Origin of the sequence: Streptomyces sp. NRRL S-378, from assembly GCF_000720645.1 — a bacterium.
GTDB lineage: Bacteria > Actinomycetota > Actinomycetes > Streptomycetales > Streptomycetaceae > Streptomyces.
Map to the genome: position 1 here is coordinate 57,672 of NZ_JOBX01000018.1, position 56,085 is coordinate 113,756.

Sequence of the window (56,085 nt, forward strand, 5' to 3'; positions counted from 1 at the left end):
GGCGGCCCGGCTGCTCCTCGACGACGGGCGGCTGGAAGCCGGGGAGACGGCCCGGCTGATGGGGCTCGCGCTGTCCCCGGCCGCGCCGCCCGCCGACGCGGCGGGCTGGATCGAGGGCTTCGCGGGCGGGAGTTCGGGCGGCGGCACCCTGCTGGTCCACGACGACCGCCTGCTGGGCCTGATCGACACCTGGCTGGTGGGGGTGCCCGAGCGGGCCTTCACCGATGTCCTCCCCCTGCTGAGGCGGACGTTCGGGGGGTACGAACCGGGGGTCAGGCGGACCCTGGGCGAGCTGGTCCGGCGCGGCCCCGGGGGCCCGGCGGCGGCGCAGTCGGCGGGCGAAGCCCCCGAGGGCTTCGCCCCCGAGCTGGACCGGGAGCGGGCGGACGCGGTGACGGAGCTGGTCCGGATGCTGCTCGCGTCTCCCGACGGGGTCGCGGCCGCCTGAGGGGGGCGGCGCCGCATCGAAGAGCGACGAGTACGACGAGTGCAGGGGGACGGACGGATGAACGGTACGGAGACGAGCGTGGCGGTGGCCCAGGACCCCGCAGACCCCGCGGACAGCGCCGGGGGCGAGCGGCTGCGGCGGTGGCGGATGGTGCTCGGCGGGGGAGACGCCGACGGGACCGGGCACGCGCTGACCGGGCGGGACGCGGCGATGGACGCCGCACTCGGCGCGCTGTACGGCGGAGGCGGCGAGGCAGGGGCGCGCCGGGCCCCGGGGACGGCGCGGTCGGCCGGACTCGGCGGCTCCGCGCCGAACGTGGCCCGCTGGCTCGGGGACATCCGGACGTACTTCCCCAGCTCGGTGGTCCAGGTGATGCAGCGTGACGCGATCGAGCGGCTCGGCCTGTCCGCCCTGCTGCTGGAGCCGGAGATGCTGGAGGCCGTCGAACCCGACGTCCACCTGGTCGGCACCCTGCTCTCGCTGAACAAGGCGATGCCCGAGACGACGAAGGAGACCGCGCGGGCCGTGGTGCGCAAGGTGGTGGAGCAGCTGGAGAAGCGGCTCGCGACCCGGACCCGGGCCACGCTCACCGGCGCACTCGACCGCTCCGCCCGGACCAGCCGCCCCCGCCACCACGACATCGACTGGGACCGCACGATCCGGGCCAACCTCAAGAACTACCTGCCCGAGTACGGCACCGTCGTCCCCGAACGGCTGGTCGGGTACGGCCGGGCGGCGCAGTCGGTGAAGAAGGAGGTGATCCTCTGCATCGACCAGTCGGGTTCGATGGCGGCCTCCGTCGTCTACGCCTCGGTCTTCGGCGCGGTCCTCGCCTCCATGCGCTCGATCGCCACCCGTCTGGTCGTCTTCGACACGGCCGTCGTCGACCTGACCGACCAGCTCGACGACCCGGTCGACGTCCTCTTCGGCACCCAGCTGGGCGGCGGCACCGACATCAACCGCGCCCTCGCCTACTGCCAGTCGAAGATCACCCGGCCTGCCGACACCGTCGTCGTCCTCATCAGTGACCTCTACGAGGGTGGCATACGCAACGAGATGCTCGGGCGCGTCGCCGCGATGAAGGGGGCGGGCGTCGAGTTCGTGACCCTGCTGGCCCTGTCCGACGAGGGAGCTCCGGCCTACGACCGCGAGCACGCCGCGGCCCTCGCCGCGCTCGGCGCTCCGGCCTTCGCCTGTACGCCCGACCTGTTCCCGGAGGTCATGGCCGCGGCGCTGGAGAAGAGGCCCCTGCCGACCCCCTGAGGTTCCTCCGACACGCCCGTCCCGGCACCCGGTGTGAATCGGCGGATCACACGAATTTCCAGTTCAACCGTAAGGCGTTCTGTGACAGGTATCACCGCTCAGGTGTGATCTGCGATTTAGGGCCGCACGCCCCACGGGGATAACCTGCCGGACGGACATGCCGCGTCCACGGTCACCGTGTGCGCCTTCCTAGTGACAGCGCCGTCACGTTGCCCTCCGCGGCACGCCCACGCAGATAGCAGACAACCGCGAATCACTGCGAATCTTTTAAAAAGACAAGGGACGGACGCGCGTGGACCTGTTCGAGTACCAGGCGAGGGACCTCTTCGCCAAGCACGGTGTACCGGTGCTGGCCGGTGAAGTCATCGACACGCCTGAGGCGGCTCGCGAGGCCACCGAGCGGCTGGGCGGCAAGTCGGTCGTCAAGGCGCAGGTGAAGGTCGGCGGCCGCGGCAAGGCCGGCGGCGTGAAGCTGGCCGCCACCCCGGACGAGGCCGTCGCTCGCGCGACGGACATCCTGGGCATGGACATCAAGGGCCACACGGTCCACAAGGTGATGATCGCGGAGACCGCTCCCGAGATCGTCGAGGAGTACTACGTCTCGTACCTCCTCGACCGCACCAACCGCACCTTCCTGGCCATGGCCTCGGTCGCGGGCGGCATGGACATCGAGCAGGTCGCCGAGGAGACCCCGGAGAAGCTCGCCAAGGTCCCGGTGAACGCCAACGAGGGCGTGACCATCGAGAAGGCCCGCGAGATCGTCGAGCTGGCGCAGTTCCCGGCCGAGGTCGCCGAGAAGGTCGCCGCCGTCCTCGTGACCCTGTGGGACACCTTCATCGCCGAGGACGCCCTCCTCGTCGAGGTCAACCCGCTCGCCAAGGTCGCCTCCGGTGAGGTCATCGCCCTCGACGGCAAGGTCTCCCTGGACGAGAACGCCGAGTTCCGCCAGCCGGGTCACGAGGAGTTCGTGGACCACGCCGCCGCGAACCCGCTCGAGGCCGCCGCCAAGGCGAAGAACCTCAACTACGTCAAGCTCGACGGTGAGGTCGGCATCATCGGCAACGGCGCGGGTCTCGTCATGAGCACCCTGGACGTCGTCGCCTACGCCGGCGAGAACCACGGTGGCGTCAAGCCCGCCAACTTCCTGGACATCGGCGGTGGCGCCTCCGCCGCCGTCATGGCCAACGGTCTCGAGATCATCCTCGGGGACCCGGACGTCAAGTCCGTCTTCGTCAACGTCTTCGGTGGCATCACCGCGTGCGACGAGGTCGCCAACGGCATCGTCCAGGCGCTGGCCCTGCTGGAGGAGAAGGGCGAGGCGGTCACCAAGCCGCTCGTCGTCCGTCTCGACGGCAACAACGCCGAGCTGGGTCGCAAGATCCTCTCGGACGCCAACCACCCGCTGGTGCAGCGCGTGGACACCATGGACGGCGCGGCCGACAAGGCCGCCGAGCTCGCGGCTGCGAAGTAAGGGCAGAGGTCAAAGACTCACATGGCTATCTTCCTCAACAAGGACAGCAAGGTCATCGTCCAGGGCATGACCGGTGCCACGGGCATGAAGCACACCAAGCTGATGCTGGCTGACGGCACCAACATCGTCGGCGGTGTGAACCCGCGCAAGGCCGGCACCACCGTCGACTTCGACGGCACCGAGGTCCCGGTCTTCGGTTCCGTCGCCGAGGCGATGGAGAAGACGGGCGCCAACGTCTCCGTCCTCTTCGTCCCGCCGGCCTTCGCCAAGGCCGCCGTCGTCGAGGCCATCGACGCCGAGATCCCGCTGGCCGTCGTCATCACCGAGGGCATCGCGGTGCACGACTCCGCCGCCTTCTGGGCGTACGCGACCGCCAAGGGCAACAAGACCCGCATCATCGGCCCGAACTGCCCGGGTCTGATCACCCCCGGTCAGTCCAACGCCGGCATCATCCCGGGCGACATCACCAAGCCCGGTAAGATCGGTCTCGTGTCCAAGTCCGGCACGCTGACCTACCAGATGATGTACGAGCTGCGCGACATCGGCTTCACCTCCGCCGTCGGCATCGGTGGCGACCCGGTCATCGGCACCACGCACATCGACGCCCTGGATGCCTTCGAGGCCGACCCGGACACCGAGCTGATCGTCATGATCGGTGAGATCGGCGGCGACGCCGAGGAGCGTGCGGCGGACTTCATCGCGAAGAACGTCACCAAGCCGGTCGTCGGTTACGTCGCGGGCTTCACCGCCCCCGAGGGCAAGACCATGGGCCACGCCGGCGCCATCGTCTCCGGCTCCTCCGGCACCGCGCAGGCCAAGAAGGAGGCCCTCGAGGCCGCCGGCGTCAAGGTCGGCAAGACGCCGACCGAGACCGCCGAGCTCGCTCGCGCGATCCTGAACGCCGCTCAGTAAGCAGCGGCCGTACGGCTGAACGGGCGTGGCCCGCACCCCTCGGGGGTGCGGGCCACGCCCTTTTCGTACGACGCCTCAGCCGATCTGCGGGGCGATGCGCGCCGGGCCCGCCTCCGGGTCCGCGCGCAGCTTGTCGTGCAGTTGCCTGCTCCGTTCGGTGAGCTGCTGGGGGCCGCTGAGCGGGGGCACGCCGGACACGCTCGCGCCCGGCGCGAGCGGGGGGTGGTACTGGGTGGGCGCGGTCGCCGCCGTGTAGGCGGTGGCGGCCGTGATCACCGCGGTCAGCCCGAGGGTCGCCCGGTTCCACTGCCGGACGCGCCGCTCGCCGCCGCCGCGGACCGCGACCGCCGGGCGCGGGTCGAGCGGGAAGGGCGGCCGCAGTGCGCCCAGCCTTTCGCGCAGCGCCGCGGACTGCTTCTCGACCGGTACGTCGGCCAGTTCCGGGATCCGGGCGGCGAGATCGGCGTGCGCGTGCAGGATGCGGTTGCCCGCGGCGAGGGTGGTGGCCTCGGTCTCGGCGGCGGTGTCGGGCAGGTCGAGGCCCACGCCGTCGTAGAGCAGGACGACCCGGCGGTGGATCCTGGGCAGTGCGAGCAGGGCGTCGAGCAGGATCCGGTCGGCGGGATCGGCCGGGGGCCGGTCGGGCCGGCGGTGGGCGCGCCGGAAGCGGTGCCAGGGGGAGAGCGCGTACTCGTACGCGATCGCGCGCACCCAGCCCACCGGGTCCGGGTCGGTGGCCACTTCGGGCCACTGGTCCCATGCCCGGGTGAAGGCCCGGTCCACCGCCTCCAGGGCGAGCGCGCGGCGGCCGGTCAGCAGGTAGGCCTGGCGGGCGAGGGCGGGCGCGGCCCGGTCGTAGAGGGTGTCGAAGGCCTCGGCCGGTCCGATGGCGTCACGTGCGGCCGGCCGGGTGGCGGCCGCGGTCCCGACGCCGTCGCCGGTGTCGGGGGTGCCGTTGTCAGGGGTGCCGTTGTCGGGGGTGCCGGTGTCAGGGGTGCCGGCAGGTCCGTCCGGGGCCGTCGGCGCGTCCTGGGCGCGGGTGTCGGCGGCGGTCCCGGTCCCCGGCGCGACCGCGACCGCCACCAGGACCGGTTCGGCCTCGTCGGTCCGGCCGTCCCGGACCGGCGGGCCGGTCGCGTCGGCGGTCACCGTCAGCACGGGCAGCCCGGCCAGGAAGCGCGCGTACGCGTCGCGCTTGCGCCCGCGCGGGGAGGTGCGTCCGGACTCCCAGGAACGGACCGTCGCCGCGGCGACGCCCACCGCCTCCGCGACCTCATCGAGTGTCAGTTCCGCAGCTTCGCGCAGTCTTCGGCGCTCGTTCGGGACGGGCAGGCCCTCGACGCTTCGTGTCATGCCGCACTCCCCGCGACCCGGCAGCCCTGAGCGAAAAAGTACATAAGCGTATAGTGGGCGACACAACGGACATTCGCCTGTTACCCGTCCATAGCGCGTGTCGAAGGCACCATGGCGGGGTGACCCAAGTGACCGAACGCGGGACCCGGTTGCCGGGGGCCCCGCGAGCCGGCGTGCGACGCCGTTCGCCGGCCGCAGCCGCATGCGTGGTGGGCGGCGCCGTCGCCGCCGGGCTCGGGCTCGGCTTCCTCGCCGTGCTCGTCATCGTCCTGTGGATCAGTTCCCCCTATCCCGACAGCGGTCCCGGCGGGGCCCTGCACCTCGCCGCCGGGCTGTGGCTGCTCGCCCACGGGACCGAACTGCTGCGGTACGAGACCCTTTCCGGCGTCCCGGCACCCGTTGGAGTGACGCCCCTGCTGCTCGTCGCACTTCCCGCCCTGCTCCTGCGGCGGGCCGCCCGGCTGGGCGGCGCCTCCGACGAGGAGGACGAGGAGGTGCTGCCCGCGACGGCCGTGTTCTCGGCCGTGCTCTGCGGATACCTCGCCGTCGGGGCCCTCGCCACGGTGTACGCCGCCGGGGGCCCGATGCCCGCCGACCCGATCAGCGCCGCCTGGCACGTACCGCTGGTGGCCGTGCCGGCCGCGGCCGGTGGCGTGTGGGGGGCCAAGGGCAGGCCGCTCGGACCGCTGCCGAACTGGCTGCCGGGGGGCTTGCGGCGGGGGTTCGTGCGCCCTCGGTACGCGCTGGCGCTGCGGGCGGGAACGGGCGGAGCCCTGGTTCTCCTGGGCGGCGGGGCGCTGCTGGTGGGTGCCTCGCTCGCCTGGCACGGTGCGCAGGTCCAGGCGTCGTTCCTGTCGCTGACCGGGGTGTGGTCGGGCCGGTTCGCGGTCCTACTGCTCGCGATCGCGCTGATCCCGAACGCCATGGTCTGGGGGGCGGCCTACGCCCTCGGTCCGGGCTTCGCCCTCGGCGGCGAGGTGACGGCCACTCCGCTCGGCTTCGCGGGAGCGCCCGCGCTGCCCCGGTTCCCCTTGCTGGAGGCGCTCCCGGCCGCGGGGCCGGGGACCCCGCTGACCTGGGCCGCCGCCGGGGTGCCGGTGGTCGCGGGGCTGGCGGTGGGCTGGTTCGCGGTGCGCCGGGCCCGCGAGGTGTCGTACGGGGAGACCGCGCTCACGGCGGCCCTCGGCGCGCTGGTGTGCGGCCTGGTGACGGCCGGACTGGCGGCGGCCTCGGCGGGGCCGCTGGGCTCGCGGCGGCTGGCCGAGTTCGGGCCGGTGTGGTGGGCCACGGGCGCGGCGGCCTTCGCCTGGACGCTGGTACTGGCCGTGCCGGTGGCGGTGGGGGTGCACGCGTGGCGCTACCGTCCGGCCGAGGGGCCGGTCGCGGGGGACGCGGACACCCCGGTGGACGACGGGTGGCACGACAGCGGGGTGCGGGAGATCCGCTGGGAGGCGATGCGGAGGGCGTCGGGGACGCTGGTGCCGGAGATCGTCGCCGAGCCGGTGGCTCCGCCGGTTTCGCCGGTGGTTCCGGTGGCTGCGGCTCCGGCTGCGGCTCCGGCTGTGGCCGTGGCGGCTCCGGCACCTGCGGTGCGGGCGCGGCGGGCGGTGACCGTGGTGTCCGGGCTGGACCTGGGGCCGGTGGCTCCGCCGGTTCCGCCCGTGGCTCCACCGGCTCCGCCGGTGGTCGGGGTGCGGGTGCTTCCCCGGCGGAAGCCGCCTGTCTAGACCGCCCGGTGGGTCGCCGGGTGCGGCGCCGTTGCGGGGGCGCTGCGCCCGGGCCCCGCGCCGCGAACGCCGGCGGGGCGGGGAGGGCGCCGCAGGCGCCCGCGGGGTGGCGCTCGAAAGGCTTGCTCGTGGCTTACTGGCGGACCTTCAGGACCTCGCCGACGACGTTGTCCGGGAGGAGGGTGTTGCACTGGAGTTCCGCCGACTTGGTGAGGGCGTCGTCGCGGCACACGTAGAAGTCCTTGTAGGCGAGCTGCAGCGCGTACGAGCTCATGGCCAGCAGGATCGCCAGCGAGGCGGTGACCAGGCCGCTCACCGCCGCCGTGCGCTGGGGGCGGGCCGCCGGGCCGAGGGCGTCCAGGCCCGTCGGGGCGCCGGGCTCGCCGGTCGCGCCGGCCGCCGCCGCCGGCTTGCCGCGCAGCGCGCTGATCCCCCAGTAGAGGGCGAGCGCGCCCAGCAGCAGGCCGACCGACGGGATCCCGAAGATCCCGAAGAAGAAGCCCCACATGCCCGCCAGCAGCGCGTACCGGGCGCGGCGCTGGATCGGGTCCGTCGGGTCCCACCGCGCAGGACCCCGCTGCCCGCCCGAATCCCCCGGTCCGTTCCCGTCGCCGTTCCCGCCGTCGCCACCGCTGCGCGGCTGCCACGGCTGGTCGGGCCGGCCCTCGGGCGGGGCCGCGAAGGGGTTGTCGTCGGTGGGGGAGTCGGGCTGACGGCGGTCCGGCATCGGGTGTGTTACTTCCCCTGTGTCATGGACGTCACGAGGACGTCGAGGCGAGGTGAGGCCAGTTTGTGGCTTGTAGGCCAGACGCTACCGCCCGCCCGTCCCCCCGTCCCTCGGGGGCTGTCCGGTGTGCCGGTATCGTTGCAGGCGGTCGGCGGCTTCGTATGGTTCCCCGTATATCGGTACCCCGAAGTTTCGTATGACCACACAAAGACGAACACCGCAATTCCGCGAGAAAGGGCCTCCCATGGCCGCCTCCCGCCTGGTTGTGCTGGTCTCCGGGTCCGGCACCAACCTCCAGGCCCTGCTCGACGCCATCGACGCCCATCCCGGCGGATCCGAGGGCTTCGGCGCCGAAGTCGTCGCCGTGGGAGCCGACCGCGCGAACATCGCCGGCCTGGAGCGGGCGGAGAAGGCCGGGATCCCCACCTTCGTCTGCCCGGTGAAGGACTACGGGAGCCGTGTCGAATGGGACGCCGCCCTCACCGCGGCGACCGACGCGCACGCGCCCGACCTCGTCGTGTCGGCCGGTTTCATGAAGATCGTGGGCAAGGAGTTCATCGACCGCTTCGGCGGCCGGTTCATCAACACCCACCCCGCCCTCCTCCCCGCCTTCCCCGGCGCGCACGGCGTACGGGACGCGCTCGCCTACGGCGCGAAGGTCACCGGCTGCACGGTCCACTTCGTGGACAGCGGCGTGGACACCGGTCCGATCATCGCCCAGGGTGTGGTCGAGGTCCGGGACGAGGACGACGAAGCCGCTCTTCACGAGCGCATCAAGGAAGTCGAGCGACAGCTGCTCGTCGATGTCGTGGGGCGCCTGGCCCGGCACGGCTACCGCATTGAGGGACGAAAGGTAACAATCCAGTGACCGCCGCAGACACCGCAGCGAGCAACGACCCGACCACGACCCGGCGGCCGATCCGGCGTGCGCTCATCAGCGTCTACGACAAGACGGGACTGGAAGAGCTGGCCCGCGGCCTGCACGGGGCGGGTGTCGCGCTCGTCTCCACCGGCTCCACCGCCTCGAAGATCGCCGCTGCCGGGGTGCCCGTCACCAAGGTGGAGGAGCTGACCGGCTTCCCCGAGTGCCTGGACGGCCGGGTCAAGACCCTGCACCCGCGCGTGCACGCCGGCATCCTCGCCGACCTGCGCCTGGAGGACCACCGCAACCAGCTCGCCGAGCTGGGTGTGGAGCCCTTCGACCTCGTCGTCGTCAACCTGTACCCGTTCCAGGCCACCGTCCAGTCGGGTGCCACCGAAGACGAGTGCGTCGAACAGATCGACATCGGCGGTCCGTCGATGGTCCGTGCCGCCGCCAAGAACCACCCGTCGGTCGCCGTGGTCACCAGCCCCGAGCGGTACGCCGACGTCATCGCTGCGGCCCAGGGCGGCGGTTTCGACCTCACCGCGCGCAAGCGGCTGGCGGCCGAGGCCTTCCAGCACACCGCCGCCTACGACGTGGCCGTGGCCTCCTGGTTCACGAACGCGTACGCCCCGGAGGGCGAGGAGGGCGCACTGCCCGAGTTCCTCGCCGGCGCCTGGGAGCGCAAGGCCACCCTGCGCTACGGCGAGAACCCGCACCAGGCCGCCGCCCTCTACACGGACGGGCAGCCGGGCGGGCTCGCCAACGCCGAGCAGCTGCACGGCAAGGAGATGTCCTTCAACAACTACGTGGACACCGAGGCCGCGCGCCGCGCCGCCTACGACCACGAAGAGCCGTGCGTGGCGATCATCAAGCACGCCAACCCGTGCGGCATCGCCGTCGGCGCGGACGTCGCCGCCGCCCACCGCAAGGCGCACGCCTGCGACCCGCTGTCGGCCTTCGGCGGTGTCATCGCCGTCAACCGCCCGGTGACCGTCGAGCTCGCCGAGCAGGTCGCGGAGATCTTCACCGAGGTCATCGCCGCCCCCGGCTACGAGGACGGCGCGGTCGAGATCCTGGCCAGGAAGAAGAACATCCGCGTCCTGAAGGTCGACGGCACCCCGCACCAGCCGGGTGACCTCAAGCCCGTCAGCGGCGGTGCGCTGCTCCAGCAGAGCGACCTCTTCCAGGCCGAGGGCGACGACCCGGCCAACTGGACCCTCGCCACCGGCGAGGCCCTGTCCCCGGCGGAGCTCGCCGAGCTGGCCTTCGCGTGGCGGGCCTGCCGGGCCGTCAAGTCGAACGCGATCCTCCTCGCCAAGGACGGTGCCTCGGTCGGCGTCGGCATGGGCCAGGTCAACCGTGTCGACTCGGCGAAGCTCGCCGTGGAGCGGGCCGGCGCCGAGCGCGCGCAGGGTTCGTACGCCGCGTCCGACGCCTTCTTCCCCTTCCCGGACGGGCTGGAGATCCTGACGGCCGCGGGCATCAAGGCCGTGGTCCAGCCCGGCGGTTCGGTCCGTGACGAGCAGGTCGTCGAGGCCGCGCAGAAGGCGGGCGTGACGATGTACTTCACCGGGACCCGGCACTTCTTCCACTGAGTCCGGCCCGACACGGCGAAGGCCGCGACCCGCAGCTGCGGGTCGCGGCCTTCGCCGTGTACGGACGGCGGCGGGTCAGTACTGGGGGCGCCGGAAGTAGTCGCCGGCCTTGGCGAGGCCGATGATGATCGTCAGGCCGAGGGCGAGGGAGATCAGCGACGGCAGCACGGTGATGAAGGTGGCACCGCCGGCCGAGCTGTGCTCGCTCGCGCCCATCGCGATCAGGTACACCAGCACGCCGAAGGCGGCGAAGAGGGTCTGCAGCGATCCGTAGATGATGCCGGAGACGCGCACTCCGCCCCGGCCCTTGGCCAGCTTGGCGGCGGTCAGGATGGGCCACAGGGCGAAGCCGATGAACAGGATGCCCACGATGACGCCCGCGGTCCCGGCGACCGCGCCGGCGTCCTCCGCGGAGGAGGAGCCGGAGCCCGAGAGCGCGGTGGCGAAGACGGCGCCGCCGATGATGAAGAACAGGCCGCTCAGCACCTGCAGGGCGCCGACGACGAAGAGGACGACCCGGGCCGCCTTCGCACCGCCGGGCATCTCCATGTGGGGGCCGGGGTAGCCGCCCGGGCCGCCCGGGTAGCCGGCGGGGGCGCCGGGGTAGCCCTGCGGGGCCTGCTGCGGGTACGCGTAACCGCCCTGCGGCGGGACGCCCTGGGGGGCCTGCTGCGGGTAGCCGTAGCCGGGCTGGCCCTGCGGCTGCTGTCCGTACGGATTGTGCGGGTCGCCGAAACTCATCTGGGGTGTTCCTCCGTGGAAATGCGGGGACGCACGGCAATGAGCACGGAGGAATCCTGCACGGTGCGGTCCGCCCCCCGGCACTGCCCGCGGTACTTCAGTCGTTTCATCGTGGTCCGAGCAGGGATGCCTTGTCCAGCCGGTTGGCATACGGCCGGTCACTTGTTGTGCAAGTGCAATGAACCCTGCGGTCACGCGAGCGTCTTGACTGGAACCATGGCCACCTCATCCGGGAGGATGGGGGCATGACCGCCCAGATTCTCGATGGCAAGGCCACCGCGGCCGCGATCAAGTCCGAACTGACCGCCCGTGTGGCGGCCCTGAAGGCCCGGGGCATCACCCCCGGCCTCGGCACCCTGCTGGTCGGCGACGATCCGGGCAGCCGCTGGTACGTCAACGGCAAGCACAAGGACTGCGCCGAAGTCGGTATCGCCTCCATCCAGCGCGAACTGCCCGGGACGGCCTCCCAGGAGGACATCGAGGCGGTCGTGCGGGAGCTCAACGCCAACCCGCAGTGCACGGGCTACATCGTCCAACTCCCGCTGCCCAAGGGCATCGACACCAACCGGGTCCTGGAGCTGATGGACCCGCTGAAGGACGCCGACGGCCTGCACCCCACCTCCCTGGGCCGGCTCGTGCTGAACGAGCCGGGCCCGCTGCCCTGCACCCCGTACGGGATCGTGGAGCTGCTGCGCCACCACGACGTCGAGATCAACGGCGCGCACGTCGTGGTCCTCGGCCGCGGGATCACCGTCGGCCGGTCCATCGGCCTGCTGCTGACCCGCAAGTCCGAGAACGCCACCGTGACGCTGTGCCACACCGGTACGCGCGACCTGTCCGGGCTGCTGCGCCAGGCCGACATCATCGTCGCCGCGGCCGGCGTCCCGCACCTGGTCAAGCCGGAGGACGTGAAGCCCGGCGCGGCCGTGCTCGACGTGGGCGTCAGCCGCGACGAGGCCGGCAAGATCGTCGGCGATGTGCACCCCGGCGTCGCCGAGGTGGCCGCGTGGATCTCGCCGAACCCGGGCGGTGTCGGCCCGATGACCCGCGCCCAGCTGCTCGTCAACGTCGTCGAGGCGGCGGAGCGGACCGGCAGTGCGAACTGAGCCGGGTGCCGAGCGTGTGAACGGGAGCGGCGCGGCCAGGTCCCGCCGCTTCCCGTCCGTCACGCGGGACACGGCCCGCCCCGAGGGGAGCGGCCGCGCCGTGCCCGGGGCGGTGTCCACGCCCGCCCGTCAGTGGCCGATGCTCAGCGTGCTCGCCGCGACCGCGGTGGGCCTGCTGACCACGGCGCTGGGTCAGGCCCGGATCGGCTGTCTGGTGATCGGCGTGGCCCTGATCGCGGCGTCGGTGCTGCGGCGCGTGCTGCCCTCGGTGGGGATGCTCGCGGTGCGCTCCCGCTTCACCGACATGATCACCTACGGGCTGCTGGGCGTGGTGATCACGCTGCTCGCGCTGGTGATGGAACCCCAGCCGTGGCTGGAGGTCCCGTTCCTGGAGAGCGCGGTCCGCTTCACCGTTCGCTGAGTGCGCCGGGCGCGGTGAGGACGCCGGCGCGGCCGCGATCGCCGGCCGGCTCCCGGTGCCCGCCCGGACCACGGCGTCCAGCGTCCGCCCCGCGCCCGGCAGTTCCCGTACGGCGGTGCCGGGCGGCGGGGCGTCGCACAGCAGTCGCGGCAGGATCCACGCGGCCTGCCCGGTGGCGACGAGCCACAGCCCGGACCGCAGGTCCGCGCACTGGTGCGCGGTACGGCCGACGCGTCGCGACACGACCGACACGTACGGAAACACCTTCGCCGGGTTCGACGCCGTACCCGTCGCCCGCGCGGCGAGCGCCTGCGTCAAGTCGATCGAGGACCACCAGACGGGACAGATCATCCGCGTCGAATGGGGGTCCGGGAGCCGACCGCGCCTTCGAACTCCGGGGTCCGTGTGCCACGCACCACAGGTACCCGGGGGTTGGGCCGCGCCCGGGTCGGATAGCCTGACCGCGGATGTCTCTTCACGTCAAGATTTACAGGGGAGCGGCGTCCTCCAGCACATGGGGCGGGGACGCCCCACCGCCAGCTGTCTAACGGAGAAGGCCATGACCCGCACTCCTGTGAATGTCACCGTCACCGGCGCCGCCGGCCAGATCGGCTACGCGCTGCTCTTCCGCATCGCGTCCGGCCACCTGCTCGGCGCGGACGTGCCGGTCAAGCTCCGGCTCCTGGAGATCCCCCAGGGCATGAAGGCCGCCGAGGGCACCGCCATGGAGCTCGACGACTGCGCCTTCCCGCTGCTCGCCGGCATCGACATCTTCGACGACCCGAACAAGGGCTTCGAGGGCGCCAACGTCGCGCTCCTCGTGGGCGCCCGTCCGCGCACCGCGGGCATGGAGCGCGGCGACCTGCTCGCCGCCAACGGCGGCATCTTCAAGCCGCAGGGCCAGGCCATCAACGCGCACGCCGCGGACGACATCAAGGTCCTCGTCGTGGGCAACCCGGCCAACACCAACGCGCTCATCGCGCAGGCCTCGGCCCCGGACGTACCGGCCGAGCGCTTCACCGCGATGACCCGCCTGGACCACAACCGCGCGATCTCGCAGCTGGCCGCCAAGACCGGTGCCGCCGTCTCCGACATCAAGCGCCTGACGATCTGGGGCAACCACTCGGCGACCCAGTACCCGGACATCTTCCACGCGGAGATCGCCGGCAAGAACGCCGCCGAGGTCGTGAACGACCAGGCGTGGCTCGCCGACACCTTCATCCCGACCGTCGCCAAGCGCGGCGCCGCGATCATCGATGCCCGTGGCGCCTCCTCCGCAGCCTCGGCCGCCAACGCCGCCATCGACCACGTCCACACCTGGGTCAACGGCACCGCCGAGGGCGACTGGACCTCCATGGGCATCCCGTCGGACGGCTCCTACGGCGTCCCGGCCGGTCTGATCTCCTCCTTCCCCGTCACCTGCAAGGACGGCAAGTACGAGATCGTCCAGGGCCTGGACATCAACGAGTTCTCCCGCACCCGCATCGACGCCTCCGTCAAGGAGCTGTCGGAGGAGCGCGACGCGGTCCGCGAGCTCGGCCTGATCTGATCCGTCACTGCTCGCCGGGACCCGCGGACACCTCCGCGACCTCGGCGAGCAGGACGAACCGAAGCGCCCCTGCCCCGACGGGCCGGGGCGCTTTGGCGTGATTCCGCCTGTCGGACGGTGTAGGGGAAATCTAAAGTCGGGCGGTGACCGAGAGCCCGATTCCCCGTCAGCCCGCAGGTGACCCGCAGCACGACCCCCCGGGAGGCCGTCCGCCCGTCGACCCGGCGGTCAGTGAGGCCGGCCGTTTCCTGTGCGCCGGCACCTACCTCGACGCCGGGTACCGCGACCGCGTCATCGAGGAGCTGTACGTCCACGAGGAGCGGATCGTCGCGCCCTCCTACGGCTTCGACGCCTCACGCGTCCTCGCGCACGCCCTCCGCGCCCGCCGAGGCGAACTCGGCTGGGCCCTGGGCATCCTCGGCGCCTGGTTCGCGGGGTCCCTGCTCACCGGTGGCGCCCTCGCGGTGGTACTCGTCCCGTTCCTGCTGCTGAGCCTCGCGGGCTGGCTCAGGGCCCGGTCCGGGCTGCTGCCGCGCCTGCTGGCCCTCGCCGTGCGGATCTACGCCTGGTGGAACCTGGCCGTCATCGTGCTCCTCGTCCTCGGGGTCTGGCTGGCCCTGCTCGGCGCGTTCGGCGACGGGGACGACGGCCCGTTCGCGCTGGGCGCGCTGCTCTTCTCCGGGGGCATCGGCGGCCCGGCGGCCGGGTTCGTCCTCGGCTGGGTGCCCGCCGTCTTCGCCGCGGTCGTCACCGTGGTCGGACTCCAGCGCGGCCACGTCGCCCGGACCATCGCCGGGGACCTGAGCCGGGACCGGTACGCCCACCGCGCGTCCGACCCCGCGGAGGCGGACCAGGGCGTACGGTTCGCCCGCGTACGGCAGCGCATCCTCCACGAGCAGCACTCGCCGATGATCATGTACGACATCAACGACCCGTTCGTCGGCGCCGGCGACTCGTACCGCCCCTGGCAGGTGTCCTTCGAGCTGCGCCCCCGCGAGGACCTCGAACCCGGCCGCGCACCGCAGCCGCTCACCAACGCCCGCATCATCGCGGGGATCGTGCCGCTGCTGGAGCGTCTGCGGGTGCCCTCGCCGCACGGGTCCCCGCAGGCCGAGGCGGCCGTGATGGACCGCCTGCGCGAGCTGGTCGTCGACGAGTGCGTGTTCCTGCCGGGCGGCGGCCTGGACCACCGCGACGAAGGCCCGCACCTGCGGGCCGACTTCGAGGCGCACCGGGCGTCCGCCGTCGAGGAGGGCGGCGAACGCCGCCGCTACTTCCTGCGCGTCCGCGTCGGCGGCTGGGACGAGAACCTGGTCGTCACCGTGTTCGTACGGGTCCACACCCAGGGCGGGATGATGATGGTGGAGGTGGCCCCCCACGTGCTGCTGCCCGTCCACGTCACCTTCCACAACGCGGACGCGGACGCCCACCGCTACCTGAACAACAGCCGCTTCGGGAAGGCGGTCTGGGCCCTGCGGCACACGCCCGGCTCCTTCACGGCGTCCCTGGTCACCCTCGGCCGCGGCATCGCGAGCTGGTGGCGGATCGCATCCGGTGGCCACGGCGGCGCCCGACCGGAGGGGCCGCGCGCCTCGGTGCGCGAGCTCGCCGCGCAGGACAACGGCTCGCTGTTCCACCTCATGGACCTCGACCGGTATCTGAAAACCGTTCAGGACCGGATCGTCGCCGGCATTACCGTCGTCCTGGACGAGAACGGCTGGTACACCGAGGCCTTCGCACGCCGGGCGGACGTCCACATCAACGCGCACTTCGGGGACGTGAGCCACAGCGCGATCAGCATCGGCGGCAGCGGGAACCACAACAGCACACACAAGGGGAGTCATGGCAACGGGTGACGGGGGAGCACAGGAGCCCACCGTGCGGATCGGCAGCATCCACAGCAGCGCGGTCAGCGTCGGCGGCTCCCACAACACGAACACCGTCCACCAGGGCGGTACGGGAGCTGCCGCACCCGGCGCGGCAGAGCTGCTGGAGGCGGTGCTCTCGCTGCGCGAGGCGCTCGTACGGGAGGCTCCCCGGGGCGCCGACAGGACGGCGCTCGACGCCGAACTGGACGGGGTCGCCGAGCAACTGGAGGGCACGGAGACGATCAGGCCCGGCCTGGTCGGCCGGCTCCGGGCGGCGCTGGAACGGTGGGCACCGCTGGTGGAGACGGTGAGCGCGGCCGCTGCCCTGGGCAGCCTGCTCGGCGCGCTGGGGGGCTGAACCGTGGCTCCGGCACAGCCGCCGTCCGGCCCGCGCCGCTGGGACGCGCAGGCACAGCGCTGGGTGGTGGACCCGGCCCCGGCCGGGCCCGCGCCGGGCGCCGCCGCGGGCCTGCCGCCGCTCCCGCCGCAGCCGCCGACCGCGCCGCCGGCGTACGACCCGCTCGGGCCGGGCGCCCAGGCGCCGCCTCCACCCCCGTACGAGGCGCCGCCCGGACCGCCGCCCGGACCGCCGCCCGGGCCCTCCGGCCCGGTGCGCGGCCGGTGGCTGACTCCGGCGACGGCGGGCATCGCCGTCGCCTCCGTCGCGATCGGCGCGGCCGTCGTGTGGTTCGTGGCCCGGGACGCGGGCGACGGAGACCGCGCGGGTGAGAAGAACGGGACGGTGACCTCGGGCGCGCCGACGGAGTCCGGCGGCTCCCCGTCCCCGTCCGCTCCCACCGGCTCCCCGACCGGGGGCACCGGCCCGACCGGCACGCCCGCCCCCGGCCCGACCGGTACCGGAGCCGGTGCCCACGAGACCAGGCAGGACACGGCGGGCTTCACCATCGCCGTGCCGGCGGGCTGGGTGCGGGAGGAGCTCAAGGAAGGGGTCTTCTACCGCTCGCCGGACCGGACCGCGCTGATCCAGGTGTTCCGGGTGTCGGAGCCGGAGCTGAGCCCGCTCGCCGCGGTCAGGCAGGCCTCCACCCACCTCAGGGCCGGCACCCGCGGGTACGAGGAGATCAGCGTCGGCCCGGTACCCGGCGCCTCCGGTGCTGCGGAGCTGGTCTACCAGTACGACAGCGAGGAGTCGCGCGGGGTGCGGCGCGGGGTCGAACGCGTCCTCGTCGCGGCGGACGGCGGCAAGTGGGCGGTGCTCACCGCCGGCCCGGCCGCCGAGTGGCAGGTCACGCAGGACCACCACGCGGCGGCGCTGGCGGCGTTCCGGCCAGCCGGCTGACGGCGAACCGGTCCGGGGGCCGGGTCCTGCGGCCCCCGGACCGGCCCCGGCCGGTCAGGCCTTGTACATGCCCGGCTTGTAGTGGCCCGGCACCATGCGGGTGGTCACGCCGATGCGGTTCCACACGTTGATCGTCGCGATGACGGCGATCAGCTGGGCCAGTTCGCGCTCCTCGAAGTGCGCCGCGGCCTTCTCGTACACCTCGTCGGGCACGAAGCCGTCGGTCAGCACGGTGACGGCCTCGGTGAACTCGATCGCGGCGAGCTCCTTCCCGGTGTAGAAGTGCCGCGACTCCTCCCAGGCGCCGAGCTGCACGATCCGCTCGACGCTCTCGCCCGCGGCGATCGCATCCTTGGTGTGCATGTCCAGGCAGAAGGCGCAGTGGTTGATCTGGGAGGCCCGGATCTTGACGAGCTCGACGAGGGAGGGCTCCAGGCCCTTCCTGGAAGCGATCTCCAGGGCCAGGACGGCCTTGTAGACCTCGGGGGCGAGCTTCGCCATGTGCATGCGCGGGGTGTGTTCGGGAGCGTGGTCGTGGGTGTGCGAGGGGGTCTGCCGGTTCTCCGCTGTGGTCGTCATGCGCTCCACCCTAGGAGCCGGGCGGCCCGCCGATATGGTCCATATCCATGACGGATCCTTGGGCCACTTTCGGCGCCGACCTGCATCTGGACCTCTCTGCCGGACGGGGCCTGCGGGCCGGCCTCACCGAGGCGCTGCGCGAGGCCGCGCGCAGCGGGCGGCTGGCACCCGGCACCCGGCTGCCGTCCTCCCGCACCCTCGCCGCCGACCTGGGCATCGCCCGCAACACGGTCGCCGAGGCGTACGCCGAACTCGTCGCCGAGGGCTGGCTGACGGCGCGGCAGGGCTCCGGCACCCGGGTCGCCGAACGGGCGCGCCCGCGCCGGCCCGCGGCTGCGGCACCCGTACGGCGCCCCGCCCGGAGCGGGCCCGCGTACAGCCTGGTCCCCGGCACCCCGGACCTGGGCGGCTTCCCGCGCGCCGGCTGGCTGTCGGCGGCCCGGCGGGCGCTGACCGCCGCCCCGAACGAGGCCTTCGGCTACGCGACCGACGGGCGCGGCCGCGTCGAGCTGCGCCGGGCCCTGGCGGGCTACCTGGCGCGGGCGCGGGGCGTGTACGCGGACCCGGACCGGATCGTGCTGTGCGCGGGGTTCCTGCACGGGCTGAAGCTGCTCGCGGCGGTGCTGCGGGCACGGCGGGTGCGGGAGGTCGCGGTCGAGGGGTACGGCCTGGACTTCCACCGGGACGAGCTGGTGCGGGCGGGGCTGCGGACCCGGCCGCTCGGGGTGGACGGAGAGGGGGCCCGTACGGGGGAGCTGACGGCCGCGGCGGGCGCGGTGCTGCTGACCCCGGCGCACCAGTTCCCGACGGGCGCGGCCCTGACCCCGGCCCGCCGGGCCGCCGCGGTCGACTGGGCCCGGACCACCGGCGGGCTGATCCTGGAGGACGACTACGACGGGGAGTTCCGCTACGACCGGCAGCCGGTGGGAGCCCTCCAGGGCCTGGATCCGGACCGGGTGGTGTACCTCGGCACGGCCAGCAAGTCGCTCGCCCCGGGGCTGCGGATCGGCTGGATGGTGCTCCCGCCGGGGCTGGTGGAGGAGGTGACCGCGGCGAAGGGGTACACGGACTGGACCTCCAGCACGCTGGACCAGCTGACGCTGGCGGAGTTCATCGTGTCCGGGGCGTACGACCGGCACGTGCGGGGGATGCGGCTGCGCTACCGGCGGCGGCGGGACGAGCTGGTGGCGGCGGTGGCCGGCCGGGTCACGGGGGTCTCGGGGATCGCGGCGGGCCTGCACGCGGTGCTGGACCTCCCGGCGGGCACGGAGCGGTCGGTGCTGCAGTCGGCGGCCTGGCAGGACCTGGCCCTGCACGGCCTCTCCGCCTTCCGGCACCCGCAGGCCGGGCTCGCCCCGCGGGACGCGCTGGTCGTCGGCTACGGGACCCCGTCGGACAGCGCCTGGTCGCCGACCCTTGCGGCGCTCACCGCCTCGCTCCCATGACCCTGCGGGTGCGGCGCCGTGGCGGCGGCTCGGGGCGGAGCCCCCGCAACGGCGCCGCACCCGGCAACGCGCCGGAATCACGGCGCGGGCGGCGCCGCCGGTGGTGCCGGGGCCGGTGGCGACGTCGGTTCGCCGAAGCGGGACAGGGCCAGCGAGCCGGCCACCGCCACGGCGAAGCCCGTCACCGCCAGCCACGTCAGGCCCTCCCGGGTGCGGTCGCCGAGCCAGACCACGCCCACCACCGCCGGGCCGATCGTCTCGCCGAGCACCAGCCCGGCCGTCGCGACCGTCACCGAGCCGCGCGCCAGCGCCGAGGTGAGGAGCAGGAACCCCGCCGCCCCGCCCAGCAGGAGCGCGTACAGGGCGGGGTTCGCGACGTCCCACGGCGAGTCGATGAGCCGCACCGACACCTCCACCACGCCGAAGCCCGTACCCGAGCCCAGGCCGAGGACCAGTGCCCGCGGCCCGTCCGGCAGCCCGCCGGCGACCGCGCCGACCAGCAGCACCAGCACCGCCACCCCCAGCAGCCCCAGCTTCAGCGCCAGGGAGCCCGTCCCGCTGCCCTCCTCCCCGGCGGAGAGCCCCAGCATCAGCAGCCCCAGGCACACCACGCCCACCGCGCACCACTCCGCCGGGGACAACCGCACCGCCATCAGCCGCGACGCGACCACCGCCGTCACGGCCAGACTGGCGGCCAGCGCGGCCCCCACCACGTAGATCGGCACGTGACGGAGCGCGATGATCTGCAGGACGAATCCGGCCCCGTCCAGGCCGAGGCCGAGCAGATAGCGCCACTGCCGGGCGGCCCGCAGGAACAGTGCCGCGTCCACCCCGGACCCGCTCCCCGGCTCCACCGCCCGCGTCGCGACGGCCTGCAGCACGGACGCCGTACCGAAGCAGACCGCCGCACCCAGCGAGCAAAGCATCCCAATCAGCACGAAATGACTCTAGGTCACGGATCTCACGACGGCCGGATTCCATCGGCCGGGGGCCCCGTTCTAGTCTGTCGGGACCACGCCAGGCCCCAGGGGGACAGCAGACATGGACAGCAGTAGCACCAACCAGCGCCGCATGCGCTCGGGCGCCGTCGCCCTCGGAGGCATGGGCCTGCTCGCGGCCACCCTCGTGGCCTGCGGCAGCAGCGACGAACCGGACCGGCGCTGCGCGTCGCGCTCCACGCTGGACCACCTGAACAGCAAGGAGTGCAAGACCGGCGGAACCGGCGCGTACTACTACGGCGGCCGCGTCAGCAACGGCAAGGTCACCGGCGGCAGCTTCGACAAGTCGGCCGTCACCCGCGGCGGCATCGGCGGCCACTCCAGCTCCAGCGGCGGCTGATCGCACGATGCAGCGGCACACCATCGAGCCCCGGCCAGGCTGGCAGAAGACGGTCGAGGAGCAGGGGCTGATCTACCCCCTCACCCGCTACCCCGACGACTCGCTGCGCCCCTACTGGGACGAGAGCGCGTACTACTCCTTCTCCCTGCCCGAGGTCGAGGCACTGGAGAACGTCGTCGAGGAACTGCACGCCATGTGCCTGGCCGCCGCCGCGCACATCGTCGAGCAGGACCGGTTCGCCGACCTCGGCATCACCGACCCCAGGCTCGCCGCACTGATCGCCGAGTCCTGGCGCCGCCGTGCCGAACAGCCCTCCCTGTACGGCCGTTTCGACCTGCGCTACGACGGCACCGGCAGCCCGGCCAAGATGCTGGAGTACAACGCCGACACCCCCACCTCCCTGGTGGAGGCGGCCAGCCCGCAGTGGTTCTGGATGGAGGAGCGGTTCCCCGGAGCCGACCAGTGGAACTCCCTCCACGAGCGCCTCGTCGACGCCTGGCGCCGCCAGGCCGAGCTGCTGGCGCCCGGCCCGCTGCACTTCGCGCACTCCGAGACCGACGAGCTCGGCGAGGACCTGATGACGGTCGCCTACCTGCAGGAGACCGCCGACCAGGCCGGCCTGGAGACCCACGCCCTGTCCGTGGAGCAGATCGGCTGGGACAGCCTGTCCGGCCGGTTCGTGGACGAGAAGCTGCGCTTCATCCGCAGCTGCTTCAAGCTCTACCCGTGGGAGTGGCTGGCCACGGACGAGTTCGGCCCGCAGGTCCTCGGCACCTACGACCACGGCGGCGGCTCCGGCACCACCTGCTGGATCGAGCCGCTGTGGAAGATGCTGCTCTCCAACAAGGCCCTGCTCGCCATCCTGTGGGAGCTCTTCCCGGAACATCCGAACCTGCTGCCGGCCTACCTCGACGGCCCGCGCGAGCTCGCGGAGCCCGGATCGGCGGGCTACGTGGCCAAGCCGCTCCTCGGCCGCGAGGGCGCGGGCGTCACCCTGCACGAGCCCGGCCCGGACGGCGTGCCGTTCGTACCGGAGCCGGGGGAGCGGTACTGCTTCCAGGGCCTGGCCCCGCTGCCCGACTTCGACGGCAACCGGGTGGTGCTCGGCGCGTGGGTCGTCGAGGACGAGGCCGCGGGGCTCGGCATCCGCGAATCGGCGGGGCCGGTCACGGACGAGTACGCCCGCTTCCTGCCCCACGTCATCCTCTGAGGATCCGCTGGGGGCTCGCTACGCCGACAGCACCGACCGGAGCTGCTCCAGCCCCCAGTCCAGGTCCTCCTTGGTGATCACCAGCGGCGGGGCGATGCGGATGGTCGACCCGTGGGTGTCCTTCACGAGCACGCCCCGCTCCATCATCTTCTCGGAGATCTCCCGGCCCGTACCGCGGGAGGGGTCGATGTCGACGCCCGCCCACAGTCCGCGGCCGCGCACGGCGGTCACGGCGCCCCCGCCGACGAGCATCCCCAGCTCGCGGTGGAGGTGGTCGCCCAGTTCGGTGGCCCGCTGCTGGAACTCGCCCGTCCGCAGCATCGCGATCACCTCCAGCGCGACGGCGCAGGCGAGCGGGTTCCCGCCGAAGGTCGAGCCGTGCTGGCCGGGCCCGAACACCCCCAGCACGTCCCGGTCGGCGACCACCGCCGACACCGGCACGACACCGCCGCCGAGCGCCTTGCCGAGGATGTAGACGTCCGGGACGACCCCCTCGTGCTCGCAGGCGAAGGTCCGGCCGGTCCGGCCGAGCCCCGACTGGATCTCGTCGGCCATGAAGAGCACGTTCCGCTCGCGGGTCAGCTCCCGTACGCCGCTCAGGTACCCGGCGGGCGGCACCAGCACCCCGGCCTCGCCCTGGATCGGCTCCAGCAGCACGGCCACGGTGTTCTCCGTGACGGCGTGCGACAGCGCCGTGAGGTCCCCGTACGGGACGATCTCGAAGCCGGGCGTGTACGGGCCGAAGTGGTCGCGGGCGTCGTGGTCCGTCGAGAAGGAGACGACGGTCGTGGTCCGGCCGTGGAAGTTTCCGGCGGCCACCACGATCTTGGCGTGCCCGTCGGGGACGCCCTTGACCTCGTAGCCCCACTTGCGGGCCGTCTTCACCGCCGTCTCCACCGCCTCCGCACCGGTGTTCATGGGCAGCACCATCTCCTTGCCGCACAGTGCGGCGAGTTCGGTGCAGAAGTCGGCGAAGCGGTCGTGGTGGAAGGCGCGCGAGGTGAGGGTCACCCGCTCCAGCTGGGCCCGCGCGGCGTCGATCAGACGGCGGTTGCCGTGCCCGAAGTTGAGCGCGGAGTACCCGGCGAGCATGTCGAGGTATCTGCGGCCCTCCACGTCGGTCATCCACGCGCCGTCCGCGGACGCGACGACGACGGGCAGCGGGTGGTAGTTGTGCGCGCTGTGCGCGTCGGCGGAGCGGATGGCATCAGCTGTTGTCGACACGGGGTCTCCGATCGTCCGTCTGGCCGGTGAAGCGGTGACGAGGGTGGCGTCACCTTCTTATCGTCGCTCGTATCCCGGACGCAGAAACCTTCTGCGCGGCGCGGCCGCTAAGGTGTTCGGTACGCACGGCGACTGGCGTACGGGGAACCAACTCCGGGGGAGTCGTGCGCGCTCGACCGCATACAGGGCCGCTCGCCTGGGCCTCGCGGGGTACCGATCACATCGACCCCGGAGGAGCCCGCCGTGTCCGCGAGCCGCCATCCCGCCCTGTCCGCGACCGACCCCGAACTGGCGTCCCACATCGCCGCGGAGGAAGTCCTCCAGGCGGAGACCCTGCGCCTGATCCCCAGTGAGAACTACGTGTCCGCGGCCGTCCTCGAAGCCTCCGGCACCGTGCTGCAGAACAAGTACAGCGAGGGCTACCCCGGCCGCCGCTACTACGAGGGCCAGCAGAACATCGACCGGGTCGAGGCCCTGGCGATCGAGCGGGCCAAGGGCCTGTTCGGCGTGGACCACGCCAACGTGCAGCCGTACTCCGGCTCCCCGGCCAACCTGGCCGTGTACCTGGCCTTCGCGCAGCCCGGCGACACGGTCATGGGCATGGCCCTGCCGATGGGCGGCCACCTGACGCACGGCTGGGGCGTCTCGGCGACGGGCTCGTGGTTCCGCGGCGTGCAGTACGGCGTCCGCGCCGACACGGGGCTGATCGACTACGACGCGGTGCGCGAGCTGGCCCTCGCCGAGCGCCCCAAGCTGATCTTCTGCGGGGGCACCGCCCTGCCGAGGACCATCGACTTCGCCGCCTTCGCCGAGATCGCGCGAGAGGCGGGCTCGGTGCTGGTCGCGGACGTCGCCCACATCGCCGGCCTGATCGCGGGCGGCGCGCACCCCTCCCCGGCCGGGCACGTGGACGTCATCTCCACCACGACCCACAAGACGCTGCGCGGTCCGCGCGGCGCGATGCTGATGTGCCGCGAGGAGCACGCGAAGGCGATCGACAAGGCCGTCTTCCCGGGCCTGCAGGGCGGTCCGCACAACCAGACGACGGCCGGTATCGCGGTGGCGCTGCACGAGGCGGCGCAGCCGTCCTTCGTCCGGTACGCGCACGCGGTCGTCGCCAACGCCAAGGCGCTGGCGGCGGCGCTGCTGGAGCGGGGCTTCGACCTGGTCTCGGGCGGTACGGACAACCACCTGATCCTGATCGACCTCACGGGCAAGGAGGTGCCGGGCAAGGTCGCGGCCAAGGCCCTGGACCGGGCGGGGATCGTCGTGAACTACAACACGGTCCCGTTCGACCCGCGCAAGCCGTTCGACCCGTCGGGCATCCGGATCGGCACGCCGTCGCTGACGTCCCGCGGGCTGTCCACGGAACACATGCCGCTGGTCGCCGACTGGATCACGCGCGCGGTCGACGCCGCGGCGACCCAGGACGAGACCGCGCTGAAGGTGATCCGTGCCGAGGTCGCCGACCTGATGGCCGCCTTCCCGGCCCCGGGCCTGCCGCTGTCCTGACCTGCGCTGTCCTGACCTGCGGTATCCATGCCGGGGGCGCCGCCCTCCGGACCTCCGCGCCTCGATCGCCGGCCCGGCCGCGCATCCGGCCCCGCCGGCGATCGGGGCGCGGGGGTGGGCGGCGCCCACGGGCACCGCGCAGCGGGCGGCACAGGCCGACAGCGGGCACGAGCCCGCCCCGCACCTGAGAGAATGGGGCCATGGCTTCTGATCGTCCTCGCGCGCTCTCCGGCATCCAGCCCACCTCCGGTTCGTTCCACCTCGGGAACTACCTCGGAGCCATCCGCCAGTACGTCGCCCTCCAGGAGACGCACGACGCGTTCTACATGGTCGTCGACCTGCACGCGATCACCATGCCCCAGGATCCGAAGGACCTGCGCGCGAACACCCGCCTCTCCGCCGCGCAGCTGCTCGCCGCCGGCCTGGACCCGGAGCGCTGCACGCTCTTCGTCCAGAGCCACGTCCCCGAGCACGCGCAGCTCGGCTGGGTGATGAACTGCATCACCGGTTTCGGTGAGGCCAGCCGGATGACCCAGTTCAAGGACAAGTCCGCCAAGGGCGGCGTCAACAGCGCCAGCGTCGGCCTCTTCACGTACCCGATCCTCCAGGTCGCCGACATCCTGCTCTACCAGGCGAACGCCGTCCCGGTCGGCGAGGACCAGCGCCAGCACATCGAGCTGACCCGCGACCTCGCCGAGCGCTTCAACAGCCGGTTCGGCCAGACCTTCACGCTGCCCGCCGCGCACATCGTCAAGGAGGTCGCGAAGATCTACGACCTCCAGGACCCGGCGATCAAGATGTCGAAGTCGGCGTCGTCCCCCAAGGGTCTGATCAACCTCCTCGACGAGCCCAAGGTCACCGAGAAGAAGATCAAGAGCGCGGTCACCGACACCGAGGCCGAGATCCGCTTCGACACCGAGAAGAAGCCCGGCGTCAGCAACCTGCTCACGATCTACTCCACCCTCACGGGCGAGTCGATCCCCGCCCTGGAGGAGAAGTACGTCGGCAAGGGCTACGGCGCGCTGAAGACGGACCTGGCCGGCGTGATGGTCGATTTCGTCACACCGTTCAAGCAGCGCACCCAGGAGTACCTGGACGACCCGGAGACCCTGGACTCCCTGCTGGCCAAGGGCGCGGAGAAGGCCCGTGCGGTCGCCGCGGAGACGCTGGCGCAGGCGTACGACCGCCTGGGTCTGCTGCCCGCCAAGCACTGACGAACGCAACTACGGAAAGACCGCTCTGGCACGAAGTGGGGTCGTGGCCCCACACTGGGGCGGCAGGGTCCACAAGGCAAGCGGAGGAGAGACACGTGGGGACCGTAACGCTCGGCGTTTCGATCGCGGTCCCGGAGCCCTACGGCAGCCAGCTCCAGGAGCTGCGCGCGGGCTTCGGGGACGCCGCCGCGCACGGCATCCCCACGCACGTCACCCTCGTGCCGCCGACCGAGGTGGAGGCGGACCGCCTCCCGGCGATCCGGGCCCACCTCACCGAGGTCGCCGCCGCCTTCCCCGCCTTCCCGATGCGGCTGAGCGGGACGGGAACCTTCCGGCCCGTCTCGCCGGTCGTCTTCGTCCGGATCGCCGAGGGCGTCGCGGGCTGCACCCGGCTGCAGAGCGAGGTCCGCGACCCGTCCGGGCCGCTCAGCCGCGAGCTGGCCTTCCCGTACCACCCCCACGTCACCGTCGCCCACGGGATCTCCGAAGAGGCGATGGACCTGGCGTTCACGACGCTGGCCGACTACGTGGCCGAATGGGTCTGCGACGGGTTCGCGCTCTACGAGCAGGGCTCCGACGGGGTCTGGCGCAAGCTGCGCGAATACCCTTTCGGGAGCGGGCCCATAGGCGTTCCGGCGCAGCCGGGCTCCCCGGTCGACCAGACGGCCGAGGCGGCCGGGGCGACCGTACGGCCTTCCTGACGGAGCGGGCGCAGGGTCAGCCGGGCGGTGCGCCGGGCGCGGAACCTCAGCCTTCGCAGGACCAGGGTGTGGAACGGACGCCCCGTCGAGGGCGCTGGGCGAAAAGTCACAATCGACGACCGTAGTCCCTGAAAGCGACAATCCGGGCTATTTCCGGCGCCTCATTTACGGTGACCCCATGGACTGGCTGACGAAACTCCCGGTGGTCGGGCCGCTGGCGGGCCGTCTGATGCGGACCCACGCGTGGCGCTCGTACGAACGCCTCGACCGCGTGCACTGGACGCGGCTCGCCGCCGCGATCACCTTCATCAGCTTCCTCGCGCTCTTCCCCCTGATCGCCGTGGCCGCGGCCGTCGGCGCGGCACTGCTCAGCGAGCAGCAGCTGGACCAGCTGGAGAAGACCCTCTCCGAACAGGTCCCCGGCATCTCCGACCAGCTCAACATCGAGGGACTCGTCGCGAACGCGGCCACGATCGGCCTCGTCGCCGGCGCCCTGCTCCTCTTCACCGGCATCGGCTGGGTGGGCTCGATGCGGGACTGTCTGCGCGCGGTGTGGGACAAGGACGACGAGGACGACGGGAACCCGATCGTCCGCAAGGGCAAGGACGGGCTCGTCCTGCTCGGCCTCGGCGCGGTGGGCCTGCTCTCCGCGGCGGCCTCGATCCTCGGGTCGAGCGCGGTCGGCAAGGCGGCCGACTGGCTGGGCATCCCCGGCGAAGGGGCCGGCGGCGTGCTGTTGCGCGTCTTCGCCTTCCTGGTCGGCGTGGTCGCCGCCTTCCTGGTGCTGCTCTACCTCCTGACCCTGCTCCCGGGGGTCGAACCGCCGCGGGGCCGCCTGATCCAGGCCGCGCTGATCGGCGCGGCCGGATTCGAGCTGCTGAAGCTGCTGCTCAGCGGCTACATGCGGGAGGTGGCCTCGAAGAGCATGTACGGGGCCTTCGGCGTACCGATCGCCCTGCTGCTCTGGATCAACTTCATGGCGAAGCTGCTGCTGTACGTCTCCGCCTGGACGGCCACCCGCGACGACGGCGAGGCGGACGACGGCGACGGGGAGCCTCCCGCGGCCGAGCAGGGGCAGGCGCAGGGGCAGGAACCGGCCGCCGGGCGGTGAGGCCGGCGCATCCCCAGGTGGGAGTGGGCGGGATCCGTTCGGGTGAATTCACGGCTCGGCGCAGGTCGTGGATCCCCGCCCGCGGGGACCCACGACCGGGGGGCCACGCCCCCTAGACGAGTTCCTCGTCGCGGCCGCGGCTCCGCCTGCCGCGCGGCCAGCGGCGGTTGACCACGTACGCGCCGCCCGCCAGTACGGCGAGCGCACCGCCCGCGACGCCCAGGGCGGTGCCCACACCGCCGCCCGGGACGATGCCGTTCGCCGACGGGTTGTTCTCGTGCGACTGGGCCGGCGAGCCGTGCGGGGAGGTGTCCGCGCTCTTCGGCGGGACCAGCTCACCCACCGGCTTGACCTTCCCGGCCGCGGCGAAGCCCCAGTCGAAGAGCGCGGCGGTCTCCTCGTAGACCGAGTTCGCGCCGCCCGCGCCCGGGTTCATCACGGTGACCAGCAGCTTCCGGGAGCCCTGCTGCGCCGCCCCCGTGAAGGTGGAGCCGGCCATGGTCGTGTTGCCGTTCTTCACCCCGGCGATGCCCTTGTACGGGGAGATCCCGCCCGCGCCCGTCATCAGCCGGTTGGTGTTCTGGATCTCGAAGTAGTCCCGCGGCTTCCCGGGCTCCTGCAGGCCGGGGAACTTCGCACTCGCCGTGCCGCAGTACTCGCGGAAGTCCTGCTTCTGCAGTCCGGAGCGGGCGATCAGCGTGAGGTCGTACGCGCTCGACACCTGCTCCGGGGCGTCGTACCCGTCGGGCGACACCACATGGGTGTCCAGCGCCTGGAGCTCCTCCGCGTGCGCCTGCATGTCCTTGACGGTCTTCTCGACGCCGCCGTTCATGGCCGAAAGTACGTGCACGGCGTCGTTCCCCGACCGCAGGAACACCCCGAGCCACAGGTCGTGGACGGAGTACTCGTGATCCTCCTTGACCCCGACCAGACTGCTGCCCGGGCCCACGCCGTCCATGTCCGCGTCGGTGACCTTGTGCACCTGCTCCTTGGGCAGGCCCGGCAGCAGGGTGTCCGCGAAGAGCATCTTCATCGTGGAGGCCGGCGGCAGCCGCCAGTGCGCGTTGTACGCCGCCAGGACCTCGCCGGACTCGGCGTCCGCCACGATCCACGACCGGCCGGTGAGGTTCGTCGGCAGGGCGGGCGCGCCCGGCAGCAGGTTCACCTGCGTACCCGGCTGGCCGAGCAGGGATCCGCCGACCGTGGACATCGACGCGGGCGGCGCGGGAGCAGCCGGCGCCTTGGCCGGCCCGCCCTTCCCGTCGGCCGGCGGGGTCGGCACGGCGTGTGCGGGCACCACCAGCATGGTGGGCACCAGCAACGCGGCGGTAAGGACCGTCAGAGCGGTCGTCTTGGCAGACACGCAGGTGAAAGTACATCCCGATGAGCTGGATGGCGTCGCGGACCGGCCATTTCGTGGCAACCAACGCCGGGACAGCCCACCCCGGCGCGTCCGTCCCGGGGACGAAACCGATACTGAGGACATGAAACTCAGCCGTGCCGCCTCCTGGTTCCTGCTCGCCTTCGGAGTGTGGACCTGGTTCATCTGGGTGTCTTTCGTCCGGAACCTGTGGAAGAACGGCAGTGGCCTGGCCTTCGACACGGCGGGCGACCCCACTGCCTACTTCTGGGTCCACCTGACGCTCGCCGTGACGTCCTTTCTCCTGGGGACGGCGGTCGGTGTGATCGGGTTGCGCGGGGTCCTGGCCCTGCGACGTGCGTCACGCCCGGGTGCCGAGGACGGTGCGGCATGACGGTCCTGGTCTTCGCGCTGGTCGCACTGGCCGTCTGCGCCCTGCTCGTCGGGGTGCACCGCTGGCTGTGGGTCCGCCTGGTCCGTGACACCACCGCCCCCGGCGGCCTGCCCCGCCGCATCGGCACCGCGTTGACCATCGCCCTGCCCCTCCTGTCCGTGGCCGCCCTGACCGCGGGCCGCGCCGGGGCCCCCTTCTGGCTGCAGCAGACGGTGTCCTGGCCGGGGTACCTGTGGCTCGCGGTGCTCCTGTACCTGACCCTGACGATGCTGGTCGCGGAGCCGATCCGCGCGCTGTTGCTCCGCCGTCTGGCCCACCGCGACCCCTCCGGGGCGACAGCCGGACCTCCGGCGGAGCAATCCGCCACCGGGACGGGCATGCCCGCGGCCGCGGCGGCGCCGACGCCGTCCGCAGCCGCCGACACCGGGGCGGGTACGGCTACGGAGCCCGGCGCGGTGCTCGCCGCGGACGGCGCGCCCGCGGAACCGGCCGCCGCGGCGCCGGGCGGCGGCCTCACCCGCCGCACCTTCGTCGCGCGCGCGGTGGGCGGGGCGGCCGCCGCCGTCGCCGTCGGCACCGTCGGGCACGGCGCGTACGGAGTGCTGCGCGGGCCGAGCGTGCGGCGGGTCCAGGTCCCCCTGGCCAAACTGCCGCGCGCGGCGCACGGCTTCCGGATCGCCGTCGTCAGCGACGTCCACCTCGGCCCGGTGCTCGGCCGCGCCCACGCCCAGCGCATCGTCGACACCGTCAACCGCACCCAGCCCGACCTCATCGCCATCGTCGGCGACCTCGTCGACGGCAGCGTCCCCGACCTGGGACCGGCCGCGGAGCCGCTGCGCGGGCTGACCGCCCGCCACGGCTCCTTCTTCGTCACCGGCAACCACGAGTACTTCTCCGGCGCCGAGCAGTGGGTCGAGCACGTCCGCGAGCTCGGCCTGACCCCCCTGGAGAACGCCCGGCGCGCCCTGCCGCACTTCGACCTGGCCGGCGTCAACGACATCCAGGGCGAGCGGGAGGGGAGCGGCCCCGACTTCCGGGCCGCCCTCGGCGACCGCGACCGGTCGCGGGCCGCCGTACTCCTCGCCCACCAGCCGGTGGTCATCCACGACGCCGTCAAGCACGGCGTCGACCTGCAGCTCTCCGGCCACACCCACGGCGGCCAGCTCTGGCCGGGCGAGTACCTCGCCGAGCTCGCCAACCCCACCGTCGCCGGCCTGGAGCGCTACGGCGACACCCAGCTCTACGTGTCCCGCGGGGCGGGGGCCTGGGGCCCGCCGGTCCGGGTGGGCGCACCGTCCGACATCACGGTCGTCGAACTCGCCTCATACCAGGCCTGACCCGCACCGACCGTCAACTGCCGCTCTGCGAACCGATCTTCCGGTGGCTGATATTCCGTGATGGGATATCCGGTAATCGGACAGCGGGTCGCTGTCTCCGGGACAAGGGGCGGGGTTCACGGGATGCGGTCTGTCCGCTGGAAGATCATCGCGGCCGGGCTGGTCCTCGGCGTGGCCGGCGTCGGCGTCTGGCAGTTGCTGCCCGAGGGCGGCGGGAGCCGCGGTGCCATCCGCGTCGGGACCAGTGACGTGGTGTCCTCCCTCGACCCCGCCGGGGCGTACGACGCGGGCTCCTGGGCCCTGTTCAGCAACGTCTACCAATCGCTGCTGACCGTCAAGCCCGGTTCCGACGCCCCCGTGCCGGACGCCGCCGCCTCCTGCGGGTTCGTCGGCCAGAAGCTCACCACGTACCAGTGCGAGCTGCGCCCCGACGTGACGTTCGCCGGGGGGCGCGCGATCACCGCAGAGGACGTCAAGCACTCCTTCGACCGCATCAAGGCGATCAACTCCGACCAGGGGCCGGCCCCGCTCCTCAACACCCTGGAGTCGGTCAGGGCCGAAGGCCGCACGGTCACCTTCAACCTGTCCGCCGGTGACGCCACCTTCCCCTTCAAGATCGCGACGGGTGCCGGCTCGATCGTCGACAAGGACAGGTACCCGGCGAAGTCCCTGCGCGAGGACGGCAAGGCCGACGGCTCCGGCCCGTACACGCTGAGCGCGTACAAGGCCGGTACGAGCGCCGAGCTCAAGCCCAACGCCTCGTACAAGGGACAGGGCAAGCCCGCCCGCGCGGCGGTCACCGTCAGGTACTTCAAGGACTCCCAGCAGCTCGACCAGGCCTGGAAGGGCCGCCAGATCGAGGTCGCCCACCGGGAGATGCCCCCGGAGGTGCTCGCCGGCCTCAACCCGGGCATGAAGGACACCCGCTACCAGGCCTCCGGCGGCAGCGAGATCCGTTCCGTCGTCTTCAACGTCCGCCCCGGCTCCGCCGCCGCCCCGCTCGCCGTCCGCCAGGCCGTCGCCGCCGTCCTGGACCGCGCCAAGGTCGCCGGCGACGTCTACCGGGGCACCGTCACCCCGCTGTACTCCCTGGTCCCGGCGGGCGTCGCCGGCCACAGCACGCCGTTCTTCGACACCTATCCCGCGCCCAACGGGGCCACCGCCAAGAAGCTCTTCAAGGAGGCCGGGATCAACGGTCCCGTGCAGCTCAGGCTCGGTGTGAACGTGCGCGGCGCGAACATGCCCGAGGCCGAGGAGATCAAGCGGCAGCTTGAGGACACCGGGCTGTTCCGGGTGACGCTCAAGCCGGTCGAGGAGTGGAACGACTTCCAGAAGGCTTACGCGGCGGGCGAGTTCGACGCCTACACGATCGGGTGGATCGCGGACTTCCCGGACGCGGACAACTTCATCGCCCCGCTCGTCGGCGCCGGCTCCTCCATGAACAACGGCTTCTCCGACAAGCGCGTCGACGAGCTGATCACCCGTACCCAGTCCCACTCGGAGCGCTCCGACGCGGCCGCCGACTTCAGGGAGCTGCAGAAGGCGGTCGCCCAGCAGGCCCCGATGGTGCCGATCTGGCAGAAGAAGGACTACGTGATGTCCCGCGAGGCCGTCACCGGTGGTCAGTACCTGTCCGACGGCACCGGTGTCTGGCGTCTGTGGGAGCTCAACTGGCTCTAGGCCTCCGGGCCCCCGGGCCTCAGGCCTTCCCGGCCCCGTCCGGCTCCGGGTGCGGGTCGGACGCCTTGCGCCGGCCCGCCGCCGTCTGGGCCATGCCCGGCAGGAAGTCCGCGAACAGCTCGTGGACCTCGCGCACCAGCGGCCGCAGCACGCGGAAGCGGGCCAGCACGATGCCCCGCGTGGTGAGCTGCGCGCCGCGCTCGGCGAGCCGGCGCGACTTCTCGCTGTTCGGGGAGCGGTCGAAGACCCAGTAGAGGACCAGGCCCATCTGCGAGAGCCACATCAGCTCCGGCAGCACGTCGGCCAGTTCGGCCGGCACCTTGGTCTTCGCACCCGCCAGCACCTCGCGGTGGATGTCGATCGCGGCCTTGCGCGCCGGTTCCGACTCCGGTGAGAAGGGGCTGAGGGGGCTCTCGGGGTCCGCCGCGTTCTTGAAGAACTGCGAGGCGAACTCGTGGTACGGGGCGCCGATGTCCAGCCAGCTCGTCAGCACGCCCGCGAGCCGCTTCTGCAGATCGGTCTCGTTGTCCAGGATGGGCCGGACCGCCGCCTGGTGGGCGGCGCTGATCCGGTCGTAGAAGCCCTGGACCAGGTGTTCCTTCGACTCGAAGTAGTAGTAGGCGTTGCCGACCGAGACACCGGCTTCCTTCGCGATGCCCCGCATGGTCGTCTTGTCGAAGCCGCGCTCCTGGAAGAGGCGGAGCGCGGTTTCGAGGATGAGCGTGCGGGTCTGCTCGCTCTTGGGGGCCTTCTGTTCAGTCACGGTGCACGAGCCTATCGGGGGACGGAGCACGCGTCGTCACAGGCCGGTCCCTCGACGGCCTCGGGCGACCCTTCGGTGCGCACGGCCTGTCGCCACGCGGAGGCCGTGAACATCGCGGCCCGGGCGAACGGGCGGCCGGCCGGCGTCGCCAGCCAGTTCGCCTTCGGCCGGTGTTCGGCCAGGGCCCACAGGCAGACGATGAAGGCGTCGGTCCCGGTCCACACCTGTCCGGAGTTCCCGACGACGGTGATCTCGCGGAGCGTCGAGGCGTGGTCGAGCCGGGGGAACCGCCGCCGCGCCTCCCAGGACGCGGCGGGGACCAGGGTGATCGGCAGGAGCAGCCGCTGCGCCAGCAGCCAGTGCCGGATGTGCCCGCAGAGCGGGCAGTCGGCGTCGTAGAGGACGGTCAGGTGCCGCACGGCCCCGGTGTGTGCCATGGCTCAGGCCCCGACCGGCGCGGTCCACCCCTGCGGGGGGACGGGCGGGGTCTGCTGGCGCTCCATGATCCCGCGGCGGCGCATCCGGTTCAGTGCCCACACGTTGCCGAGGTGCATGACGCCCAGGACCAGCAGGACGACGCCGAGCTTGACCGAGAGCGCCTCGAAGAGGGCGCGGGCGGTGTCGACCTCCTCGGTCGAGCGGAGGTAGAGGGTCACGAAGCCGATGTTGACGAGGTAGAACCCGACCACGAGGAGCTGGTTGACGGCGTCGGCGAGCTTCTCGTTGCCGTGGAGGACGTCCCCGATGAAGACGCGGCCGTTGCGGCTGAGCGTGCGGGCCACCCAGACCGTGAGGCCGATGCTGATGAGCAGGTAGATGACGTACGTGACCACGGTGAGGTCCATTGCCCCAGCCCCTTTGAACGTGTTCAAATGCTCTGACGTCGATGACTCTAGAGCCTTTTTTGAACAAGTTCAAGCGAACGGCCGCGTGCGCCCGCCGCCCCGGAAAACGCATGCGGGCCCCGGCCGAACGGCCGGGGCCCGCATGCGTCGTACCGGGGGCTCACATGCTGAGCGCCCGCGCGTGGCCCAGCTGCGACATCACCCAGTGGAAGGTGTTCGCGTCCACCGCCGGGATCATCGTGGAGTGGTGACGGCCGCCGCTGGTCACCGTGACCTGGATGTAGCCGGTGGTGGTCTTCTCCTTCATCAGGAGGAAGAGCAGGCCGAGCAGGCAGAAGAGGAAGAAGACGATCGCCAGCACGATCGCGTGGGGCGGGATCTTCTCCTCGGTGCGCGAGAAGTCGGTCGCGTTCCACATCGCGCCCCTCAGCGGCATCGTGCCCGACGGGGTGATGATCTGGTCGCCGGCGACGGTGATGTCGCCGAGGGCGAAGCCGGCGCCGCCGGCCGGGGCCGCGGAGTACCCGGCGGGCGACGGCATGCCCGCGCCGCCGATGGTCGGCTGGTAGGCCGGCGCCGCCGGGTACGGCTGGGGGTATCCGTAACTGGCCTCGCCGGGGCCCCATTTGTAGTCGTCCTGACCGGGTGCGCCGGGCTGGCCGCCCTGACCGGCGGGGTCGCTCGCGTACGGGTTCGGCTGCTGCTCACTCATGCGGCCGATCCTTCCACAGGCACCCCCGCCCTGTACCCCGGGTCCCGCGGCCCGGGTTCCCCGCTCAGAGGGAGGCGGCCAGCAGACGTTCGATGTGCCTACGCAGCAACTCCCCGTCCCTGCGCGCCGGGAGGAGGGAGTGGACGACGGTCCGGCGACCGCCCTCGGTGGCGGACACCCCTCTGGCCGAGGCGCCCATGGAGCCGGTCTTGCCCCACACGACGGTGCCGTCCGCCTCGGCGCGCATCAGCCCGCCCCTGCTGAAACGGTCCCTGGCGCCCTCCGAGAGCGGGGGCATCGTGCACAGCTGCCGCTGCTGGGCGGGCCTGAGCAGGTGGCCGCGCATCACGTTCGTCATGAACCCCTCCAGGTCGGGGGCGTGGGGGAACATGCCGCCCTCCGCCCCAGGCCCACGGCTCGATCTCCCGGGCGTCCGCCAGTGCCGGCCCGGGGACGGCCCCGGGCCGGGATCCGCGGCCCGGGCCGTCCCCGGCGGCCGCACGGGCTGGGCCGAGGCCGGCAGGGCGCCGGCGGCGAGCGCCGCCACGACGGCGCCCGGAGGGGACCGGGGTGGTCCAACGGGCTGTGCGTGCGGAGGGGTTCGCGGAGTTCGTCATGCCCGCCAGTCTGTGCCGCGGAAGATCCACCGGCCATGGGGGGAGCCCCGCACCCGGCCCAGACGCATCCCCGAGGCCGTCCGGGGCCGTTGTCAGTGCCCGCCCCTACGGTTCGGGCATGGGAATGGTGACCTTCGTCGACGAGACGACCGCCGGAGGCCGTGGCGACGGCTGGGGACTCGAGATCGCCGAGGAGCGGCTCGCGTTGCGCGAGCTGATCCGGCGCAGGGTGTTCCAGGAGGTCGCGGAGTACCACGCGAAGCGGCCCGAGGTGTTCCAGGCGCTGGTGCAGCCGGAGGGCGCCGAGCGCACCCTCAACGGGTACGCGCTGCGGACGCCGCGCCGCATCGACCCGGAGAAGCAGACCGAGCTGGCGCTGCGGGCCTTCGAACGCAACGGCTTCCTGGTCCTGGTGGGGGACCGCCAGATCACCGGGCTGGACGAGGAGGTATCCCTCCCGCTCGGCGTCGAGGTCACCTTCCTCAAGCTCGTCGCGCTGGTGGGCGGCTGACGATGGACGACGTCAAGATCAAGGTCATGGCGGACCGGCTGGTCCGCAGGGTGGCCGACTCCTCCCTCCACCACCCGTCGGTCACGGCGCGGCTCGCCGAGATGCAGGAGCTGGCGCCCGAGGACCGCCGCCGCGTGGTCGAGGCGTTCGCCGACCGCCACCGGCACGGGGGCGACACCCATCCGGTCCGCGTCAGGCTGCTCACCCTGACCGCGCTGGTCGGACACGGCCTGGACGACCTGCCGCTGGCCGAAGAGCGGGCCGCACAGCTCGAAGTCCTGGGCCGCGCCCATTCCTTCTGGTACGTCGACCGCTGCGAGTCCCTGGTGAGGGCCGAGGCCGCCGCCGGCCGCGCGATCTCCCCCGCCGTCATCGCGACCGTCCGGCGCACCGCCGTGAGCACCTACAGCGACCAGGAACTCGTCCGGTTCGCCGCGGGCTTCGCCGAACCCGTGCTCAACGTCGGCGAGGCGTGGGCGGAGCGGGCCATGGAGGACGGGCGGCTGCGTGAACTGCTCGCCCACGCACTGACCGCCCGGGCCGCCAAGCCCTCCGCCGCCTGGCAGAAGCGCTGCCTGGCGCTCGTGGAGGACCTCGGCGCGGAGGCCGTGCGCGAGGCCCTGCTGCCGCTGCTCGCCCTCGTGGGACGGCCCCGCACCATCGAGCTGGAGCGGGCCGCGCACGAGCCGGAGGTCAACGCCGCCTTCGACCCCTACAACGCCAACGCCCTGCGCGGCCTGGTCTGGACGCTGTCCCTGCTCCCGGTGCACCCCGGCACGGCACGCGCCCTGGGTGCGCTGGTGGAGACCTCGCTGCGCAAGGCCGCCGGGATGGGCCCCCGCAACCCCAAGGTCGCCAACGCCGCGGTGGGAGCCCTGGCCCGGGCCGACGGGGAGGCGGCCCTCGCCGAGCTGGCCCGGCTGGGCACCCGGGTCACGTACAAGGGCACCCTCAAGCTCATCGATGCGGCGCTTCAGGCGCGGGCCGGCGCGCTCGGGCTGAGCCGTGAGGAGATCGAGGAGCTGGCCGTCCCCGCGTACGGGCTCACGGAGGTCGGGAAGGCCTCTTTCGGCTTCGGGGAGGCCGCCGCGGAGCTCCGGGTGTCCGGGAACCGGGCCGCCCTGCTGTGGCGCAACGCCGCCGGGAAGCAGGTCAAGACCGTACCCTCCACCGTGCGGCGGGACCATCCCGAGGAGCTCAGGGAGCTCAAGGGCCTGGTCAAGGACATGGAGAAGTCCCTGTCGGCGCAGGCGGAGCGGCTGGACCGGCAGTTCCTCGCCCGCCGCCGCTGGGCGTACGGGCAGTGGCGCGCGCGGTACCTCGACCACCCGCTGGTCGGCACCCTGGCCCGGCGGCTGATCTGGACCGTGGACGGGACGCCCGTCTGCTTCGCCGACGGGGCACTGCGCACCCTCGCGGGCGCCACCGTCACCGAGGGCGCCGCCGTCGAGCTGTGGCACCCCGTCGGCCGGGAGCCCGCCGAGGTGCTGGCCTGGCGGGAGTGGCTGGAGCGGCACACCGTGACCCAGCCCTTCAAGCAGGCCCACCGCGAGGTGTACCTGCTGACCGACGCCGAACGCAGGACGCGGACGTACTCCAACCGGTTCGCCGCGCACGTCCTGCGCCAGCACCAGTTCAACTCGCTGACCTCGGCGCGCGGATGGCACAACAGGCTCCGCCTGTGCGTCGACGACTCCGTCCCGCCCGCCACCCGTGAGCTGCCCCAGTGGGGGCTGCGGGCCGAGTACTGGATCGAGGGCGAGGGGCACGAGTACGGGATCGACACCACCGACTCGGGGACCTACCTGCGGCTGCGCACCGACCAGGTGCGGTTCTACCCGATCGACGCCCCGCAGAACTGGGCGAGCACGTACGGCGGCGGGTATGCGATGGGGCCCGCGGAGGGCCGGCGCCGCAGGGTCGCCCCGCTGCCGCTCACGCAGATACCCGAGCTGGTGCTGAGCGAGGTCCTGCGCGACGTGGACCTGTTCGTGGGCGTGGCCAGCATCGGCAACGACCCGTCCTGGTCCGACGGCGGGCCCGGGGGCCGCTTCCGGGACTACTGGACCTCGTACGGCTTCGGCGAACTGGGCCAGAGCGCGGAGACCCGGCGGGCGCTGCTGGAGCGGCTGGTGCCGCGCCTGGCCGTCGCGGACCGCTGCACGGTGGAGGGCCGCTTCCTCCACGTCCGCGGCGAGCTGCACACGTACAAGATCCACCTCGGCTCGGGGAACATCCTGATGTCGCCGAACGACCAGTACCTGTGCATCGTGCCCGGCGGCGCGGGCGCGGCCGGCGCCGACCCCGGCTACCTGCCCTTCGAGGGGGACCGGACGCTGGCCGTCATCCTCTCCAAGGCGATGCTCCTCGCGAAGGACACGGAGATCACCGACCCGACGATCACCAGCCAGCTGAACCGCCGGTGACGCACGAGGGCCCCGCCCCCGGGGTGAACCGGGGACGGGGCCCTCGTGCAGGCAGGGACCGGGAGGTCAGAAGCGGCGCGTGATCAGCGCACGCTTGACTTCCTGGATCGCCTTGGTGACCTCGATGCCGCGCGGGCACGCGTCGGTGCAGTTGAAGGTCGTGCGGCAGCGCCACACGCCGTCCTTGTCGTTCAGGATCTCCAGCCGCTGCTCGCCGGCCTCGTCACGCGAGTCGAAGATGAAGCGGTGCGCGTTGACGATCGCCGCCGGGCCGAAGTACTGGCCGTCGTTCCAGAACACCGGGCACGAGGACGTGCACGCGGCGCACAGGATGCACTTGGTGGTGTCGTCGAAGCGCTCGCGGTCCTCGGCGGACTGCAGGCGCTCGCGCGTCGGCTCGTTGCCCTTGGTGACCAGGAACGGCATGACGTCCCGGTACGCCTGGAAGAAGGGCTCCATGTCGACCACGAGGTCCTTCATCACCGTGAGGCCCTTGATGGCCTCGACGGTGATCGGCTTCTCGGGGTTGATGTCCTTGATCAGCGTCTTGCAGGCGAGCCTGTTCTTGCCGTTGATCCGCATCGCGTCCGAGCCGCAGATGCCGTGCGCGCACGAGCGGCGGAAGGTGAGCGTGCCGTCCAGGTCCCACTTGATCTTGTGGAGACCGTCGAGCACGCGCTCCTTCGGGTCGATCTCGATCTGGAAGTCCTGCCACTGCGACTCGTCCGAGATCTCGGGGTTGAAGCGGCGGATCCGGAAGGTGACCGTGATGTACGGGGAGGCCGCAGCCGCCTCTTCCATCTTGTCCAGGGTGGGGGTAGCCATCAGTACTTACGCTCCATCGGCTGGTAGCGGGTCGTGACGACCGGCTTGTAGTCGAGCCGGACCGAGTCCGAGCCGTCGGCTCCGACCTCGCGGTACGCCATGGTGTGGCGCATGAAGTTGACGTCGTCGCGGTTGGGGTAGTCCTCGCGGTAGTGACCACCGCGGGACTCCTTGCGCGCCAGGGCGGACACGGCCATGACCTCGGCCAGGTCGAGCAGGTTGCCCAGCTCGATGGCCTCCAGCAGGTCCGTGTTGAAGCGCTTGCCCTTGTCCTGGACGGACACGTTCTTGTAGCGCTCGCGCAGCTCCGCGATCTTCTCGACCGCGGTCTTGATGGTCTGCTCCGTGCGGAACACCATCACGTTCGCGTCCATCGTCTCCTGGAGCTCCAGGCGCAGCTCGGCGACCCGCTCCTTGCCCGTGGAGTTGCGCAGGCGCTCGACGAGGTCCGACACCTGCTGCGCCGGGTTCTCGGGGAGCTCGACGAAGTCGTTCTCCTGCGAGTACTTGGCCGCGGCGATGCCGGAGCGCTTGCCGAAGACGTTGATGTCCAGCAGCGAGTTGGTGCCCAGGCGGTTCGCGCCGTGCACCGACACGCAGGCGACCTCGCCGGCCGCGTACAGGCCCGGGACGACGGTGGTGTTGTCCGCCAGGACCTCACCCTCGACGTTGGTCGGGATGCCGCCCATGGCGTAGTGCGCGGTGGGCTGGATCGGGATCGGGTCCGTGTACGGCTCGATGCCCAGGTAGGTGCGCGCGAACTCGGTGATGTCCGGGAGCTTCGCGTCGAGCTGCTCCGGCGGCAGGTGGGTGAGGTCCAGGTACACGTGGTCACCGGCCGGACCGCAGCCGCGGCCCTCACGGATCTCGGTGTAGATGGAGCGCGAGACGACGTCACGGGACGCGAGGTCCTTCATGACCGGCGCGTACTTCTCCATGAAGCGCTCGCCGTCCTTGTTGCGGAGGATGCCGCCCTCACCGCGGGCGCCCTCCGTCAGCAGGATGCCCATGCGCCAGATGCCCGTCGGGTGGAACTGGAAGAACTCCATGTCCTCCAGCGGCAGGCCGCGGCGGTAGCAGGCCGCCTGGCCGTCACCCGTGAGGGTGTGCGCGTTGGAGGTCACCTTGAAGAACTTGCCGGTGCCGCCGGAGGCGTAGATGACGGCCTTGGCCTGGAACACGTGGATCTCGCCGGTGGCGAGCTCGTACGCGACCACACCGGCCGACTTCTTGACGCCGTCCTCCTCGACCAGGAGCTGGTCCAGGACGTAGAACTCGTTGAAGAACTCCACGCCCTCCTTGACGCAGTTCTGGTACAGCGTCTGGAGGATCATGTGACCGGTGCGGTCCGCGGCGTAGCAGGACCGGCGGACCGGCGCCTCACCGTGGTTGCGGGAGTGACCGCCGAATCGGCGCTGGTCGATGGTGCCGTCCGGGGTGCGGTTGAACGGCAGGCCCATCTTCTCCAGGTCGAGGACCGCGTCGATGGCCTCCTTCGCCAGGATCTCGGCGGCGTCCTGGTCGACCAGGTAGTCACCGCCCTTGACCGTGTCGAAGGTGTGCCACTCCCAGTTGTCCTCCTCCACGTTCGCCAGCGCGGCGGCCATGCCGCCCTGCGCCGCGCCCGTGTGGGAGCGGGTGGGGTAGAGCTTCGTCAGCACCGCGGTGCGGCTGCGCTTCGTCGACTCGATGGCGGCGCGCATGCCCGCGCCACCGGCGCCGACGATGACGGTGTCGTACTTGTGGATCTTCATTGGTTTCGCCTCAGCCCCGTTGCCTAGCGGATGTTCGGGTCGAAGGTGAAGATCACCAGCGTGCCCAGAAGGATGGTGAACACCGTGGCGGTGTAGAGCAGGCCCTTCAGCCACAGCCGCGTGTTGGCACGCTCCGCGTAGTCGTTGATGACGGTACGCAGGCCGTTGGCGCCGTGCAGCATGGCCAGCCACAGCATCAGCAGGTCCCAGACCTGCCAGAACGGGGACGCCCAGCGGCCGGCCACGAAGGCGAAGCCGATCTTGGAGACGCCGCCGTCGAGCACCAGCTGGATCAGCAGGTGGCCGATGACGAGGACGACGAGCACGATGCCCGAGAGGCGCATGAAGAGCCACGCGACCATCTCGAAGTTGCCGCGCGTCGAGCGGGGCGTCTTGCCCGTGCGCTTGCGCGGGGCCTCGATGTACGGCGCGGGGTTGTCGACGTCGTAGAGGGAAACGCCCTCCACGTCGCCGATGACCTTGGCGGAAGAAGTGTCAGAGGACATGCGCGTCACTTCCCGAACAGTTCGAGGTAGGCGTGGCCGAGCACGGGGTAGAGGGCCCCGACCATCAGCACGACCCAGATGCCCACGACCCACCAGAGCATCGTCTTCTGGTGGCGCGGGCCCTTGGACCAGAAGTCCACGGCGATGACACGGAGACCGTTGAGCGCGTGGAACAGGATGGCGGCGACGAGGCCGTACTCCAGCAGCGCGACGATCGGAGTCTTATAGGTGGCCACGACATCGTCGTACGCCTCGGGAGAGACGCGGACGAGAGCGGTGTCGAGGACGTGTACGAACAGGAAGAAGAAGATGAGGACGCCGGTGACTCGATGAGCCACCCAGGACCACATTCCTTCCCGGCCGCGGTACAACGTTCCAGCCGGCACGGAAAACCCTCCGGAAGCGGGGCGGGGGCCAGCCGGCTTCTTTGTCGGTCGGGCCCGGCCGGGTACGGTCCACCGGCCCCGGACATCGTAGCGACGACTTGTCGGTTCCCTCGCCCGGGGTCCGGCTGTGTGATCAAACAGGCACGTACGGGCTATCCCACAGGGGCGAATAGCCCGATTTCAGCCATAGATGCCCCCTCGGAGCGGGCCAGCCAGCGCGTCAGATCCAGCAGCCGGGACTGCGCGACACGCCGCAGCTCGTCCGCGGAGATCGAGCGTTCCTCGTCCACCTCGTGCCCCATCCGCCGCCGGATGGCCCCCAGGAGCTGGTCGGCCTGCTCCTCCTGCGGGTGGCCGTCCAGGCAGATCACGAAGCCGTGGCCGAACTTCCGTTCGTACTCCGCATGGGCCGCGTCGAGGGCCAGCAGCGCGGCGTACGGCGCCCCGTGGTCCAGCTCGGCCGAGTGCTCCGCCGCCAGCGCCTCGGTCAGGTCGGACTGCGACAGGTCGTACGAGGCCTCGTCCGCGGCGGCGAGCAGGGCGGCCGGGTCCGGGTAGGGGCGGTGCGCCGCCATCCGGTGCGCCCAGCGGCGGCTGCCGCAGCAGTGCAGGAGGACCGCCCGGGCGGCCTCGGGGGACAGCGTGTTGAACCGCGTCAGTCCGGGGCCGTGGGACGGGTCGGAGCAGCCGCGGGCCTGTGCCGGAAGATGGCTGGACAGCGGGGGGCTCCTCGGGGCGTGGCGCGGGTGTGCTGCAACGCTATCGACGCAGGGCAGGGTGTGTCGTACCCGTGCGGGGATTTCACCCGGAAGTGAGCCGAAAGGATGACGTGGGCGCGCCGGGCGGGCATGGTGGGATGCCCGAAAGGGGGAGGGCGACCGAGGCCGCCACCCCCCACAGGAGAGGCCCCGGCCGCCATCCGTCACGGGCTCGTGCGACAAGCCCGTACCCCTGTCAGCGCCGGGGGTGCGTTTTGTGTCACACCTCGCTCCGCGCAGGATTGGTTGCGCGTTGTATCACTCGTGGACGAGAGGTGCTTGAAAGCCGTAACGTGCTGATTTGCGCCACACGTACAGGACAGGTTGGGGACTTTGCTGGGGGACGACGCGGAGCTGACCGCCGCGGTGCTCGCGGCACAGGACGGCGACGAGAACGCGTTCCGTGCTGTGTACCGTGCTGTGCACCCACGCCTGCTCGGTTACGTACGCACGCTCGTCGGAGACGGCGATGCCGAGGACGTGACCTCGGAGGCCTGGTTGCAGATAGCCCGCGACCTCGACTCCTTCACCGGCGACGCCGACCGCTTCCGCGGCTGGGCCGCTCGCATCGCCCGGAACCGGGCCCTCGACCACATACGCATGCGCGGCCGCCGCCCCGCCATCGGCGGCGACGACACCGAGCTCACCGGCTGGGCCGCCGAGTGCGACACGGCCGGCGCGGCGATGGAGTCCCTCGACACCGGGCGCACCATGGCGCTCATAGCCCAGCTGCCCCAGGACCAGGCCGAGGCCGTCGTCCTGCGGGTCGTGGTCGGCCTGGACGCCAAGAGCGCGGCCGAGACCCTGGGCAAGCGGCCCGGCGCCGTACGCACCGCCGCGCACCGCGGTCTGAAGAAGCTGGCGGAACTGCTCGCCGCGCAGGGCGCGGACGGCGGCTTCGAGGCAGGTCAGGGCACCGGGTCCAAGGCGGGCGGCGCGGTCGGCCATAATGCCGGTGGCCATGCGTGGGACGGCGGGGGCGGGAGGGATCTCGACGCCGTACCCGCACAGCGTGGCAGGGGCGGCAGTTACGCAGAACAAACCGGTGTGACGCATTCACGTTGGCGGACGCAGAAGGACATGTGATGGCCGACGAGCGCGACAGGTGGCTGGACGAGGCCGCGGCGGAAGCATTCCTGCGCGGCGGACCGACGGAACCTGTGGGGCCCGCCGCCGACACGCGTGCCGCGACGGAGGCCGCCCGGCTGCGGGCCGCCCTGGACGCCCTGGCCGCGATGGCGGCTGCACCCCCGGGTACGGAACTGCCCGGTGAGGAGCCAGCGGTGGCGGCCTACCGAGCGGCGCGCGGCGCCGCGCGTCCCGCCACCGTGCCGTCCGCGGCCGACGCCTCCCCCGAACCCTTGGTCGCCCTCGGCCACGTCCTCTCCGCGCCCGCGCCCGCCCGTCGGCGCGCCCGGACCGTGAGCTTCGGTCTGGCCGCCGCCCTCGCGAGCGTCGCCGCGGGCGGTCTGGCCGCCGCGGCCGGCGTGGGGCTGCTGGACCGGGCCCGGCAGGACACCGCGGGACCCGGACCGGCGATGTCGGTCAGCGCCGGGGAGAGCCCGGTCCCGGACGTCGGCGGCAGCGCCCCGACCGTCATCCCCAAGCTGCTGCCCACCCCGCTGCCCGAAGGCTCGAACCCGGGGTTCGTCCCCGTCTCGCCGTCGCCCACCGCGGGCGGCCGGGCGACACCCGGCGCCGGAACGGTCCCCGACACCTTCCCGGGCAGCTCGGCGTCCGGCGGCTCGGGCCGGGGCACCAGGGACGACCAGAGCGGTCCCGGCGACCGGGAGGTCAGCCCGGACACCCTGGGCACCGGCGAGCTGGGCAGGGAGCGGCAGCGCGAGCAGGAGAGGCGGCTCAAGGTCGACCTCTGCGAGGAGTACCGCAAGGGCCGGCTCAACGACGACCGGCGCGAGCGGCTTTCACGGCTGGCCGACGGGCTCCTGCGGATCCCGGCCTTCTGCGCCTCGGTGCTGGAGGGGGACGCCGACGGCACCGAGCACCGCGACGCCCCCCTGGGCGGGACGCTCAGGGCACCGACCCTGTCGCCCGCGGTCCCGCAGGGCTCCACGCCCCTGCGCGCGGCCCGCTGAAACATGTGCTGACCTGCCTGTAACACTTTTCGAACCGGTGACGCAGTACTAATCGAGCCGACTGGTCATCGGCCGCGCATGAGCCGGGGTTCCCCCCGTACCCCTGGGCTCTGCGCAACCGGCGCGGGCGGGGCACGTTCCCCCGGCCCTGCCCGCGCCCTTTACTTCGACCCGTTCAACGGGACAGGCCGTCCCTTTCGCAGCCCGCCGGTCCGGCGGGCTGCGAAAGGGACGGCCTGATGCGTTCCACCGGCTCGCGGCGGCCTGCGTGGTCGGCTCCGTGGTCGGGGCCCGGCATCCGGGCCCCCGGCGTCACCCTCCGCGGGGTCACCAGTAGACGACGACCTTGTCGCCGACCTGCACGTCGTCGAAGAGCTTCGACAGCTTGCCCTTGTCGCGGACGTTCACGCAGCCGTGCGAGGCGCCGTTGTAGCCGCGGGCGGCGAAGTCCGCGGAGTAGTGCACGGCCTGGCCGCCGCTGAAGAACATCGCGTAGGGCATCGGCGTGTGGTAGATCGTCGACGTCCAGTCCTTGGCCTTCCAGCCCACGTTGAACACGCCCTCGCGGGTCGGGGTGTTCTCCGAGCCGAAGCGGACGTCCATCGTCGAGACGACCTTGCCGTCGATCATCCAGGCGAGGGTGCGGCTCTCCTTGCTGATGCACATGACGCGGCCCGTCATGCAGCGCGGGTCCGGCGCGGCGACCTCGTTGGTGGTCGGCGGGCGCAGCTCGTCGGCGGTGGGCTTCTTGCTGGAGCTCTGGATCTTCTTCCAGGTCTTGTCGTCGACCCCGCCGGTCGCGTCCAGGCCGTTCTTCGACTGGAAGGACTTCACCGCGGCCGTCGTCTTCGAGCCGTAGAAACCGGTCGGCGCGACCGTCATCAGCTTGAGCTGCTTCAGACGGGCCTGGAGCTCGCGGACCTGCTCGCTCTCGTCGCCGTTGGCCATGATCTGCTTCACCGAGGGCGAAGGCGAGGCCGACGGGGAGGCGGAGGCGGACGCCGAGGCCGACGGCGAGGGCTCGCCGGGCTTGTTGTCGGTGGACGGGGAGGCTTCGGGGGTGGCGCCCGCCGTGGGCGAGGACGGTGCCGCGGAGGAGGAGCCGGCGGACTCCGTCTTCTGCGGACCGCAGGCGGTCGCGGCGAGCGCGACGGCGGTGGCCACCCCGATCGTGCGGATTATGACTCTCTGGCGCTGCATTGCAGTCCCCCGGTTTCTACGTCGTGTATCTAGGTGATGCCTGGCGCGCGAGGAGAGTTGCACAGGGTTCCGGGATGTTGCGCCATTGTGACCAGCAACCGTCCACGGCCTTAAGAAGCGACGCGCGGGCACGGTTGTATCAGCCCCGGGCACGGTTGCTCTACGGAGGACTTCGTCACATGGCCAGCACGGAGAGCGGAATCCCGGTCGAACCGGTCTACGGACCGGGCGATCTGACGGAATGGGACCCAGAGGTCCAATTGGGTGCACCTGGGGACTTCCCCTACACCCGGGGGATTTATCCGACCATGTACACCGGTCGGCCCTGGACCATGCGGCAGTACGCCGGCTTCGGCACCGCCACCGAGTCCAACGCCCGCTACCGGCAGCTCATCGCGGGCGGCGGCACCGGGCTGTCCGTCGCCTTCGACCTGCCCACCCAGATGGGCCACGACTCCGACGCGCCCCTCGCCCACGGCGAGGTCGGCAAGGTCGGGGTGGCCGTCGACTCGCTCGACGACATGCGGACCCTGTTCGGCGGCATCCCCCTCGACCGCGTCTCCACCTCGATGACGATCAACGCGCCCGCCGCCCTCCTGCTGCTGCTCTACCAGCTGGTCGCGGAGGAACAGGGCATTCCGGGCGCGCAACTGACGGGGACGATCCAGAACGACGTCCTGAAGGAGTACATCGCCCGGGGGACGTACATCTTCCCGCCCGCGCCCTCGCTGCGGCTGACCGCCGACACCTTCCGCTACTGCCGGACCGAGATCCCCCGGTGGAACACCATCTCCATCTCCGGCTACCACATGGCCGAAGCCGGCGCCTCGCCCGCACAGGAGGTGGCCTTCACCCTCGCCGACGGCATCGCCTACGTCCGTACGGCCCTCGCGGCGGGGATGGCCGTCGACGAGTTCGCGCCGCGGCTCTCCTTCTTCTTCGTCGCCCGCACCACCCTGCTGGAGGAGGTCGCGAAGTTCCGCGCCGCCCGGCGGATCTGGGCCCGCGTCATGCGGGAGGAGTTCGGGGCGCGGGACCCCAGGTCGATGATGCTGCGCTTCCACACCCAGACCGCCGGCGTGCAGCTCACCGCGCAGCAGCCCGAGCTGAACCTCGTGCGCGTCGCCGTGCAGGCGCTGGCCGCGGTGCTGGGCGGCACCCAGTCGCTGCACACCAACTCCTTCGACGAGGCGATCGCGCTCCCGACGGAGAAGTCGGCCCGCCTCGCGCTGCGCACCCAGCAGGTCCTCGCGCACGAAACGGACGTACCGCACACCGTGGACCCCTTCGCCGGGTCGTACGCGGTGGAGCGGATGACGGACGAACTGGAGGCGGCGGCCCTGGGCCTGATGCGGCGCGTCGAGGAGCAGGGCGGAGCGGTGGCCGCCATCGAGGCCGGCTTCCAGAAGGCGGAGATCGAACGGAACGCCTACCGCATCGCGCGGGAGACCGACAGCGGCGAGCGGGTGGTGGTCGGGGTCAACCGCTTCGCGCTGGAGCGCGAGGAGCCGTACGAGCCGCTGCGCGTGGACCCGGCGATCGAGGAGCGGCAGTGCGCGGCGCTGGCACGGCTGCGGGCGGAGCGCGACGGGGCGGCGGTGACGGCGGCGCTCGCGGCCCTGCGGGAGGCGGCGGCGGGCACCGCGAACGTGCTGTACCCGATGAAGGAGGCGCTGCGCGCGCGGGCCACGGTGGGGGAGGTGTGCGGGGCGCTGCGGGAGGTGTGGGGGACGTACGAGCCCACCGGTTCCACATGGTGAAACACGGTGGAGCGTCAGGTGTGTCCTCATGGGACACTCCTGCACATGCTGGGTGTCATCGACCTGCCGACGTACCTCGCCGGCCTCGTTCTGATCATTCTCCTGCCGGGACCGAACTCGCTCTACGTGCTGTCCGTCGCCGCCCGCCGCGGTGTGCGAACGGGCTACAAGGCCGCCGCCGGGGTATTCACCGGCGACGCCGTGCTGATGGCGCTGACCGCCCTGGGTGCCGGGGCCCTGCTCCGGGCGAGCCCGCTGGTGTTCACCCTGGTGAAGTTCCTCGGCGCCGGGTACCTGGCCTGGCTCGCCGTGGGGATGATGCGGGGCGCCTGGGCGCTGTGGCGCACGCGCCGGGAACGGGACGAGGCGCGGGCCGATGCCCCCGCCGACCCCGCGGAGAACGAACGGCCCTACCGGCGGGCCCTGCTGATCAGCCTCCTCAACCCGAAGGCCATCCTCTTCCTGATGTCCTTCTTCGTGCAGTTCGTGTCAGAGTCCAACCCCATCGTGGGGTTCGTGACTCTGGGCCTACTCCTCCAGATGGCAAGCGTGTTGTACCTGTCTGCGCTCATCTTCGGCGGGACCCGCCTGGCTGCCGTGTTCCGTCGCCGGAGGACGCTCAGCGCGGGGGTCACCTCGGCCGCCGGGGTGCTCTTCATGGGGTTCGCCGCGAAGCTGTCTCTGGCAAGCGCGTAGGGGGCGGGCATGTCTCACCTTGACGACGCTGCGGCCCTGTTCGCCCGCCTGAGCCTCCAGGAGCAGCAAGAGGCACTGCGAGCCCTCGGCCTGCCCGAGAAGCCCCTGAAGGAGCCCCAGCACCCACCCAAGGTCACCCCGTTCTCTGCCCTTGTCAGTGCACCCAGTAGGCGGAGGCGGCAGCCCCTCACCGTGAAGGCCGTGAGCAGCCCTGAGACGCCCTGAGGCCCCAACCCTCTAGGCCCGGCCGTGGCGCCCCGCCGATCATCGATCCCCGGCGGCGCCGATTTCCTGTTCTGGAAACTCGAACCCCTTGTTCCTCCGAGTTGGGGACGCGAGCATCGGAGGCGACACCCGACGGCGAGGGGACAGGTTGTGAAGCTGACACGACTGGTAAGCACTTGCGATGACGGGGAGTGTCCCGCTCTGTTTCTGACGGATCGGGGAACGCTGGTTGTCCAGGGTGGCCGCGTGGCTGACCACGGGCGAGAGATTCCAGCTCACGAAACCATGGTGGAAATCCCTATGGAGCTGATCCGAAGGGCCATTCGTGACAACCTCATCTAAGACGCTGGGCGACTGGTTCAACGACTTCAGCCGGGAAGCATTCCGGCTGGAGACTTTGGACGATTACAGCAAGTCGGGTGGCGTCGACGCCTATCGCGCATTCCTGGCCGGCGAGCCCCAGCCGGAGGATTACAAAACCGCTGGATGGATGACTACGGTCGGGGATGCAGTCCGGGCAGGTAAGCGAATTTACCGCGTTCATATCCTCGCCCGTCCGCTGACGGACTATCTGCGATTCGAACTCTCCTGGGGATATCGCCGCAACATGGCGGCCGGGGAAGAGTTCTTCATCCTGGATACGACCGGCCAGGAAAACCCGATCCCGGACGCGCCGGACTTCTGGCTATTCGATGAGCGAGTCATCGGAGCCATGAACTATGACGGCCAGGGCAAATACCTGGGCGCCGACTTCCTCGGCGAAGAAGAGCTGCCCCGGTTCCTGACATATAGGGATACGGCCCTGGCTCGCGCCGTGCCATTCCCCGAATGGTGGGCGAAGTACGGAGAGTGAACAGAGCACAGCTAGGGACCGCGCTGCGGGCGCTTCGGCAGGCATCCGGGAAGGAAGCCAAGGCCGTCGCTCGCAGCGCGGTCATGTCTGCAAGCAAGCTCAGCAAGATTGAAACTGCCAAGGTTGCTCCGACCGTCGCAGACGTCGAGCGCATCCTTACAGCCCTCGGCGTTTCGGATGAGGTCAAGGCGGAATACCTGGAGGCTGTCAGAGCCGCAGCAACGGAAGCCACGGCATGGCGCCTTATCCGACGCATGGGATACAGCCGGAAACAGCAGCAGGTCCAAGCACTAGAAGCGCAAACGACTTTGCTGCGTCTGTTTCAGCCCTCGCTTGTGCCCGGCTTGCTTCAGACTCCCGAATATGTGCGGGCGGTTTTCGCCCGGAGGAACCTGGCAGAAGAGCAGCTAGAGCGCACCATCGGCGCGAGGCTGGCACGGCAAAGTGTCCTTTACTCGGAAGGGAAGACCTTCCGGTTCATCATCACGGAATCGGTACTCCGGTGGCGCATCCTCCCACGCTTGATGCTGGTCGGGCAGCTTGACCGTCTGATTTCCGTATCCCGATTCCCCAATGTGGATATCCGAATCGTCGCCTTGTCGGCCCTCCAGACGGATTTCCCGGGCCACTCGTTCTCCATCAAAGACGAGCGCACGGTGACGGTCGAGACAGTTCATGCGGAAACGGTGGTGACCGATCCTAGGGACATCGCCCTATACGTCTCCAAGTTCGAGGGATTCAGCGCAACCGCCGTTGCCGGTGACGACATGCGGGCGCTGATCGAAGCCATTCGAGACGAGCTTTTGCGCGAACAGGAAACCGGCTAGAACTCCACCTCTCGCCCGAACATCATTGGCTGTCGATTCCCGGAGACAGCGGCGAAGGGTGCGCAATGGCGAGCAAGACGGACGAGTGGGAGTACGTGACCTACGCGCCCCCCGGATCCAAGTGTTCGGCCTGCCTCGGGGCCGTTAAGCCTCTCGATCCTGTGCGCCGAGGAACCATCGAGCGTGCTTCCGGTCCGCCGGTCCTGGTGTACCGGCATTCGGGGGAATGCCCCACCCCGAAACCGGCCGTGGCGTGATGGACATGCAGACATGGAGAGACGGCCATGGGCGGGCCACAGACGCCGCCGAATCCCTACGCGCAGCCCTGGCCTCCCTAGGCGTCCCCGAGTCCACATGGAGCGGAATACGCCCCTCGGTTACGCATACCGGCAAGCCGTACGTACACCTGGGAATGCTGTCGGCTGACGTGGTGGAGCGAATAGCGGAGGCCATGAGGATCACAGAAACTTCCGCCCAATAGGGGCGGGAGACGGCCTCCCTGGGCCGTCAGCAGATCAGGAAGGGCATAGCTATGACCGACCTGTACGGGCTCCCCATCGAGGGAGCCGAATTCTCGAAGGCATGCGGCGGTAACACCCACCCGGACGGCGAGGCGTGCGTGACGCTCGCGAAGATCGGGCCGGACGCGTGGGCGATGGGTGACAGCAAGCGCCCGAACGCCGAGCCGCTGCGCTTCACCACGGCGGAGCTGGACGCGGCGGGAATCGACCCCGTGCGCTTCGGTCTCTCCGCCTGACTTCTGAGCACTACCTGACTGACGGCCCCGCCCATTCGCCGACGGGCGGGGCCGTCGCCATTCCAGGGAACGGAGCCAAGTGCACCACCACGCTTACGCATGGGTCGGGGAGAAGAAGACCTTCGACAAAGAGAGCATCCGCAGGCCCCCCGGCCAGGCCCCGACCGCGAACAGCGACAAGGACGTACACGACCGATACCGGGAAGCCGTGGCCGCGTTCCCGACCTGTGGCGTTCCGCCTATCCAGACGGCGCACTGGCTCATGAAACCGCCGTCCATGATCCGAGGGACATGGGAGGAACCCAAGGAGGCGGGCGAATGGATGGGGCTCCAACTCGCCGAATTCGCCCCACGGTTCGCCTCTGAGGAGGACCGGGAAGTGACCAGGCTGGTTCTCCTGGTAAAGGCCGCAGTCGAGCGGCTGACGTGGGGTGGGGACGTGTCCCTAGGCCACTACCTGACAGGCACTGTCTTCCACTCGGTCGCCCTTGTGACGTGCTCCCCAAACCGCGCTGCTCCTGACCTCCCGTGTCCGGCCCGGTAGACCCGTGACGCGGTTAGCGCAGGAATGCAGAAAATCCCCCGCACCTTTTGGGTACGGGGGATTTCACTGGCAGCCGGCCTAGCTAACAGCGGCCTTGACAATCTGCACCGATGCAGGCTCGGCGAGAGAAACACCAGCCATGCGCATAGTCAGCTTGAAGCCGACCTGATCGACGTCGAATCGAGCATCCTCGCTGACCTTCACCTGAGCAGTTCGGCGGACACCGACAACGATTCGAGAGGCGTCTGCGACTACAACGGTCTTGGGCGCAAGGAAGCTACTCACCAGGATGGGGAGACCCCATGCGGTGCTAGCCGGGGAGTCAGTCGGCTGACCGCCCTGGTAAATACCCGATCCGCTCGCCTTCTCCTTGCGGAGCGCAGCAGCCATATCGGTAGAGGCCCAGACCACGGAAGGGCGCCCGTTAGTGGCCTCGATTCGGGCCACCGCGTCCGCCAGGTCGTCATAGGTCACCGTGACCTTTCCGGCCCCCAGGGTCGTCGTGATTCCCTGAGAAACCACGCCCTTGATGGGGTTAGCACCCGAGCCGGTGAAAGCATCAGCATCAAACTTCAGCGAAGCGTCACGCAGAAGATTGTCAGCAATGATCCGCCGAAGATCCAGCGCCGAATCCTCCAAGACCTCGGTCGAACACCACTGAATCTCGCCGATCTTCTTCGCGGTGAACTTGACTTCACCCCACACCATCTGGCCCGCCGGAATGGGCTGGCCTTCGGCGGCATAGTCGGCGCCCGTGGAGGAAACAAGCTGCGGTACAGAAAGGGTGTCCGACGTGAAAGGAATGATGCTTTCGGCCGGGAGGCCGCGCAGGAACGTCGAGTTCGCCTTCAGCGCGTCAATGTACTTCGTGGATATCTGGTCGGGCACGGTGTAACCACCGTCGCCGGGAACACCCTCAGAGATGAGAGCCCGATACTCGTTGAGCGACGGCAGCAGGCCGCGCCACTCGTCGGCATCTTCACGGAAGCCCTTACCGCCGGTCGGCATAGCCGCGATCCCGGAGCGATTAGTAAGAGAGCGAACCTCGTTCTCCCAATCGGCTCGGTCTCGATCCTCGCGGGAATCGGCCGCGCGCATCTCCATGGCGCGGAGGGTAGAGGCGATAGCGTCTCGGACTTCCGGAGAATCCGCGCCACCCTCGCCATTAACCGCCGCCAGAATCTCAGTTCGCGCCATGCGCTCTTCAGCCGGAATCGAGTTAATGACCGCTGCAATCTCTCGCGAGGTGAGTCCGCGATCCTCGGACTCGGCAGTCTCAAACATCTTACGAAGCTGCTTCAAAATGTTCTCCATACTAGGGCCGGATGGTCACCGGGCACAAAGAAGGCCGCTTCGGCGGATGCCGAGCGACCTAGTTGGTGTGTGTGGGATAGCTAGAGGGACTGAGCGACAAACGCGTAAAGCTCATTGGCGTGAGTCAGCCACTCACGTCGCGCCTCGGGGCTCTTGCACGCGTCTGCCTTGGCGCGGCACTCGGACGCCCTATCGCAGGCCGCAGTGCCGAGCGTGTGATCCTCGGCGGAAAGAAGGACGGACATCGAATAGCCGTAGTCGTACGGTTTCACTCGTTCCTTCTTATAGGCGTCGCGTTCAGCGCGGAAGTTCATATTGCATCCTTCGTAGTTCGGCTCGCTGTTCATAGGCGAGCCTCTGTCGAGCACGCTTCGCCGCATCGCGGCACGTAGCGCCGCAGAACCTCGGCGGAGCCCCTGGCCCGAGATCACGGGTAAAGGCTTCAGTGCATCGCCAACAAGTCAGAGTCAGTTCAACAGTCATTGCTTCCTTTCGGAGGAAGGGTCACGTTTACGCTTAGGCATGAGAAAGGCGCAGCCCCCGGGTGGAGCATCCCGGGAACCGCGCCAGACTCTGGCCCGCAACTATCATTTGAAGGAGTGACCATCCCTCGGCCCCGAACGCCTCACGGCGTGCGGGAGACTTCCACAGATTCCCTATTGGGTAGCTGCATGGGTTATAGACCCGTTAATCGGCGGAAGGCGTCACAGCGGACAGCATCTGACGTCGCTCGTACTGAACTTCCGAAGAGACCTCGCCCAGGCCGTCGAGGCCGCCCGTGAATAGGCAATCAGCCCAAGCCTCCATCTCGGAGGCGTAGACCTGCCCCCAAGGCGACATAAACGCCCCCTTGGCCCCCGAGGCCGGCTGAGGCTGTGGAAGGGCCGCAGGAGCGTCCCCACGGGCCTTAGCGCGGACCGTGCGCTTTCTTTCCCGCTCCCGATCCTTCAGGCACTCAGGCGCCCCGCAGGTCGCCTTCACGTTGCCGTTCCTGGCCCTGGCCAGCATCCGACTCTTGCAATACAGGCATCGGTTCACTGTCGATCTCCCATCCACAAAGTGGGGACAACCGTCCCCCAAATGTCCTCAGGCATGTCCTCAGGCATTACGCGTCCATACGCGCTCTGACGTGCAAATACACCCTCATGCGCTGCCCACGCTGTCCGATGTCCTCAAGCACGCTAATTAAGGGAAAGGGGGGCTGCGGAAAATGGATTTTGCTCAGAGTTTTGACTCCCCCCTACCGGTTACCTCGGGCACTGTTGCAGCTACGGCACAGCACGCGGATGTTAGAAGGGTCGGACGTGCCGCCCCTCGAAAGCGGCAAGATGTGATCTCCGGTGAGATCGCTGCCAGTGCCACAGAAGGAACACCAGGGCTGCGCTGCTATCGCTGCGGCCCTGGATTTCTGCCAGCGGTAGTCATATCTTCCCTTGGCTCTGGCGTGAGGCTTAGGCGCATACCTGCGCCGTGAACCAGCACAAGGGCATTGCGTCCCGAGAGGACGCAGCTTCTGGCAAGATGAACAGAGCAGATAGGGCATAGCTTTTCCTTGGCGGTGAGCGGAGCGAGCTAGTGAGAATGCCTCGGCTGATTGGCCGAGGGTCTAGCTGGCTATAGGGCGCCCTGATGGGGCGCCTCTGTTAGATCCGATAGAAGGTGCACCCCTGTTTGAATGGGGGTGCACCCCTTTGAAGCCTTGGCCGGAGTCAGGGCCCGTTAGGGAGCCTGGCTCTTTGCCCGCTCTTCGAACGGCCAGGGCATAGCTACGAGCTTGCGAGTAGCTAACAGACCCCGTAGGGGTCTGTAGTTCTTAGTTACTAGTTACGTCTCAGAAAGCCCAGGACTGTAAGACAGCCAAGGTGCAGTGGTGAGACAGCAGCACCACTGTTGTGACACAGGGGCACTTCTCCTCTATCGCATGGAACCCCTCCCTGTGAGACAGGGAGGGCTACACGGGCAAGTAGGGGTTATGGGCCACGGCCGCCCTAACGGCGGCATCGTAAGAGCCGTACTCCGGTTTCCATTGCTGCCCCCGTTCGGCGGGGGCCGACAGGAACACCGCCTGAGCCTCCCAGCTCATGTCATCCCACTTAAGCGTGTGGGGCCCGCTCGGCGCGGGCGCCATCGGCGGCCCTGGAATGCCCGCAGGGCGCCTTTCGGAAGGCCTCGCCGGCTGGGATACCCAAGGGGCGTCAGAACGGCCCTGAGGGGCTTTCTCTGCCTTTTCTCCGGGGAGATTGATTCGGTAGGTCGTGGCGACTCCTCGGGACCCTTGACGGGCGACGGAGAGATAGCCAAGGTCCACAGCAGTGTGCAGCCATCGATTGGCCTTAGACCTGTCGATACCGGTTGCCTCTTGGATCCGGTCGAGGGAGGGACGTACGTCCTCGCCCCAGGTCCCCCAGCGGGTACCAACGGCAATGAGGAAGCGAGTGAAGTTGGGCCACGCGTCTTTGCGCGTGAGCCTGTGAGTCTTGAGAGCGTCGGCCCCGGGAGCCTCGGCCGTGGCCAGGGTGAATACCCATTGGCCGTGTCGTGCCTTAGCGGCATCGGAGCGATTAGCCATGCGGGTACCGACGTGTCCTTTCCTGGCTTGGGTTCTGATTGAGTTGTACCCCTGGCGGGGTGGCGGGTTCAAGGAGACCGTTTAAACGGTCCCTTTGACTTCGCCAGGGGGTGGTGATGCAAGGTTCCTTCGTTACTGGCGCCCGGCACAGGGTCTCGGCGCGGACAGGGGGCGTGTGCGAGTTGTAACCGTTATCCAGGATCAGGACGGCAACCGGAAAGTCGTTGCTGATGTCGTCTATCCCGCCGAAGGTTGACATAGAGAATGCCCCCCTCCGCGAGGAGGGGGGCATCTTGGTTTCAAGGAGTGTGCCGGATGGTCAACTCCAGTTGTTGTCCATCCTGATCAGTCGCTTTTCTACATCGTGCGGAATGACCAACTGACCCAACAGTTCCCCATCGTCCTGTTTGCCAAGTTCGAAAGTGATTCCGGCGCTCAGTAGATCCTTTTCCATGGCCTCTACGCCGCCGATCTTCCAATGTTGGCTGTAGGTCATGCCGGTGCTTTCGTAGACCCACCTATCCTTTGTGGACTCCGGGTCGATCTTCGTCAAGTCGTTCATGAGGGCGTCTAGCGTGGTCTCTGCCTTCTCGCGAACGAATCCGGCCTTATCGAACCTTCCGCCAGGCTCCAGCCCAGACATGTAGTAGGCGATGGAATCTTCCAGTCGTTTGCGCTCACGCCTGTTCT

General features: G+C 70.7%; 56 protein-coding genes (2 of these 56 running past the window's edge). 34 read left to right on the forward strand and 22 right to left on the reverse strand.

Annotated elements, in window-relative coordinates:
- From IH80_RS0115765 to sucD, 4 genes are all read left to right on the forward strand, one after another.
- Nucleotides 1–448 carry the 3' portion of a DUF5682 family protein gene (locus IH80_RS0115765; protein WP_037880099.1) on the forward strand. Its footprint begins 1,835 nt before the window's first position, so only the last 448 of its 2,283 coding nucleotides appear in the window; its start codon lies off the left edge, out of view; it ends in the stop codon at nt 446–448.
- A 57-nt stretch (nt 449–505) separates the two neighbouring features.
- On the forward strand, nt 506–1,711 hold the full coding sequence (locus IH80_RS0115770) for a VWA domain-containing protein (protein WP_051809373.1): 1,206 nt from the start codon (nt 506–508) through the stop codon (nt 1,709–1,711).
- 292 nt (nt 1,712–2,003) lie between these two features.
- Nucleotides 2,004–3,182, forward strand: a complete 1,179-nt coding sequence (sucC, locus tag IH80_RS0115775; RefSeq protein ID WP_030961016.1) for an ADP-forming succinate--CoA ligase subunit beta — start codon at nt 2,004–2,006, stop codon at nt 3,180–3,182.
- Between the two features lie 21 nt (nt 3,183–3,203).
- Nucleotides 3,204–4,094, forward strand: coding sequence for a succinate--CoA ligase subunit alpha (sucD, locus tag IH80_RS0115780; RefSeq protein WP_030961018.1), 891 nt, complete (start codon nt 3,204–3,206; stop codon nt 4,092–4,094).
- A 75-nt stretch (nt 4,095–4,169) separates the two neighbouring features.
- Here the strand turns inward: sucD and IH80_RS0115785 are convergent, their stop codons facing one another.
- The gene (locus IH80_RS0115785) at nt 4,170–5,447 is read right to left on the reverse strand and encodes a helix-turn-helix domain-containing protein (RefSeq protein WP_030961022.1); all 1,278 of its coding nucleotides are present in this window, start codon (nt 5,445–5,447) and stop codon (nt 4,170–4,172) included.
- A 173-nt stretch (nt 5,448–5,620) separates the two neighbouring features.
- On the opposite strand from IH80_RS0115785, the gene IH80_RS0115790 reads away from it, so the two are divergent.
- Nucleotides 5,621–7,174 carry a DUF6350 family protein gene (locus IH80_RS0115790; RefSeq protein WP_158943482.1) on the forward strand — a complete coding sequence of 518 codons (1,554 nt, stop codon included), beginning with the start codon at nt 5,621–5,623 and terminating at the stop codon, nt 7,172–7,174.
- Nucleotides 7,175–7,307: 133 nt separating this feature from the next.
- On the opposite strand, the gene IH80_RS0115795 is transcribed toward IH80_RS0115790, so the two are convergent.
- Nucleotides 7,308–7,901 carry a hypothetical protein gene (locus IH80_RS0115795; RefSeq protein ID WP_030961026.1) on the reverse strand — a complete coding sequence of 198 codons (594 nt, stop codon included), beginning with the start codon at nt 7,899–7,901 and terminating at the stop codon, nt 7,308–7,310.
- Nucleotides 7,902–8,145: 244 nt separating this feature from the next.
- On the opposite strand from IH80_RS0115795, the gene purN reads away from it, so the two are divergent.
- The gene (purN, locus tag IH80_RS0115800; protein ID WP_030961027.1) at nt 8,146–8,769 is read left to right on the forward strand and encodes a phosphoribosylglycinamide formyltransferase; all 624 of its coding nucleotides are present in this window, start codon (nt 8,146–8,148) and stop codon (nt 8,767–8,769) included.
- On the forward strand, nt 8,766–10,361 hold the full coding sequence (purH, locus tag IH80_RS0115805) for a bifunctional phosphoribosylaminoimidazolecarboxamide formyltransferase/IMP cyclohydrolase (protein ID WP_051809377.1): 1,596 nt from the start codon (nt 8,766–8,768) through the stop codon (nt 10,359–10,361). Before purN ends, purH begins: the two co-directional genes overlap by 4 nt.
- 75 nt (nt 10,362–10,436) lie before the next feature.
- On the opposite strand, the gene IH80_RS0115810 is transcribed toward purH, so the two are convergent.
- Nucleotides 10,437–11,102 carry a hypothetical protein gene (locus IH80_RS0115810; RefSeq protein ID WP_030961030.1) on the reverse strand — a complete coding sequence of 222 codons (666 nt, stop codon included), beginning with the start codon at nt 11,100–11,102 and terminating at the stop codon, nt 10,437–10,439.
- A gap of 245 nt (nt 11,103–11,347) precedes the next feature.
- Here IH80_RS0115810 and IH80_RS0115815 point away from each other — a divergent pair, with 245 nt between their 5' ends.
- From IH80_RS0115815 to IH80_RS0115840, 6 genes are all read left to right on the forward strand, one after another.
- The gene (locus IH80_RS0115815; RefSeq protein ID WP_030961032.1) at nt 11,348–12,208 is read left to right on the forward strand and encodes a bifunctional methylenetetrahydrofolate dehydrogenase/methenyltetrahydrofolate cyclohydrolase; all 861 of its coding nucleotides are present in this window, start codon (nt 11,348–11,350) and stop codon (nt 12,206–12,208) included.
- A 16-nt stretch (nt 12,209–12,224) separates the two neighbouring features.
- Nucleotides 12,225–12,629: a DUF3017 domain-containing protein gene (locus tag IH80_RS0115820; protein ID WP_030961034.1), complete on the forward strand. Its 405-nt coding sequence runs from the start codon at nt 12,225–12,227 to the stop codon at nt 12,627–12,629.
- 559 nt (nt 12,630–13,188) lie between these two features.
- Entirely contained in the window at nt 13,189–14,178 is a 990-nt protein-coding gene (locus tag IH80_RS0115825) for a malate dehydrogenase (RefSeq protein WP_030961035.1), read from the forward strand.
- A gap of 143 nt (nt 14,179–14,321) precedes the next feature.
- The gene (locus IH80_RS0115830; protein WP_030961036.1) at nt 14,322–16,034 is read left to right on the forward strand and encodes a hypothetical protein; all 1,713 of its coding nucleotides are present in this window, start codon (nt 14,322–14,324) and stop codon (nt 16,032–16,034) included.
- Between the two features lie 22 nt (nt 16,035–16,056).
- Nucleotides 16,057–16,404, forward strand: coding sequence for a hypothetical protein (locus IH80_RS0115835; RefSeq protein WP_030961037.1), 348 nt, complete (start codon nt 16,057–16,059; stop codon nt 16,402–16,404).
- 3 nt (nt 16,405–16,407) lie between these two features.
- Nucleotides 16,408–17,346 (forward strand): hypothetical protein, encoded by a 939-nt coding sequence (locus tag IH80_RS0115840; RefSeq protein ID WP_051809380.1) that lies wholly within the window; start codon nt 16,408–16,410, stop codon nt 17,344–17,346.
- Between the two features lie 54 nt (nt 17,347–17,400).
- Here IH80_RS0115840 and IH80_RS0115845 read toward each other — a convergent pair whose 3' ends face one another.
- Entirely contained in the window at nt 17,401–17,925 is a 525-nt protein-coding gene (locus IH80_RS0115845) for a carboxymuconolactone decarboxylase family protein (protein ID WP_030961041.1), read from the reverse strand.
- 47 nt (nt 17,926–17,972) lie between these two features.
- Here IH80_RS0115845 and IH80_RS0115850 point away from each other — a divergent pair, with 47 nt between their 5' ends.
- Nucleotides 17,973–19,370 carry a PLP-dependent aminotransferase family protein gene (locus tag IH80_RS0115850; protein WP_030961042.1) on the forward strand — a complete coding sequence of 466 codons (1,398 nt, stop codon included), beginning with the start codon at nt 17,973–17,975 and terminating at the stop codon, nt 19,368–19,370.
- Nucleotides 19,371–19,447: 77 nt separating this feature from the next.
- Here IH80_RS0115850 and IH80_RS0115855 read toward each other — a convergent pair whose 3' ends face one another.
- A complete protein-coding gene (locus IH80_RS0115855; protein WP_030961043.1) occupies nt 19,448–20,308 on the reverse strand; it encodes a hypothetical protein in 861 nt (286 codons plus the stop codon).
- A gap of 103 nt (nt 20,309–20,411) precedes the next feature.
- Here IH80_RS0115855 and IH80_RS0115860 point away from each other — a divergent pair, with 103 nt between their 5' ends.
- Entirely contained in the window at nt 20,412–20,708 is a 297-nt protein-coding gene (locus tag IH80_RS0115860; protein ID WP_030659419.1) for a hypothetical protein, read from the forward strand.
- Between the two features lie 7 nt (nt 20,709–20,715).
- Nucleotides 20,716–21,918, forward strand: a complete 1,203-nt coding sequence (locus IH80_RS0115865; RefSeq protein WP_030961044.1) for a glutathionylspermidine synthase family protein — start codon at nt 20,716–20,718, stop codon at nt 21,916–21,918.
- Between the two features lie 18 nt (nt 21,919–21,936).
- On the opposite strand, the gene rocD is transcribed toward IH80_RS0115865, so the two are convergent.
- The gene (gene rocD, locus IH80_RS0115870; RefSeq protein WP_030961046.1) at nt 21,937–23,142 is read right to left on the reverse strand and encodes an ornithine--oxo-acid transaminase; all 1,206 of its coding nucleotides are present in this window, start codon (nt 23,140–23,142) and stop codon (nt 21,937–21,939) included.
- A 243-nt stretch (nt 23,143–23,385) separates the two neighbouring features.
- Between rocD and glyA the strand changes: the two genes are divergently transcribed.
- From glyA to IH80_RS0115890, 4 genes are all read left to right on the forward strand, one after another.
- A complete protein-coding gene (glyA, locus tag IH80_RS0115875; RefSeq protein ID WP_030961048.1) occupies nt 23,386–24,654 on the forward strand; it encodes a serine hydroxymethyltransferase in 1,269 nt (422 codons plus the stop codon).
- Between the two features lie 200 nt (nt 24,655–24,854).
- Nucleotides 24,855–25,868, forward strand: a complete 1,014-nt coding sequence (gene trpS, locus IH80_RS0115880; RefSeq protein ID WP_030961050.1) for a tryptophan--tRNA ligase — start codon at nt 24,855–24,857, stop codon at nt 25,866–25,868.
- A 95-nt stretch (nt 25,869–25,963) separates the two neighbouring features.
- Entirely contained in the window at nt 25,964–26,569 is a 606-nt protein-coding gene (locus tag IH80_RS0115885) for a 2'-5' RNA ligase family protein (protein WP_030961051.1), read from the forward strand.
- Between the two features lie 178 nt (nt 26,570–26,747).
- Nucleotides 26,748–27,680, forward strand: coding sequence for a YihY/virulence factor BrkB family protein (locus IH80_RS0115890; protein ID WP_030961052.1), 933 nt, complete (start codon nt 26,748–26,750; stop codon nt 27,678–27,680).
- A 112-nt stretch (nt 27,681–27,792) separates the two neighbouring features.
- On the opposite strand, the gene IH80_RS0115895 is transcribed toward IH80_RS0115890, so the two are convergent.
- Complete coding sequence (locus tag IH80_RS0115895) at nt 27,793–29,043, reverse strand: D-alanyl-D-alanine carboxypeptidase family protein (protein ID WP_030961053.1); 1,251 nt, start codon at nt 29,041–29,043, stop codon at nt 27,793–27,795.
- A 121-nt stretch (nt 29,044–29,164) separates the two neighbouring features.
- Between IH80_RS0115895 and IH80_RS0115900 the strand changes: the two genes are divergently transcribed.
- From IH80_RS0115900 to IH80_RS0115910, 3 genes are all read left to right on the forward strand, one after another.
- Entirely contained in the window at nt 29,165–29,434 is a 270-nt protein-coding gene (locus IH80_RS0115900; RefSeq protein ID WP_030961055.1) for an SCO4848 family membrane protein, read from the forward strand.
- Nucleotides 29,431–30,771, forward strand: a complete 1,341-nt coding sequence (locus IH80_RS0115905; protein ID WP_386396580.1) for a metallophosphoesterase — start codon at nt 29,431–29,433, stop codon at nt 30,769–30,771. Before IH80_RS0115900 ends, IH80_RS0115905 begins: the two co-directional genes overlap by 4 nt.
- Before the next feature lie 123 nt (nt 30,772–30,894).
- On the forward strand, nt 30,895–32,451 hold the full coding sequence (locus tag IH80_RS0115910; protein WP_030961058.1) for an ABC transporter substrate-binding protein: 1,557 nt from the start codon (nt 30,895–30,897) through the stop codon (nt 32,449–32,451).
- A gap of 19 nt (nt 32,452–32,470) precedes the next feature.
- Here IH80_RS0115910 and IH80_RS0115915 read toward each other — a convergent pair whose 3' ends face one another.
- The 5 genes from IH80_RS0115915 to IH80_RS0115935 form a co-directional block, all read right to left on the reverse strand.
- Nucleotides 32,471–33,214 carry a TetR/AcrR family transcriptional regulator gene (locus tag IH80_RS0115915; RefSeq protein ID WP_030961059.1) on the reverse strand — a complete coding sequence of 248 codons (744 nt, stop codon included), beginning with the start codon at nt 33,212–33,214 and terminating at the stop codon, nt 32,471–32,473.
- An 11-nt stretch (nt 33,215–33,225) separates the two neighbouring features.
- Nucleotides 33,226–33,651 (reverse strand): thiol-disulfide oxidoreductase DCC family protein, encoded by a 426-nt coding sequence (locus IH80_RS0115920; protein ID WP_030961061.1) that lies wholly within the window; start codon nt 33,649–33,651, stop codon nt 33,226–33,228.
- Between the two features lie 3 nt (nt 33,652–33,654).
- Entirely contained in the window at nt 33,655–34,059 is a 405-nt protein-coding gene (locus IH80_RS0115925; RefSeq protein WP_030961063.1) for a hypothetical protein, read from the reverse strand.
- Between the two features lie 160 nt (nt 34,060–34,219).
- Entirely contained in the window at nt 34,220–34,771 is a 552-nt protein-coding gene (locus IH80_RS44745; protein ID WP_030961064.1) for a hypothetical protein, read from the reverse strand.
- 64 nt (nt 34,772–34,835) lie between these two features.
- Entirely contained in the window at nt 34,836–35,162 is a 327-nt protein-coding gene (locus IH80_RS0115935; protein ID WP_030961065.1) for a hypothetical protein, read from the reverse strand.
- A 344-nt stretch (nt 35,163–35,506) separates the two neighbouring features.
- On the opposite strand from IH80_RS0115935, the gene IH80_RS0115940 reads away from it, so the two are divergent.
- Nucleotides 35,507–35,899: a hypothetical protein gene (locus tag IH80_RS0115940; RefSeq protein WP_030961067.1), complete on the forward strand. Its 393-nt coding sequence runs from the start codon at nt 35,507–35,509 to the stop codon at nt 35,897–35,899.
- Nucleotides 35,900–35,901: 2 nt separating this feature from the next.
- The gene (locus IH80_RS0115945; protein WP_063757296.1) at nt 35,902–38,325 is read left to right on the forward strand and encodes a DUF4132 domain-containing protein; all 2,424 of its coding nucleotides are present in this window, start codon (nt 35,902–35,904) and stop codon (nt 38,323–38,325) included.
- A gap of 66 nt (nt 38,326–38,391) precedes the next feature.
- Here the strand turns inward: IH80_RS0115945 and IH80_RS0115950 are convergent, their stop codons facing one another.
- From IH80_RS0115950 to IH80_RS0115970, 5 genes are all read right to left on the reverse strand, one after another.
- On the reverse strand, nt 38,392–39,150 hold the full coding sequence (locus IH80_RS0115950) for a succinate dehydrogenase iron-sulfur subunit (protein ID WP_030663937.1): 759 nt from the start codon (nt 39,148–39,150) through the stop codon (nt 38,392–38,394).
- Complete coding sequence (sdhA, locus tag IH80_RS0115955) at nt 39,150–40,904, reverse strand: succinate dehydrogenase flavoprotein subunit (protein ID WP_030961071.1); 1,755 nt, start codon at nt 40,902–40,904, stop codon at nt 39,150–39,152. Before sdhA ends, IH80_RS0115950 begins: the two co-directional genes overlap by 1 nt.
- Nucleotides 40,905–40,927: 23 nt before the next feature.
- Nucleotides 40,928–41,410 (reverse strand): succinate dehydrogenase hydrophobic membrane anchor subunit, encoded by a 483-nt coding sequence (locus tag IH80_RS0115960; RefSeq protein WP_030663932.1) that lies wholly within the window; start codon nt 41,408–41,410, stop codon nt 40,928–40,930.
- A gap of 5 nt (nt 41,411–41,415) precedes the next feature.
- A complete protein-coding gene (gene sdhC, locus IH80_RS0115965) occupies nt 41,416–41,796 on the reverse strand; it encodes a succinate dehydrogenase, cytochrome b556 subunit (RefSeq protein WP_075970878.1) in 381 nt (126 codons plus the stop codon).
- Between the two features lie 152 nt (nt 41,797–41,948).
- Entirely contained in the window at nt 41,949–42,515 is a 567-nt protein-coding gene (locus IH80_RS0115970) for a 2-oxo-4-hydroxy-4-carboxy-5-ureidoimidazoline decarboxylase (protein WP_107056832.1), read from the reverse strand.
- Between the two features lie 372 nt (nt 42,516–42,887).
- Between IH80_RS0115970 and IH80_RS0115975 the strand changes: the two genes are divergently transcribed.
- Together IH80_RS0115975 and IH80_RS0115980 are read left to right on the forward strand one after the other, a co-directional pair.
- Nucleotides 42,888–43,640: an RNA polymerase sigma factor gene (locus IH80_RS0115975; protein ID WP_030961074.1), complete on the forward strand. Its 753-nt coding sequence runs from the start codon at nt 42,888–42,890 to the stop codon at nt 43,638–43,640.
- Nucleotides 43,640–44,650 (forward strand): hypothetical protein, encoded by a 1,011-nt coding sequence (locus tag IH80_RS0115980; RefSeq protein ID WP_030961076.1) that lies wholly within the window; start codon nt 43,640–43,642, stop codon nt 44,648–44,650. Before IH80_RS0115975 ends, IH80_RS0115980 begins: the two co-directional genes overlap by 1 nt.
- 327 nt (nt 44,651–44,977) lie before the next feature.
- Here IH80_RS0115980 and IH80_RS39390 read toward each other — a convergent pair whose 3' ends face one another.
- Nucleotides 44,978–45,850, reverse strand: a complete 873-nt coding sequence (locus tag IH80_RS39390) for a L,D-transpeptidase family protein (protein ID WP_078906552.1) — start codon at nt 45,848–45,850, stop codon at nt 44,978–44,980.
- Nucleotides 45,851–46,029: 179 nt separating this feature from the next.
- On the opposite strand from IH80_RS39390, the gene IH80_RS0115995 reads away from it, so the two are divergent.
- The 7 genes from IH80_RS0115995 (at nt 46,030) to IH80_RS0116025 (ending at nt 51,512) form a co-directional block, all read left to right on the forward strand.
- Nucleotides 46,030–47,610, forward strand: a complete 1,581-nt coding sequence (locus IH80_RS0115995; RefSeq protein ID WP_030961080.1) for an acyl-CoA mutase large subunit family protein — start codon at nt 46,030–46,032, stop codon at nt 47,608–47,610.
- A gap of 45 nt (nt 47,611–47,655) precedes the next feature.
- A complete protein-coding gene (gene leuE, locus IH80_RS0116000; RefSeq protein ID WP_030961081.1) occupies nt 47,656–48,306 on the forward strand; it encodes a leucine efflux protein LeuE in 651 nt (216 codons plus the stop codon).
- A 375-nt stretch (nt 48,307–48,681) separates the two neighbouring features.
- Nucleotides 48,682–48,873, forward strand: coding sequence for a hypothetical protein (locus IH80_RS46010; RefSeq protein ID WP_078906553.1), 192 nt, complete (start codon nt 48,682–48,684; stop codon nt 48,871–48,873).
- A complete protein-coding gene (locus tag IH80_RS0116010; protein WP_030961084.1) occupies nt 48,857–49,384 on the forward strand; it encodes a DUF6879 family protein in 528 nt (175 codons plus the stop codon). The genes IH80_RS46010 and IH80_RS0116010 overlap by 17 nt, the downstream gene beginning before the upstream one ends.
- The gene (locus IH80_RS0116015; RefSeq protein ID WP_037880107.1) at nt 49,381–50,211 is read left to right on the forward strand and encodes a helix-turn-helix domain-containing protein; all 831 of its coding nucleotides are present in this window, start codon (nt 49,381–49,383) and stop codon (nt 50,209–50,211) included. The genes IH80_RS0116010 and IH80_RS0116015 overlap by 4 nt, the downstream gene beginning before the upstream one ends.
- A 532-nt stretch (nt 50,212–50,743) precedes the next feature.
- Entirely contained in the window at nt 50,744–50,968 is a 225-nt protein-coding gene (locus tag IH80_RS0116020; protein ID WP_030961087.1) for a DUF397 domain-containing protein, read from the forward strand.
- Between the two features lie 79 nt (nt 50,969–51,047).
- Nucleotides 51,048–51,512, forward strand: coding sequence for a hypothetical protein (locus tag IH80_RS0116025; RefSeq protein WP_030961089.1), 465 nt, complete (start codon nt 51,048–51,050; stop codon nt 51,510–51,512).
- A 78-nt stretch (nt 51,513–51,590) separates the two neighbouring features.
- On the opposite strand, the gene IH80_RS0116030 is transcribed toward IH80_RS0116025, so the two are convergent.
- From IH80_RS0116030 to IH80_RS41485, 4 genes are all read right to left on the reverse strand, one after another.
- A complete protein-coding gene (locus tag IH80_RS0116030; protein ID WP_158943484.1) occupies nt 51,591–52,814 on the reverse strand; it encodes a phage major capsid protein in 1,224 nt (407 codons plus the stop codon).
- 92 nt (nt 52,815–52,906) lie between these two features.
- Nucleotides 52,907–53,173, reverse strand: a complete 267-nt coding sequence (locus tag IH80_RS0116035) for a hypothetical protein (protein ID WP_158943486.1) — start codon at nt 53,171–53,173, stop codon at nt 52,907–52,909.
- Nucleotides 53,174–54,066: 893 nt separating this feature from the next.
- Entirely contained in the window at nt 54,067–54,369 is a 303-nt protein-coding gene (locus IH80_RS47365; protein WP_078906556.1) for an HNH endonuclease, read from the reverse strand.
- Nucleotides 54,370–55,714: 1,345 nt separating this feature from the next.
- On the reverse strand, nt 55,715–56,085 hold the final stretch of the coding sequence (locus tag IH80_RS41485) for a recombinase family protein (RefSeq protein ID WP_030961094.1). Its footprint extends 1,207 nt past the window's final position; 371 of the gene's 1,578 nt are visible here — the last part of the coding sequence; the start codon falls outside the window, past its right edge; its stop codon occupies nt 55,715–55,717.

Excerpts from the sequence above, each read along its gene's own strand:
- IH80_RS47365 (WP_078906556.1), bottom strand. The coding sequence starts at position 54,369 with ATGCCCTATCTGCTCTGTTCATCTTGCCAGAAGCTGCGTCCTCTCGGG.
- IH80_RS0115865 (WP_030961044.1), top strand. The coding sequence starts at position 20,716 with ATGCAGCGGCACACCATCGAGCCCCGGCCAGGCTGGCAGAAGACGGTC.
- IH80_RS0115785 (WP_030961022.1), bottom strand. The coding sequence starts at position 5,447 with ATGACACGAAGCGTCGAGGGCCTGCCCGTCCCGAACGAGCGCCGAAGA.
- IH80_RS0115825 (WP_030961035.1), top strand. The coding sequence starts at position 13,189 with ATGACCCGCACTCCTGTGAATGTCACCGTCACCGGCGCCGCCGGCCAG.
- IH80_RS0115945 (WP_063757296.1), top strand. The coding sequence starts at position 35,902 with ATGGACGACGTCAAGATCAAGGTCATGGCGGACCGGCTGGTCCGCAGG.
- IH80_RS39390 (WP_078906552.1), bottom strand. The coding sequence starts at position 45,850 with ATGCAGCGCCAGAGAGTCATAATCCGCACGATCGGGGTGGCCACCGCC.
- IH80_RS0115795 (WP_030961026.1), bottom strand. The coding sequence starts at position 7,901 with ATGCCGGACCGCCGTCAGCCCGACTCCCCCACCGACGACAACCCCTTC.
- IH80_RS44745 (WP_030961064.1), bottom strand. The coding sequence starts at position 34,771 with ATGAGTGAGCAGCAGCCGAACCCGTACGCGAGCGACCCCGCCGGTCAG.
- IH80_RS0115935 (WP_030961065.1), bottom strand. The coding sequence starts at position 35,162 with ATGTTCCCCCACGCCCCCGACCTGGAGGGGTTCATGACGAACGTGATG.
- sdhA (WP_030961071.1), bottom strand. The coding sequence starts at position 40,904 with ATGAAGATCCACAAGTACGACACCGTCATCGTCGGCGCCGGTGGCGCG.
- IH80_RS0115950 (WP_030663937.1), bottom strand. The coding sequence starts at position 39,150 with ATGGCTACCCCCACCCTGGACAAGATGGAAGAGGCGGCTGCGGCCTCC.
- IH80_RS0115960 (WP_030663932.1), bottom strand. The coding sequence starts at position 41,410 with ATGTCCTCTGACACTTCTTCCGCCAAGGTCATCGGCGACGTGGAGGGC.
- leuE (WP_030961081.1), top strand. The coding sequence starts at position 47,656 with ATGCTGGGTGTCATCGACCTGCCGACGTACCTCGCCGGCCTCGTTCTG.
- sucD (WP_030961018.1), top strand. The coding sequence starts at position 3,204 with ATGGCTATCTTCCTCAACAAGGACAGCAAGGTCATCGTCCAGGGCATG.
- IH80_RS0115845 (WP_030961041.1), bottom strand. The coding sequence starts at position 17,925 with ATGACGACCACAGCGGAGAACCGGCAGACCCCCTCGCACACCCACGAC.
- IH80_RS0115920 (WP_030961061.1), bottom strand. The coding sequence starts at position 33,651 with ATGGCACACACCGGGGCCGTGCGGCACCTGACCGTCCTCTACGACGCC.
- IH80_RS0115940 (WP_030961067.1), top strand. The coding sequence starts at position 35,507 with ATGGGAATGGTGACCTTCGTCGACGAGACGACCGCCGGAGGCCGTGGC.
- IH80_RS0115980 (WP_030961076.1), top strand. The coding sequence starts at position 43,640 with ATGGCCGACGAGCGCGACAGGTGGCTGGACGAGGCCGCGGCGGAAGCA.
- IH80_RS0115860 (WP_030659419.1), top strand. The coding sequence starts at position 20,412 with ATGGACAGCAGTAGCACCAACCAGCGCCGCATGCGCTCGGGCGCCGTC.
- IH80_RS0115890 (WP_030961052.1), top strand. The coding sequence starts at position 26,748 with ATGGACTGGCTGACGAAACTCCCGGTGGTCGGGCCGCTGGCGGGCCGT.
- IH80_RS0115850 (WP_030961042.1), top strand. The coding sequence starts at position 17,973 with ATGACGGATCCTTGGGCCACTTTCGGCGCCGACCTGCATCTGGACCTC.
- IH80_RS0115910 (WP_030961058.1), top strand. The coding sequence starts at position 30,895 with ATGCGGTCTGTCCGCTGGAAGATCATCGCGGCCGGGCTGGTCCTCGGC.
- trpS (WP_030961050.1), top strand. The coding sequence starts at position 24,855 with ATGGCTTCTGATCGTCCTCGCGCGCTCTCCGGCATCCAGCCCACCTCC.
- IH80_RS0115925 (WP_030961063.1), bottom strand. The coding sequence starts at position 34,059 with ATGGACCTCACCGTGGTCACGTACGTCATCTACCTGCTCATCAGCATC.
- IH80_RS0115900 (WP_030961055.1), top strand. The coding sequence starts at position 29,165 with ATGAAACTCAGCCGTGCCGCCTCCTGGTTCCTGCTCGCCTTCGGAGTG.
- purN (WP_030961027.1), top strand. The coding sequence starts at position 8,146 with ATGGCCGCCTCCCGCCTGGTTGTGCTGGTCTCCGGGTCCGGCACCAAC.
- IH80_RS0115905 (WP_386396580.1), top strand. The coding sequence starts at position 29,431 with ATGACGGTCCTGGTCTTCGCGCTGGTCGCACTGGCCGTCTGCGCCCTG.
- IH80_RS0115995 (WP_030961080.1), top strand. The coding sequence starts at position 46,030 with ATGGCCAGCACGGAGAGCGGAATCCCGGTCGAACCGGTCTACGGACCG.
- IH80_RS0115815 (WP_030961032.1), top strand. The coding sequence starts at position 11,348 with ATGACCGCCCAGATTCTCGATGGCAAGGCCACCGCGGCCGCGATCAAG.
- IH80_RS0116020 (WP_030961087.1), top strand. The coding sequence starts at position 50,744 with ATGACCGACCTGTACGGGCTCCCCATCGAGGGAGCCGAATTCTCGAAG.
- IH80_RS0116035 (WP_158943486.1), bottom strand. The coding sequence starts at position 53,173 with ATGAACAGCGAGCCGAACTACGAAGGATGCAATATGAACTTCCGCGCT.
- IH80_RS0115770 (WP_051809373.1), top strand. The coding sequence starts at position 506 with ATGAACGGTACGGAGACGAGCGTGGCGGTGGCCCAGGACCCCGCAGAC.
- IH80_RS0115810 (WP_030961030.1), bottom strand. The coding sequence starts at position 11,102 with ATGAGTTTCGGCGACCCGCACAATCCGTACGGACAGCAGCCGCAGGGC.